General features: G+C 67.0%; 57 protein-coding genes (2 of these 57 running past the window's edge). 32 read left to right on the top strand and 25 right to left on the bottom strand.

The annotated features are described in order from the left end of the window. On the bottom strand, positions 1-657 hold the 5' portion of the coding sequence (locus tag B2J86_RS09010; protein ID WP_173025297.1) for a riboflavin synthase subunit alpha. The gene continues 51 nt to the left of window position 1, outside the view; 657 of the gene's 708 nt are visible here — the first part of the coding sequence; its start codon is at positions 655-657; the stop codon falls past the left edge of the window. 208 nt (positions 658-865) lie between these two features. Between B2J86_RS09010 and B2J86_RS09015 the strand changes: the two genes are divergently transcribed. After that, positions 866-1,477: a LysE family translocator gene (locus B2J86_RS09015; RefSeq protein WP_173025298.1), complete on the top strand. Its 612-nt coding sequence runs from the start codon at positions 866-868 to the stop codon at positions 1,475-1,477. 78 nt (positions 1,478-1,555) lie between these two features. Here the strand turns inward: B2J86_RS09015 and B2J86_RS09020 are convergent, their stop codons facing one another. From B2J86_RS09020 to B2J86_RS09030, 3 genes are read right to left on the bottom strand one after another with little or no spacing between them, the layout of a single operon-like run. After that, positions 1,556-2,926, bottom strand: coding sequence for a sensor histidine kinase (locus B2J86_RS09020; protein ID WP_173025299.1), 1,371 nt, complete (start codon positions 2,924-2,926; stop codon positions 1,556-1,558). A 7-nt stretch (positions 2,927-2,933) separates the two neighbouring features. Then, positions 2,934-3,605 (bottom strand): response regulator transcription factor, encoded by a 672-nt coding sequence (locus B2J86_RS09025; protein WP_173025300.1) that lies wholly within the window; start codon positions 3,603-3,605, stop codon positions 2,934-2,936. Next, positions 3,605-3,937, bottom strand: a complete 333-nt coding sequence (locus tag B2J86_RS09030; protein ID WP_173025301.1) for a PepSY domain-containing protein — start codon at positions 3,935-3,937, stop codon at positions 3,605-3,607. Before B2J86_RS09030 ends, B2J86_RS09025 begins: the two co-directional genes overlap by 1 nt. A gap of 455 nt (positions 3,938-4,392) precedes the next feature. Between B2J86_RS09030 and B2J86_RS09035 the strand changes: the two genes are divergently transcribed. From B2J86_RS09035 to B2J86_RS09055, 5 genes are all read left to right on the top strand, one after another. Further along, positions 4,393-4,761 (top strand): PepSY domain-containing protein, encoded by a 369-nt coding sequence (locus B2J86_RS09035; protein WP_173025302.1) that lies wholly within the window; start codon positions 4,393-4,395, stop codon positions 4,759-4,761. 79 nt (positions 4,762-4,840) lie between these two features. Continuing rightward, positions 4,841-5,317 (top strand): DUF2271 domain-containing protein, encoded by a 477-nt coding sequence (locus tag B2J86_RS09040; RefSeq protein ID WP_173025303.1) that lies wholly within the window; start codon positions 4,841-4,843, stop codon positions 5,315-5,317. A 10-nt stretch (positions 5,318-5,327) separates the two neighbouring features. Then, on the top strand, positions 5,328-7,538 hold the full coding sequence (locus B2J86_RS09045) for a PepSY domain-containing protein (RefSeq protein WP_173025304.1): 2,211 nt from the start codon (positions 5,328-5,330) through the stop codon (positions 7,536-7,538). A 58-nt stretch (positions 7,539-7,596) separates the two neighbouring features. After that, on the top strand, positions 7,597-8,622 hold the full coding sequence (locus B2J86_RS09050; protein WP_173025305.1) for an FAD:protein FMN transferase: 1,026 nt from the start codon (positions 7,597-7,599) through the stop codon (positions 8,620-8,622). A 99-nt stretch (positions 8,623-8,721) separates the two neighbouring features. Then, positions 8,722-9,036 carry a hypothetical protein gene (locus B2J86_RS09055; protein ID WP_173025306.1) on the top strand — a complete coding sequence of 105 codons (315 nt, stop codon included), beginning with the start codon at positions 8,722-8,724 and terminating at the stop codon, positions 9,034-9,036. On the opposite strand, the gene B2J86_RS09060 is transcribed toward B2J86_RS09055, so the two are convergent. Next, positions 8,984-10,015 carry a LysR family transcriptional regulator gene (locus B2J86_RS09060; RefSeq protein ID WP_173025307.1) on the bottom strand — a complete coding sequence of 344 codons (1,032 nt, stop codon included), beginning with the start codon at positions 10,013-10,015 and terminating at the stop codon, positions 8,984-8,986. The genes B2J86_RS09055 and B2J86_RS09060 overlap by 53 nt on opposite strands. Before the next feature lie 114 nt (positions 10,016-10,129). Here B2J86_RS09060 and B2J86_RS09065 point away from each other — a divergent pair, with 114 nt between their 5' ends. Continuing rightward, positions 10,130-11,488: an aspartate aminotransferase family protein gene (locus B2J86_RS09065; RefSeq protein WP_173025308.1), complete on the top strand. Its 1,359-nt coding sequence runs from the start codon at positions 10,130-10,132 to the stop codon at positions 11,486-11,488. A gap of 87 nt (positions 11,489-11,575) precedes the next feature. Beyond that, the gene (locus B2J86_RS09070) at positions 11,576-13,096 is read left to right on the top strand and encodes a CoA-acylating methylmalonate-semialdehyde dehydrogenase (RefSeq protein ID WP_173025309.1); all 1,521 of its coding nucleotides are present in this window, start codon (positions 11,576-11,578) and stop codon (positions 13,094-13,096) included. Between the two features lie 83 nt (positions 13,097-13,179). Here B2J86_RS09070 and B2J86_RS09075 read toward each other — a convergent pair whose 3' ends face one another. After that, a complete protein-coding gene (locus B2J86_RS09075; protein WP_173025310.1) occupies positions 13,180-13,989 on the bottom strand; it encodes a FadR/GntR family transcriptional regulator in 810 nt (269 codons plus the stop codon). A 296-nt stretch (positions 13,990-14,285) separates the two neighbouring features. Here B2J86_RS09075 and B2J86_RS09080 point away from each other — a divergent pair, with 296 nt between their 5' ends. The 7 genes from B2J86_RS09080 (at position 14,286) to B2J86_RS09110 (ending at position 21,681) form a co-directional block, all read left to right on the top strand. Beyond that, positions 14,286-15,491, top strand: a complete 1,206-nt coding sequence (locus B2J86_RS09080) for an ABC transporter substrate-binding protein (protein ID WP_173025311.1) — start codon at positions 14,286-14,288, stop codon at positions 15,489-15,491. Positions 15,492-15,616: 125 nt separating this feature from the next. Beyond that, entirely contained in the window at positions 15,617-16,477 is an 861-nt protein-coding gene (locus B2J86_RS09085; RefSeq protein ID WP_173025312.1) for a branched-chain amino acid ABC transporter permease, read from the top strand. 5 nt (positions 16,478-16,482) lie between these two features. Further along, positions 16,483-17,466, top strand: coding sequence for a branched-chain amino acid ABC transporter permease (locus tag B2J86_RS09090; RefSeq protein ID WP_173025313.1), 984 nt, complete (start codon positions 16,483-16,485; stop codon positions 17,464-17,466). Continuing rightward, the gene (locus B2J86_RS09095; RefSeq protein WP_173025314.1) at positions 17,463-18,233 is read left to right on the top strand and encodes an ABC transporter ATP-binding protein; all 771 of its coding nucleotides are present in this window, start codon (positions 17,463-17,465) and stop codon (positions 18,231-18,233) included. The genes B2J86_RS09090 and B2J86_RS09095 overlap by 4 nt, the downstream gene beginning before the upstream one ends. Further along, positions 18,230-18,931, top strand: a complete 702-nt coding sequence (locus tag B2J86_RS09100; protein WP_173025315.1) for an ABC transporter ATP-binding protein — start codon at positions 18,230-18,232, stop codon at positions 18,929-18,931. The genes B2J86_RS09095 and B2J86_RS09100 overlap by 4 nt, the downstream gene beginning before the upstream one ends. Positions 18,932-18,952: 21 nt before the next feature. Continuing rightward, complete coding sequence (locus B2J86_RS09105) at positions 18,953-20,215, top strand: Zn-dependent hydrolase (protein ID WP_173025316.1); 1,263 nt, start codon at positions 18,953-18,955, stop codon at positions 20,213-20,215. Beyond that, entirely contained in the window at positions 20,212-21,681 is a 1,470-nt protein-coding gene (locus tag B2J86_RS09110; RefSeq protein WP_173025317.1) for a M81 family metallopeptidase, read from the top strand. The genes B2J86_RS09105 and B2J86_RS09110 overlap by 4 nt, the downstream gene beginning before the upstream one ends. A gap of 196 nt (positions 21,682-21,877) precedes the next feature. Here the strand turns inward: B2J86_RS09110 and B2J86_RS09115 are convergent, their stop codons facing one another. Further along, on the bottom strand, positions 21,878-22,900 hold the full coding sequence (locus B2J86_RS09115) for a tripartite tricarboxylate transporter substrate binding protein (RefSeq protein ID WP_173025318.1): 1,023 nt from the start codon (positions 22,898-22,900) through the stop codon (positions 21,878-21,880). Between the two features lie 261 nt (positions 22,901-23,161). Between B2J86_RS09115 and B2J86_RS09120 the strand changes: the two genes are divergently transcribed. From B2J86_RS09120 to B2J86_RS09155, 9 genes are all read left to right on the top strand, one after another. After that, on the top strand, positions 23,162-25,474 hold the full coding sequence (locus B2J86_RS09120) for an NADP-dependent malic enzyme (protein ID WP_173025319.1): 2,313 nt from the start codon (positions 23,162-23,164) through the stop codon (positions 25,472-25,474). Between the two features lie 156 nt (positions 25,475-25,630). Further along, a complete protein-coding gene (locus tag B2J86_RS09125; protein ID WP_169170539.1) occupies positions 25,631-26,035 on the top strand; it encodes a ribonuclease domain-containing protein in 405 nt (134 codons plus the stop codon). Positions 26,036-26,175: 140 nt separating this feature from the next. Then, positions 26,176-26,601, top strand: a complete 426-nt coding sequence (locus tag B2J86_RS09130) for a barstar family protein (protein ID WP_169170540.1) — start codon at positions 26,176-26,178, stop codon at positions 26,599-26,601. Positions 26,602-26,660: 59 nt separating this feature from the next. Beyond that, positions 26,661-26,792: a hypothetical protein gene (locus B2J86_RS18290; protein WP_256368391.1), complete on the top strand. Its 132-nt coding sequence runs from the start codon at positions 26,661-26,663 to the stop codon at positions 26,790-26,792. Positions 26,793-26,950: 158 nt separating this feature from the next. After that, positions 26,951-28,330, top strand: a complete 1,380-nt coding sequence (radA, locus tag B2J86_RS09135; RefSeq protein WP_173025320.1) for a DNA repair protein RadA — start codon at positions 26,951-26,953, stop codon at positions 28,328-28,330. A gap of 254 nt (positions 28,331-28,584) precedes the next feature. Continuing rightward, positions 28,585-29,031 (top strand): glycerate kinase, encoded by a 447-nt coding sequence (locus B2J86_RS09140; RefSeq protein ID WP_169170537.1) that lies wholly within the window; start codon positions 28,585-28,587, stop codon positions 29,029-29,031. 40 nt (positions 29,032-29,071) lie between these two features. Next, the gene (locus B2J86_RS09145) at positions 29,072-30,010 is read left to right on the top strand and encodes a branched-chain amino acid transaminase (protein WP_173025321.1); all 939 of its coding nucleotides are present in this window, start codon (positions 29,072-29,074) and stop codon (positions 30,008-30,010) included. Positions 30,011-30,013: 3 nt separating this feature from the next. After that, complete coding sequence (locus tag B2J86_RS09150) at positions 30,014-30,220, top strand: zinc-finger domain-containing protein (protein WP_169170535.1); 207 nt, start codon at positions 30,014-30,016, stop codon at positions 30,218-30,220. 58 nt (positions 30,221-30,278) lie between these two features. After that, positions 30,279-31,373 carry a glycosyltransferase gene (locus B2J86_RS09155; RefSeq protein ID WP_173025322.1) on the top strand — a complete coding sequence of 365 codons (1,095 nt, stop codon included), beginning with the start codon at positions 30,279-30,281 and terminating at the stop codon, positions 31,371-31,373. Between the two features lies 1 nt (position 31,374). On the opposite strand, the gene B2J86_RS09160 is transcribed toward B2J86_RS09155, so the two are convergent. From B2J86_RS09160 to B2J86_RS09195, 8 genes are all read right to left on the bottom strand, one after another. Continuing rightward, positions 31,375-32,118: a glycosyltransferase family 25 protein gene (locus tag B2J86_RS09160; protein ID WP_173025323.1), complete on the bottom strand. Its 744-nt coding sequence runs from the start codon at positions 32,116-32,118 to the stop codon at positions 31,375-31,377. Positions 32,119-32,133: 15 nt separating this feature from the next. Continuing rightward, positions 32,134-32,877, bottom strand: coding sequence for a hypothetical protein (locus B2J86_RS09165; RefSeq protein ID WP_254068022.1), 744 nt, complete (start codon positions 32,875-32,877; stop codon positions 32,134-32,136). Next, positions 32,874-34,043 carry an O-antigen ligase gene (locus B2J86_RS09170; protein ID WP_173025324.1) on the bottom strand — a complete coding sequence of 390 codons (1,170 nt, stop codon included), beginning with the start codon at positions 34,041-34,043 and terminating at the stop codon, positions 32,874-32,876. Before B2J86_RS09170 ends, B2J86_RS09165 begins: the two co-directional genes overlap by 4 nt. Positions 34,044-34,183: 140 nt before the next feature. Continuing rightward, the gene (locus B2J86_RS09175) at positions 34,184-35,152 is read right to left on the bottom strand and encodes a hypothetical protein (RefSeq protein ID WP_216842337.1); all 969 of its coding nucleotides are present in this window, start codon (positions 35,150-35,152) and stop codon (positions 34,184-34,186) included. Positions 35,153-35,244: 92 nt separating this feature from the next. Then, on the bottom strand, positions 35,245-36,267 hold the full coding sequence (locus B2J86_RS09180) for a nitronate monooxygenase family protein (RefSeq protein WP_173025326.1): 1,023 nt from the start codon (positions 36,265-36,267) through the stop codon (positions 35,245-35,247). Between the two features lie 182 nt (positions 36,268-36,449). Then, positions 36,450-37,676, bottom strand: coding sequence for an ATP-binding protein (locus tag B2J86_RS09185; protein ID WP_173025327.1), 1,227 nt, complete (start codon positions 37,674-37,676; stop codon positions 36,450-36,452). A gap of 6 nt (positions 37,677-37,682) precedes the next feature. Further along, entirely contained in the window at positions 37,683-38,399 is a 717-nt protein-coding gene (locus B2J86_RS09190) for a response regulator transcription factor (protein ID WP_173025328.1), read from the bottom strand. Positions 38,400-38,541: 142 nt separating this feature from the next. Then, positions 38,542-39,840, bottom strand: a complete 1,299-nt coding sequence (locus B2J86_RS09195) for an MFS transporter (RefSeq protein ID WP_254068031.1) — start codon at positions 39,838-39,840, stop codon at positions 38,542-38,544. 153 nt (positions 39,841-39,993) lie between these two features. Here B2J86_RS09195 and B2J86_RS09200 point away from each other — a divergent pair, with 153 nt between their 5' ends. Both B2J86_RS09200 and B2J86_RS09205 read left to right on the top strand, forming a co-directional pair. Next, positions 39,994-40,854 (top strand): M48 family metallopeptidase, encoded by an 861-nt coding sequence (locus tag B2J86_RS09200; protein ID WP_173025330.1) that lies wholly within the window; start codon positions 39,994-39,996, stop codon positions 40,852-40,854. 190 nt (positions 40,855-41,044) lie between these two features. Further along, complete coding sequence (locus tag B2J86_RS09205) at positions 41,045-41,629, top strand: YSC84-related protein (RefSeq protein WP_173025331.1); 585 nt, start codon at positions 41,045-41,047, stop codon at positions 41,627-41,629. A 273-nt stretch (positions 41,630-41,902) separates the two neighbouring features. Here B2J86_RS09205 and B2J86_RS09210 read toward each other — a convergent pair whose 3' ends face one another. The 3 genes from B2J86_RS09210 to B2J86_RS09220 form a co-directional block, all read right to left on the bottom strand. Then, positions 41,903-42,424 carry a hypothetical protein gene (locus B2J86_RS09210; RefSeq protein WP_216842338.1) on the bottom strand — a complete coding sequence of 174 codons (522 nt, stop codon included), beginning with the start codon at positions 42,422-42,424 and terminating at the stop codon, positions 41,903-41,905. Positions 42,425-42,656: 232 nt separating this feature from the next. Then, positions 42,657-44,408 (bottom strand): PglL family O-oligosaccharyltransferase, encoded by a 1,752-nt coding sequence (locus B2J86_RS09215; RefSeq protein ID WP_173025332.1) that lies wholly within the window; start codon positions 44,406-44,408, stop codon positions 42,657-42,659. 203 nt (positions 44,409-44,611) lie between these two features. Further along, positions 44,612-45,043, bottom strand: a complete 432-nt coding sequence (locus tag B2J86_RS09220; protein WP_216842343.1) for a pilin — start codon at positions 45,041-45,043, stop codon at positions 44,612-44,614. Positions 45,044-45,437: 394 nt separating this feature from the next. Between B2J86_RS09220 and B2J86_RS18155 the strand changes: the two genes are divergently transcribed. Genes B2J86_RS18155 through B2J86_RS09235 form a run of 3 tightly spaced genes read left to right on the top strand, consistent with a single transcriptional unit; the run spans position 45,438 to position 46,253 of the window. Then, the gene (locus tag B2J86_RS18155; protein WP_254068035.1) at positions 45,438-45,935 is read left to right on the top strand and encodes a hypothetical protein; all 498 of its coding nucleotides are present in this window, start codon (positions 45,438-45,440) and stop codon (positions 45,933-45,935) included. After that, positions 45,905-46,021, top strand: a complete 117-nt coding sequence (locus B2J86_RS18160; protein ID WP_254068033.1) for a BrnT family toxin — start codon at positions 45,905-45,907, stop codon at positions 46,019-46,021. The genes B2J86_RS18155 and B2J86_RS18160 overlap by 31 nt, the downstream gene beginning before the upstream one ends. After that, a complete protein-coding gene (locus tag B2J86_RS09235; RefSeq protein WP_173025333.1) occupies positions 45,981-46,253 on the top strand; it encodes a BrnA antitoxin family protein in 273 nt (90 codons plus the stop codon). The genes B2J86_RS18160 and B2J86_RS09235 overlap by 41 nt, the downstream gene beginning before the upstream one ends. Positions 46,254-46,394: 141 nt before the next feature. Here B2J86_RS09235 and B2J86_RS09240 read toward each other — a convergent pair whose 3' ends face one another. From B2J86_RS09240 to sucC, 5 genes are all read right to left on the bottom strand, one after another. Next, positions 46,395-47,060: an FHA domain-containing protein gene (locus B2J86_RS09240; RefSeq protein WP_173025334.1), complete on the bottom strand. Its 666-nt coding sequence runs from the start codon at positions 47,058-47,060 to the stop codon at positions 46,395-46,397. Positions 47,061-47,103: 43 nt separating this feature from the next. Further along, the gene (locus B2J86_RS09245; protein ID WP_173025335.1) at positions 47,104-47,892 is read right to left on the bottom strand and encodes a Stp1/IreP family PP2C-type Ser/Thr phosphatase; all 789 of its coding nucleotides are present in this window, start codon (positions 47,890-47,892) and stop codon (positions 47,104-47,106) included. A gap of 455 nt (positions 47,893-48,347) precedes the next feature. Continuing rightward, positions 48,348-49,037 carry a TerC family protein gene (locus B2J86_RS09250; RefSeq protein ID WP_173025336.1) on the bottom strand — a complete coding sequence of 230 codons (690 nt, stop codon included), beginning with the start codon at positions 49,035-49,037 and terminating at the stop codon, positions 48,348-48,350. 127 nt (positions 49,038-49,164) lie between these two features. Next, positions 49,165-50,061: a succinate--CoA ligase subunit alpha gene (gene sucD / locus B2J86_RS09255; protein WP_169170753.1), complete on the bottom strand. Its 897-nt coding sequence runs from the start codon at positions 50,059-50,061 to the stop codon at positions 49,165-49,167. A 61-nt stretch (positions 50,062-50,122) separates the two neighbouring features. Then, on the bottom strand, positions 50,123-51,283 hold the full coding sequence (gene sucC / locus B2J86_RS09260; protein WP_169170752.1) for an ADP-forming succinate--CoA ligase subunit beta: 1,161 nt from the start codon (positions 51,281-51,283) through the stop codon (positions 50,123-50,125). A gap of 157 nt (positions 51,284-51,440) precedes the next feature. On the opposite strand from sucC, the gene argC reads away from it, so the two are divergent. Both argC and B2J86_RS09270 read left to right on the top strand, forming a co-directional pair. Continuing rightward, the gene (gene argC / locus B2J86_RS09265; RefSeq protein WP_173025337.1) at positions 51,441-52,373 is read left to right on the top strand and encodes an N-acetyl-gamma-glutamyl-phosphate reductase; all 933 of its coding nucleotides are present in this window, start codon (positions 51,441-51,443) and stop codon (positions 52,371-52,373) included. 268 nt (positions 52,374-52,641) lie between these two features. Then, entirely contained in the window at positions 52,642-53,145 is a 504-nt protein-coding gene (locus tag B2J86_RS09270) for a hypothetical protein (protein WP_173025338.1), read from the top strand. Between the two features lie 233 nt (positions 53,146-53,378). Here the strand turns inward: B2J86_RS09270 and recX are convergent, their stop codons facing one another. Both recX and recA read right to left on the bottom strand, forming a co-directional pair. Then, entirely contained in the window at positions 53,379-53,831 is a 453-nt protein-coding gene (gene recX, locus B2J86_RS09275; RefSeq protein ID WP_169636978.1) for a recombination regulator RecX, read from the bottom strand. 63 nt (positions 53,832-53,894) lie between these two features. Then, positions 53,895-55,043 carry a recombinase RecA gene (recA, locus tag B2J86_RS09280; RefSeq protein ID WP_169636980.1) on the bottom strand — a complete coding sequence of 383 codons (1,149 nt, stop codon included), beginning with the start codon at positions 55,041-55,043 and terminating at the stop codon, positions 53,895-53,897. A gap of 160 nt (positions 55,044-55,203) precedes the next feature. Between recA and B2J86_RS09285 the strand changes: the two genes are divergently transcribed. Next, a protein-coding gene (locus B2J86_RS09285; protein ID WP_173025339.1) for a MarR family winged helix-turn-helix transcriptional regulator crosses the window boundary here: on the top strand, positions 55,204-55,278 show its 5' portion. Its footprint extends 414 nt past the window's final position; only the first 75 of its 489 coding nucleotides appear in the window; its start codon is at positions 55,204-55,206; its stop codon lies beyond the right edge, outside the window.

Consider the following 55,278-nt stretch of genomic DNA (forward strand, 5'->3'; position numbering starts at 1 on the left):
CTTTTCCTGCAGGATCGCTTCGAGCACGGGCTGCAGCGCGCCCAGGCTCTCGTGCACGGCCTCGCGCACCGTGTCCACCAGCACCTGCGTGCTGCGCTCGATCTCGATGTTGAGCGCGTCGCCCACCTTTTTGGCTTCAAACACCGTGGCGCGGCGCGTCTCGGGGATCAGCCAGACCTCGAACCAGCCCTCGGCGCGGTTCACCTCGGACACCGTCAGGCTCGCGCCGTGGATGGCGATGTAGCCCTTGGCAAAGATGTATTTGCGAAACGGCTCCGGCACCGCCACGCGCCAGACCAGGTTGTTGTCGAACTCGCGGCGCTCGATGAGGGTGCCGGTGAAATCGACATGGCCCGACAGCGGGTGGCCGCCTATCTCGGCGCCGTCCTTGGCCGCGCGCTCCACGTTCACGCGGTCACCCTGGTGGTAGCGGCCCAGCGTGGTCACGTTGAGGCTTTGCAGCATCACGTCGAATGCAGCCTGCGTGGGCGAGAGGATTTCCGTCACCGTGAGGCACACGCCATCGGTGGACACGCTCGCGCCAATGGCCAGGTCCTGGCAAAAGCCCGGCGGAAAATCGAGCGTGAAAGTCCGCAGGCCGCTGCGGTCGTGGATGGCGGCAATGGTGGCCGTGGCCTGGACGATGCCTGTGAACATGGCGCGGCTTTCCGATCAAAAAACGGGTGGATGGGCGGGGACGGGCGCGTTGCGGTGCCGCACGGGCGGCAAGCCTGGTAATTTTGCCACCCGGGCACCGCTGCCGCGCCGCGCCGGGCCCAGGCGCGCAGTTCCTTCGGCGCAGCCCTGCGCCCGGGCGCCCTCCTATACTGGCGCGCCCGGTTGGCCCCCAGTGAAGGAACGCCCCATGGCCTTGCACACCTGGTTGATCTATCTCGTGGCCGCCCTCGGCCTATCGCTCACGCCTGGCCCCAACAGCCTGCTGGCGCTCACGCACGGCGCGCTGCACGGGCACCGTCGCACGCTGTACACCGTGGCCGGCGGCGCGCTCGGCTTCGTGGCCGTCATTGCGCTGTCCATGCTCGGCATCGGCGCGCTGCTGCAGGCCTCGGCCAGCGCACTGTGGGTGCTCAAGTGGGTGGGCGGCGCCTACCTGGTGTGGCTGGGTGTGCAGCTGTGGCGCGCGCCGCCGCTGAACCTGCAGGCCGCGCCCGGCGCGCCGTTCCCGCGCCGCAGCCAGCTGTTCCGCCAGGGCCTGTTCGCGGCGGTGTCCAATCCCAAGGCGCTGCTGTTCTATGGCGCCTTCCTGCCCCAGTTTCTGGACCCGGCACGCAGCCTGTGGCTGCAGTTCGCGGTCATGGCTGGCACTTTTGCCGTGATCGAGTGCGTGGTCGAATACCTGCTGGCGCGGCTCGCGCACCGCATCCGCCCGGCGCTCGAGCGCTTTGGCAAGCGCTTCAACCGCGTCTGCGGCGCTGCGTTTGCGGCCATGGGCGTGGCGCTGCCGCTGGCGCGCTGAGGCGCCAGGCACGCGCGCCACCCACCATCCAAAAAAGCCCGCAGAACAAGCCGTCTCTGGGGCGCCGCAACCGGGCCTTCAACCGGCCGCCGGCAACTGGAGCAGAAACCGCGCGCCGCCCAGCGGGGAATCCAGTGCCTCCACGCTGCCCCCGTAGGTCTCGGTCAGGGTGCGCACGATGTCCAGGCCCAGGCCTGCGCCAGGGCGGTGCTCGTCAAGCTGCACGCCGCGTTCGAACATGCGCGGGCGCTGTTCGGTTGGGATGCCGGGGCCATCGTCGTCGATGGTGAAACACAGCTGGCCGCCCTCGCGCCGCACCGCCACGCGCACCCGGGTGCGCGCCGACTTGCCGGCGTTGTCGATCAAGTTGCCCAGCAGCTCGTACAGGTCCTGCTCCTCGCCGCGAAAGACCAGGCCCTCGGCATGCGCCGGCTCTGCCAGCGCAAAGTCCACCTGGCGTCCGGTGTGCAGGCGCGCCATGGTGCGCAGCAGCGCCCGCACTGGCTCCAGCACCGGCGTGGCCATGCCGGTGGCGCGCACGGCGGCGGCGGCGCGGGCGCGCGCCAGGTGGTAGTCGACCTGGCGGCGGGCGCTGGCCACCTGCTCGCGCACCAGCTGCGCCAGCGGGCTGCCTTCCTGCGCAGCGGCATTGGCCAGGACGGACAGCGGGGTGTGCACCGCGTGCGCCAGGTTGCCGGCCTGGGTGCGCGCGCGCTGCACCATGTCGGCGTTCTCGGTCAGCACATGGTTGAACTCGGCCACCAGGGGCTGCAGCTCCAGCGGAAATTGCCCTTGCAGCGTCGCGGCATGGCCGCTGCGCACGGCCGCCAGGCGTTCGCGCAGCAGCTTCAGGGGCCGCAGGGCCAGCTGCAGCTGCAGCGCCACGGCCACGGCCAGTCCCAGCGCCAGCATGGTTAGCGCAATCAGCAGCAGGTGGGTAAAGCGCTGCAGCGGCTCGGCCAGCAATGCCTTGTCGCCCGCCACCACCAGGTGCAGCGGCGGCGCGGCGTCCTCGGGCAGTTGCAGGGGGCGCGCCACGGCCAGCAGTTCGTGGCCCTGGGCATCGTGCAGCTGCAGCACGCGGTATCCGGCAGCGGGGTATTGCGCCGGCGGCGGGGGCAGGGTCAGCACCTGGTCCCACAGCGAGCGCGAGCGGGCCACGGCGGCCCGGGGCTGGCCTCCCAGCTGATCCACCTGCCAGTACAGGCCCGACAGCGGTTGCTCCAGCCGCGCGTCCGCCCCCATGGGCGCCACCGCCACGCGCCCACCCGGCCCCCAGTCCACGGCGGCGCTCAGGTGGTCGAGCTGCATCACCAGCTGCGCCTGCAGCTGCTGCGTGATGTGGTCCAGAAACAGCGCGCGCAGCCCCCAGCCGGCCAGCGCGATGGTGAGCAGCATCCAGGCCAGCGTACCGGCCAGCAGGCGCAGGCGCAGCGAGCCGCCGTTCATGCCGCCCTCATCGCGCGCCGCCCGCCTCCACCAGCCGGTAGCCCAGGCCGCGCACGGTCTCGATGCAGCCCTCCGGCAGCTTCTTGCGCAGGCGGCCGACGAAGACCTCGATGGTGTTGGAGTCGCGTTCGCTGTCCTGCGGGTAGATGTGTTCGGCCAGTTCGGTGCGCGAGAGCACCTCGCCCTTGCGCTGCATCAGCAGCGACAGCAGCTTGAATTCGTGGCTGGTCAGGGTGAGCGCCTGGCCGTCGACCAGCACGCGCGCCTGGCGCGTGTCGAGCCAGACGGGGCCGCATTGCCACTGGGCGCTGGCGTGCTCGCTCACGCGGCGCAAGAGCGCGCGCAGGCGCGCGAGCAGCTCCTCCATGTGGAAGGGCTTGGCCAGGTAGTCGTCGGCGCCGGCGTCCATGCCTGCCACCTTTTCCTGCCAGCTGCTGCGCGCCGTGAGGATGAGCACCGGCATGTTGCGCCCGCTGGCGCGCCAGCGGCGCAGCACCGACAGGCCGTCGAGCACGGGCAGGCCCAGGTCCAGCACCACGGCGTCGAAATCTTCCACGTCGCCCAGGTAATGCGCCTGGCCACCGTCGCCCGCGGCCTCCACCGTGTGGCCGGCGCCAGCGATGGCCTGCACCAGCTGGGCGCTGAGCGTGGGCTCGTCTTCCACGACGAGGATGCGCATCAGTGGTCTCCCTTGCGTTTGATTTTCAGCACTTGGCCATTGACGGCGTCCACCTTGAGCTGTGCCATGCGGCCGTCGTTTTGCAGCAGGCGGATTTCGTAAATGTAGCGGCCGTCGTCGCGCTCGAACTCGATCTTCAGCACCTGCCCCTGGTACCCGTGCTCGACCTTGTCGAGCACGGTGCGCAGCGGCAGCACTTGGCCCTGCTCGAGCGCCTGGCGCGCCAGCTCATGGTCGCTGCGGCGGGGTTCGTCGGCATGCAATGCGCTGCCTGCACCCAGGGCGCACAGGACGAGAACCGGCAGGACGGCGAAGCGGCGGGGGATGCTCATGGTGGTTTTATAAGCGCGCGGCAATGAACCGCAGATGAACGCCGCCTTCAGCACAGGTTCATGGTGGTTTTTTGAAAATTCCCTCCAGGCCGGGCGCGATGCCGGGCCACCAAGCCAGGAGTTGCCGCCATGCACAAGAACCACCAGACCGCCCGTCGCTTCCCCACCGCCTGTTCGGCAGGCGCCGCCGTGGCCTCGCGTGTCGCCCGGGCACAAGTGCCCGCAGCGCCGCAGGCTCCGGTCAGGAAGGAGCGAACCATGCGCATCGAAACGGCCCTTGCTGCCGCCGGGCGCCGGGGCGACAACGAATCGAGCCCCTGGACGAAGGGCCTGGGCGGATGGACCATCCGGGCGGGGATGTGGCGCTTTTCGGCGGCGGCTTGCGCGATGTCAGTGAGGGCGAGGGATGTATGCCGTGGAATGGCGTGAACCCCATGCGACCAGGAGATCCGACCATGAAAACCCCCTCTTCCCTGGCGGCCCTGTGCCTGGCCCTGGCCGCCGCCCCGGCGCTGGCGGGCGACGACTGCGACGTGCCCGTGCACCGGTGGCAATCGCGCGACGCCGTGCGCCAGATGGCCGCGCAGCAGGGCTGGCAGGTGCAGCGCCTGAAGATCGACGACGGCTGCTATGAGGTCCGTGGCCAGGACGCCCAGGGCCGCGCCTTCAAGGCCACGATTGACCCCGAGACCCTGCAGGTGCTCAAGATCAAGCGCAGGGAGCGCACCCGGGAGCGTGAACGCGAACACGCTCCCCAGGATGCGCGCCCCGCCCCCGCGGCCCCGTTCACCCCGGGCGGCGCGCCGCGCGGCCAGGTGGAATGAATGCCTTTTTTATCATCAAAACCAGTTCAAGACCTTATCAGGTAAGCGCCAGAAGCTATCAAATTTGAGGAGAACCACCATGTCCAAACCCCTTGTGACCACCATCGCCGCTGCCTGCGTTCTGGCCCTGCCCGCCCTGGCGCACAGCCGCCAGGTGACCCTGACCACCCAGCTCAAGAACTACGGCGGCGACGGTGCCTACCTGGCCGTCTACCTGACGGACGCCAAGGGTGCCTACGCCCGCACGCTGTGGGTGGCCGGCGGCAAGGCCAAGTACTACAAGCACCTGGCCGACTGGAGCCGCCTGTCCGCCGGTGACGCCAAGCGCCTCAACGGCGTCACCGGCGCCAGCGTGGGCGCGGGGCGCACGCTCAAGGTCACGGCCGACCTGGCCGATGCGCTGATCGACGCGGGCTACGAGATCCGCATCGATGCCGCCGCGGAAGACATGCGCGACAGCCCCGGCGAAGTGCGCGTGCCCCTGACCACGCAAAACGCCGGCAAGCCCCAGGCGGGCAAGCAGTACATCCAGTCGCTGACCTATCAACTGCAGTAAGGAGGCGCACATGGGCTGGAAGGTCGTCCACCGCTGGCTGGGCCTGAGCCTCGGCACCTTGGCTTGGGTCCTGGGCCTGTCGGGCGCGCTGCTGGCCATCGACCCGGTGCAGCAGGCCTGGCAGGCGCCCCAGGCCGCGCCGGGCCTGAGCGTGGCCGCGCTGGCGCAGCAGGTGCAGCGCGCCATGCCGGGCGTGGAGGAAATCCGCCGCCTGCCGTCCGGCGCCATCGCCGCCTTCGGCTTTGACGGCGAGCAGGCGCAGGCGCGCTATGTCGATCCGGCCGACGGCCGGCTGCTGGCGGTGTACCGTCCCTCGGTTCTGCCGCGCTGGGTGAAGAACCTGCACCGCGCCCTGCTGCTGGGTGACGCCGGGCGCTGGGGTGCGGCGGGCGTGGCGCTGGCCATGGCGGTGCTCAGCGTCTCCGGCCTGGCGCTGCTGCTGCGCCGCATGGGCGGCTGGCGGCAACTGGCGGGCCGGGTGCGCGGCACGCTGGCGCAGCGCCTGCATGTGCTGGTGGGCCGGGTGGTGCTGGCGGTGCTGTGCCTGTCCTCGGTGACCGCCCCGCTCATGAGCGCCACCACGCTGGGGCTGGTGGCACCCGACGCCCGGCCCGAACCCGAGCTGGCGCCCCGTGCGGGCAGCGGCGCCGCTCTGGGGCCCGCGCGCATCCCCCTGCTGCAAGCGCTGCGCCTACAGGACCTGCGCAAACTCAATCTGCCCGATGCCGCCGACCCCACCGACACCTGGCGGGTCACCACGCACCAGGGCCAGGGCTGGATCGACCGCTACAGCGGCCAGACCCTGGAATGGCACGACGCCACGCTGGCGCAGCAGATCGACGACTGGGCGCGGGTGCTGCACACAGGCCAGAGCGCCTGGCCCTGGGCCGTGGTGCTGGGGCTGGCGGGCGCGAGCGTGCTGCTGTTCTGGGTGACCGGCGTGCTGATCTGGTGGCAGGCGCGGCGGGGCGCGGTGCGCATCACGGGCAACAGCGCGCTGGCGCAGGCCGATGTGCTGGTCTTCGTCGCCAGCGAAGGCGGCAGCACCTGGGGCTTTGCCCAGGCGCTGCACGGCGCGCTGGCCCAGGCCGGGCACCGCGTCCACACCACGGGGCTGGAGCATTTCCAGACCAGCGCCGCCACCCGGCAGGTGTTCATCCTGGCGGCCACCTATGGCGAGGGCCAGGCCCCGGCCCACGCGCGCCACGCCCTGGAGCGCATCAGGGGCCAGGCCGCCGGCAGCGTGCCGGTGACGGTGCTGGGCTTTGGCGACCGGCAGTACCCGGCCTTCTGCGCCTTTGCCCAGGCGCTGGAGCAGGCGCTGCGCGCCCAGGGCTGGCCTGCGCTGCTGCCGCTGGAATGCATACACCAGCAGTCCGGCCAGCAGTTCGCCCGCTGGGGCGAGGCGCTGGCGCAGGCGCTGGGCGAGAGTCTGACGCTGGATTACGTGCCGCGCCTGCCGCCCACCACCGCGCTCACGCTGGAATCGCGGCGCGACTACCCGGGCCAGACCGACCGGCCCACGGCCATCCTGCGCTTTGCCTGGCCGCACACGCCTTGGCCGGAGCGCCTGCGCGGGCGCGGCCTGGCGCGCTTTGCGGCGGGCGACCTGGTGGGCATCGTGGCGCCGGGCTCGAGCGTGCCACGCTACTACTCGCTGGCCTCGGGCACCGAGGACGGATTCCTCGAAATCTGCGTGCGCCAGCTGCCCGGCGGCCTGTGCTCCACCCACCTCTACGGCCTGCAGCCGGGGGATCAGGCCCAGGCCTTCATCCGGCCCAACCCTGGCTTTGCGCTGGAGGGGGGCCAGCGCCAGCCCGTGCTCTTGATCGGCGCGGGCACGGGCGTGGCGCCGCTGGCGGGCTTCATCCGGCGCAACGACCGGCGCACGCCCATGCACCTGTACTTCGGCGCGCGCGACCCGGCACGGGACTATTACTTCGGGCCCGACATCCAGCACTGGCTCGCCGAGCAGCGCCTGGCGAGCGTGCGGACGGCCTTCTCGCGCGTGCCCGGGGGCGGCGGCTATGTGCAAGACGCCCTGCGCCGCGACGCCGAGAGCCTGCGTGCGCTGCTGGCCAGTGGCGCCATCGTGCGTGTGTGCGGCAGCCGTCCCATGGCGCGTGCCGTGGCCGAGGTGCTCGACGGCATCGCCGCCACGCTGGGCCTGAGCGTGCAACAGCTCAAGGCGAAGGGGCGCTATGCCGAAGACCTGTTCTGACCTCGGGGTGCCTCCCTCCGCCGCCGGCGGGCCAGGGAGGGCGCCAGCGGCGCCGGCCATGCACGGTGCCCGCAGCCTCCCTCTCCGCTTCCCTCCAGCGGCGGCAGGGGGCGATGCCACGCGCCTGCAACTGCACGGCCCGACCATGGGCACGCGCTGGGCGGTCACCTGCGACGCGCCGGCGGGGACCGACCGCCAGGTGCTGCATGCCGCCCTGCAGGCCGCGGTGGCGCAGGTGGACGCGCAGATGTCCCCGTGGAAGCCGGACAGCGATCTCGTGCGCCTGAACCACGCGCCCCTGGGCGCCTGGGTGGACCTGCCCGCCGAGATGCTGCAGGTGCTCGCCCGCGCGCTCGAGGTCTGTCGCCTGAGCGGCGGCGCCTTCGACCCCGCGGTCGGGGCACTGGTCGACGCCTGGGGCTTTGGCTCGGTGCGCGATGCGCCCGATGCGCAGGCGATTCGCGCCGCCCGTGCCGCGCCACGCCGCCCCACGCACCATGCCCTGGAACTGGAACTGGAACTGGACCGGGACGCAGGCCGCGCGCGCAGAAGCGCGCCCCTGCAGCTCGACCTGTGCGGCATTGCCAAGGGCTACGCGGTCGACCGCATGTGCACCGTGCTGCAGCAGCACGGCGTGCAGCATGCGCTGGCGGCGCTCGACGGCGAACTGCGCGCCCTCGGCCCCCAGGGGGATGGCACCCCCTGGGCCGTGGCGCTGGAGAGCCCCCAGGCGGGCCGCCGCGCCGCGCAGGGCGTGATCGAGCTGCAGGATCTCGCCGTGGCCACCTCGGGCGACTACCGGCGCTTCGTGCAGGTGGGCGACGCGCGCCTGGCGCACAGCATGGACAGCCGCCGTGGCGGGCCGGTGCACAACGGTGTCGCCTCCGTCACCGTGCTGGCGCCCACCTGCATGGACGCCGACGCCTGGGCTACGGCGTTGCTGGTGGCAGGCCCCGGCGAGGGCCTGGCGCTGGCGCAGCGCCTGGGGTTGGAGGCGCTGTGGCTGCTGCGCCGGGGTGGTGCGCTGGTGGAGCTGGGGCTGGGGCGCTTCGGTGCAGCTGCCACGCCGCCGGGCGGCACATGAACGGCCGATGAACCCGGCGTTCAGAACCGGTTCACGGCCCCCCGCGCAGACTGCAGGCACAGTCACTCCCGACTGCAATCACTGGCCAAGGAGATCACCATGCGCACGACCGTACTTCTCACCGCGATGGCCCTGCTGGCGACCGCCCTCAGCGCCCCCGCGCTCGCCGGGGACCATCGCCGCGATCGCAAGCACGCGCCTGAGCAAGCCGCCGCCGCTCGCTGTGCCGACGGCTTGGACCGCGGCATGCAGGCCGTCCCCCACCACGCCGCCCCCCAAGAGCGCGCCTACGGGTGGCAGTACTTTTCGGACCCCCAGGCCTGCCGCGCCGTCGTCATCAGTCCGCAAGGGGACTACTACCTCAGCCTGGGCAAGGGCCTGCGCTGGGTGGCCGGGGCGCAGACGCAGGTCTGACCGGGTGCGCCGCGTGCGCGGCCACCAGGCACTGCGCAAACGCCTGCGCCGCACGCGGCGGCTGGGGCGACTTGCGCAGCACGCCGACGAACTGGCAGCGGTAGAAGAACTGCGCCGGCTGCACCGTCTGCATTTGGCCGCTGCGCTCGAAGGCCTCGGCGTAGTGGTCGGGCAGAAAACCCAGGTAGCGGCCCGACAGCACCAGCGTGGCGATCGACTCTTGGTCGAAACCCGTGGCCTTGCGCGGCAGGCGCGCGCTGTGGCTCAGCTCCATGTTGGGCGAGTGGTAGCCCAGGCCGGCAAACTGCCAGGCGCGCAGGGCCTGCCAGGTGAGTGGGCTGTGGTCCTGGCCGAACAGCGGGTGCTGCCGGCCGCAGTACAGCAGCATGTTCTCGGTGAACAGGTCGGTGTAGACCAGGCTTTGCGAATGGCGGTGCGCCGGGATGATGCCGACCTGGAAGCGCCCGTCGATCAGCCCGCGCTCGATGACGTTGATGGACGCCACATGCATCTGCAGGGCCACGTCCGGCGCCTGCCCGGTAAACAGCGCAATGGCCGCGCCAATGCGCGCGGCCGGGTTGCTGGCGGTCTTGTCGAACACCGCCACGTCGAGCCGCCCGCCCATGCGCTGGTGGATGTCGTCGATGCTGCTGCGAAACGCGTCCACCGCGCTGAGCAGGCGCAGGGTTTCGTCGTACACGCGCTGGCCCTCGGCCGTGAGCGCAAAGCCCGCGCGCCCGCGCCGGCACAGCGTCAGGCCCAGGCGCGTTTCCAGGTCCTTCATGTGGCGGCTCACGGTGCTGGCGCCGATGTTGAGCTCCAGCTCGGCCGCGGCCATGCCGCCGCACTCGGCCACGCTCTTGAACACCTGCAGCAGGCGCAGGTCCATGTCGCTGATCTGGCCGAGCAGCGCGCGCTGGCGCGGTGCCGCGGCGCTGTGGGAGGAAGCGGGGCGGTGAGGGGGCGTTGTTACGTGCATGAAGTGCTAAGTAAACATTGACATTGCGCTCTTGGAGAGATTAACAGCGGGGGGCAACAATGGCCCACCAGTGCCCCTGCTCCGCAGGGCTGTATTTGTGCATCGGAGAACCCCATGAGCTTCGTCAACATCGACCTTCCCGCCGCCGGCAACGCCCCGCGCATGGATGCCGCCTGGCTCGACGCCCACTGGATGCCCTACACGGCCAACCGCAACTTCAAGGCCCACCCGCGCATGATCGTGGAGGCCAGCGGCGCCTATTTCACCGACTCCGACGGCCGCAAGATCTTCGACGGCCTCTCGGGCCTGTGGTGCTCGGGCCTGGGCCACGGCCGCCGCGAGATCGCCGAGGCGATCGGCCGGCAGGCCGCCAAGCTCGACTACGCGCCCGCGTTCCAGTTCGGCCACCCGCTCTCGTTCGAGCTGGCCAACCGCATCAAGGACCTGACGCCCGCGGGCCTCGACTACGTGTTCTTCACCGGCTCGGGTTCGGAGGCCGCAGACACCTCGCTCAAGATGGCGCGCGCCTACTGGCGCACGAAGGGGCAGGCCAGCAAGACGCGGCTGATCGGCCGCGAAAAGGGCTACCACGGCGTGAACTTTGGCGGCATCTCGGTCGGCGGCATCGGCGCCAACCGCAAACTGTTCGGCCAGGGCGTCGAAGCCGACCACCTCCCGCACACCCAGCCGCCGGCGGGCTCGTTCCACCAGGGCATGCCGCCCACCGGCAAGGAACTGGCCGACAAGCTGCTCGACGTGATCGCGCTGCACGATGCGAGCAACATCGCCGCCGTCATCGTCGAGCCCTTCTCGGGCTCGGCCGGCGTGGTGATTCCGCCCGTGGGCTACCTCGAGCGCCTGCGCGAGATCTGCACGCAGCACCACATCCTGCTGATTTTTGACGAAGTCATCACGGGCTTTGGCCGCGCCGGGGCGATGACCGGCGCCGAGGCGTTCGGCGTCACGCCCGACATCCTGAACATCGCCAAGCAGGTCACCAACGGCGCGCAGCCGCTGGGCGCCGTGGTCGCCAGGAAGGACATCTACGACACCTTCATGAACGCCGGCGGCCCCGAGTACCTGCTCGAATTCCCGCACGGCTACACCTACTCGGCCCACCCCGTGGCATGCGCGGCCGGCCTCGCGGCGCTCGACATCCTGCAGAACGAAGGCATGGTCGGGCGCGTGCAGGCGCTGGCGCCGTACTTCGAGCAGGCGGTGCACAGCCTGAAAGGCGCCAAACACGTGCTGGACATCCGCAACTACGGCCTGGCCGCCGGCTTCACGATTGCGCCGCTGCCCGGCGAGCCAGCCCGCCGGCCCTACGAGATCGCGATGAACTGCTGGAAGAAGGGCTTTTATGTGCGCTACGGCGGCGACACCATCCAGCTGGCCCCGCCGTTCATCAGCGAGAAGGCCGAGATCGACCGCCTGATCAACGCACTCGGCGATGCCCTGGCTGAGACCGCCTGATCCTGCGCATACCCAAAGAATCTCATATTGATAGCTGCCAGCACTTAATAGATAAGCGCTGGCGGCACTTCCATTCAAATTTTCGCCATGCACCACGACAAGAACGTCACCACCACCGTCGGCCACCTGATCGACGGCCAGATCGTTGCCGACACCGAACGCACCCAGCCCGTGTTCAACCCCGCCACCGGCCAGTCCACCACCAGCGTGGCGCTGGCGAGCCAGGCCACGGTCGAGGCCGCCATTGCCTCCGCCGAGGCCGCCTTCCCGGCCTGGCGCAACACGCCGCCATTGAAGCGCGCCCGCGTCATGGGCAAGCTCAAGGTGCTGCTCGAAGAAAACGCCGACAAGATCGCCGCCCTGATCACCGCCGAACATGGCAAGGTGCTGGCCGATGCGCACGGCGAACTGCAGCGCGGCATCGAGAACGTCGAATACGCCAGCTACGCCACCGAGCTGCTCAAGGGCGAGCACAGCCGCAATGTGGGTCCGTCCATCGACTCGTGGAGCGAGTTCCAGGCACTGGGCGTCACGGCCGGCATCACGCCGTTCAACTTCCCGGCCATGGTGCCGCTGTGGATGTGGCCCATGGCCGTGGCCTGCGGCAACACGTTTGTGCTCAAGCCGTCGGAGCGCGACCCGTCGTCCACGCTGTTCATCGCCCAGCTGGCGCTGGAAGCCGGCCTGCCCCCCGGTGTGCTCAACGTCGTCAACGGCGACAAGGTGGCCGTGGACACCCTGCTGCGCGACCCGCGCGTCAAGGCGGTGAGCTTTGTGGGCTCTACCCCCATCGCCGAATACATCTACGCCGAAGGCTGCAAGCACGGCAAACGCGTGCAGGCCCTGGGCGGCGCCAAGAACCACGCCGTGCTGATGCCCGACGCCGATGTGGGCAACGCCGTGAGCGCCTTGATGGGCGCGGCCTACGGCTCGTGCGGCGAGCGCTGCATGGCCATCCCGCTGCTGGTGGCCGTGGGCGACGCAGTGGGCGATGCCGTGGTGGCGGGCCTGAAGACCGAGATCGCCAAGATGAAGGTGGGCCCCGGCACCGACAACCGCAACGACATGGGCCCGCTGGTCACCAAGCAGCACTTCGAGAAGGTGAAAGGCTATGTGGACCAAGGCGTGGCCGAAGGCGCCACGCTGGTGGTGGACGGCCGTGGCGTGCAGGTGGCCGCAGGCCATGAGGGCGGCTACTTCCTCGGCGCCTGTCTGTTCGACCATGTCAAGCCCGGCATGACGATCTACCAGGAAGAGATTTTCGGCCCGGTGCTCGGCGTGGTGCGCGTGCAGACGCTGCAGCAGGCCGTGGACCTGATCGACGCGCACGAGTACGGCAACGGCACCTGCATCTTCACCCGCGACGGCGAGGCCGCCCGCTACTTCACCGACCACATCCAGGTCGGCATGGTGGGCGTGAACGTGCCGCTGCCGGTGCCCGTGGCCTACCACTCGTTCGGCGGCTGGAAGCGCAGCCTGTTTGGCGACCTGCACGCCTACGGCCCGGACGCGGTGCGCTTCTATACCAAGCGCAAGACCATCACGCAGCGCTGGCCCTCGGCCGGCGTGCGCGAAGGCGCGGTGTTCAGCTTCCCAAGCAGCCGGTAACCGGCCCCACGCTGCTCTTGCAAGAAACGGCCCTGCGGGGCCGTTTTGCATGGCCGCTGTGTTGGCAGGGGCCAGGCCGCGGCCTATCGCGTGCGCACGTGCGCGGTGCGGGGGCTGCGCAGGTTCTCGGCATCGAGGATCAGGCGCCCCTGGATGCGCCCCTTCATGCGCTTGACGTTGCTGGCCGCATCCTGCATGTGGCGCTGCATCAGCGCGCGCACCCGGTCCGCATCGCGCGCACGCGCCGCCTGCGTGATCTCGCGGTGGAAGTTGGCATTGGCCTCGCCAAAGCGGCGGTGCTCGGTCTTGGGCGTGCGGTTGCCGAAGACGATGAGCTGGCGGATCATTTCGTTGATCAGTTCGCAGGTGAAGCGCAGGAATGGATTGGGGTTGGCGGCGGCCAGGATGTCGTGGAAATTCACGTCTTCGCGGCGCTGGCTGACCAGGTCTTCGGTGCTGGACGTAGGGTCACAGCAGGCGATGCTGCGCTCCAGCGCCTCGAAGTCGGACTCCGTGAGGTGGGGCACAGCGCCGGCCGCCAGTTCGGGCTCGAGCAGTTGGCGCACGGTGTAGATGTCGTCGATCGTCACGGCCTGGAAGAACAGGTAGTTCTGCATGAACTGCAGGGTGCGGTCCAGCGGCACCTCGGCGATGGTGCCGCCGCCCGATGGGCCGGTCGAGATGGTCACCAGGCCTTGCACTTCGAGCGACTTGAGCGCCTCGCGGATGGTGCCCTTGCTCACTTCGAACTGGGCCTGCAGCTCGACCTCGCGCGGCAGGCGGTCGCCAGGGCTGAGGTTTTTTTCGGTGATCAGCCGTTTGATCTCTTGCGCCACGAGATCGGGCCGCTTGAGCTGCTTGATGGGGCGTTGAGCCGACGGTTTGCTGGCCATTTTGAAAATATTTTCTCTGTGCGGCGGAGATGGTGCGCGGCGCTGCCCGCGGCAGTCGCCCGGATAGTGCAGTGTATGCACCGCCAGCGTGCATGGGAACGTTTCCTAGGGTTTGCACGCGTCTTATTTGTTCTATTTATCACTATAAATACGAACAAAGAGATGGACGTGAAACGTCCGCATGCCAGGTGCCCAGGTTGGGGTCTGGCACGGCCGGTGTTGGCACGCATAGTGCTTTACACCAGGCACCAGCAACCGGCCATATCTGGCCATTTCCCACCCCAGGAGACCTATCCATGCAGCGTCGTCAACTTCTTCAACTCTCCGCCCTGGGCGCCCTGCCCGCTTCGCTCGGTCTGGCGGGCAGCGCCCGGGCCCAGGCATCGGGGGCCATCCAGTTCGGCTGCCCGGTGCCCATGTCCGGCGCCTTCGCCGCCAACGGGAAGTTTGCCGACCTGGGCATGAAGCTGGCCATCGAACAGTACGGCACGGCCCTGAAGCGCCAGCTGGCCTACACCGTGCTCGACACCGAGGGCAAACCCGCTACAGCAGTGCGCAAGGTGCAAGAGTCGTCCCAGCAGCTGGGGACGCGCTTCTTCGCGGGCGGCATCCTGTCGTCCGAGTCGCTCGCCATGGGCAAGGAGGCCGAGAAGGCCGGGGGCATCTTCATCACCACGGCCGGCGCCGATGAGATCACCGGCAAGGACTGCAACAACGCCACCTTCCGTTGGTCCGTGCCCACGTTTGGTGCTATCGAGCAGACGGTGCGGCCCCTGATCGAGGCCAACCCGAAGGCCAAGCGCTGGTACACCATCACGCCGCAATACGTGTTCGGCGACGGCCTGCTGTCCGCGGCCAAGAACATCTTCAAGGAAAAGGGTCTGGAGCATGTGGGCAACAGCTACCACTCGCTCAACGAAAAGGAGTTCAGCGGCTACCTCACCAATGCCATGGCCGCCAAGCCCGACGTGCTGCTGCTGCTGAACTTCGGCTCGCAGTCTTCCGACGCGCTGCGCCAGGCGGTGAGCTTTGGCATGAACAAGAACATGACCATCCTGATCGCCTGGGCGTCCGGCCTGGAGCAGTTCGAGTCCCTGGGGGCGGATCTGTGCGATGGCGTGTATTTCGGCGCGCAGTACTGGCACACCGCCAACACGCCGCTCAACCTCGACCTGGTCAAGCGCGCGACCGACAAGTTCAAGGCCAACCCCAACTACAGCCTGGCCGGGTCGTACATCTGCACCAAGCTGCTGATCGACGGCATCCTCAAGGCCGGAACGGTGGACCAGAAGGCCGTGATTGCCGCGCTCGAAGGCATGAAGTACCAAGGCCTGACGGGTGAGGAAGAAATCCGCAAGGCCGACCACCAGGTGCTGAAGAACTACTACCTGCTCAAGGGCAAGGCCAAGGCCAAGATGGCCAATAAGGACGACTTCGTGGACGTGGTGAGCTCCGGCAAGTCGTTCCTGCCCGTCGACCAGACGGGCTGCAAGCTGGCCTGAGCGCCAAGCCAGGCAGGCCGCGCGGCCCCGTGGTGGGTCGCGCCCTTTCTTCCTTCACTCTTTCAATCCGCTTGCCATCGGCGGGGCCTTCGGGCCTTGCCGGGGCCCCTTTTTTCAAGACTCTCATGAGCATCTACCTGCTGCAGGTCATCAACGGAATCGGCATTGGCATGCTGTACTTCCTGTTGGCCGTGGGCCTGTCCATTGTGTTCGGCCTGCTGCGCTTCGTGAACTTTGCGCACGGGGCCTTCTATCTGCTGGGGGCGTATTTCTGCTACCAGATGACGCGCTGGGGCATGAGCTTCTGGCTGGCGCTGGCGGCGGTGCCGCTGGCCGTGGGGGCGCTGGGCTGGTTGACCGAAAAGGTCCTGCTGCGCCATGTGTATGCCAAGCCGCATGAATTCCACATCCTGGTGACGGTGGGGCTGGCCCTGGCGATCCAGGAACTGGTCATCGTCCAGTGGGGCCCGCTGGGGGACAGCGTGGCCGTGCCCGATCTGTTGCAGGGGGTGGTGATGTGGGGCAGCTTTGTGTACCCCAAGTACCGGTTGTTCGTGATCGGTTTCACCGCCGTGCTCGCGGTGGGGCTGTGGTACGTGCTGGAGGGCACGCGCCTGGGCAGTGCGGTGCGCGCCGGCAGTGAGTCGACCGAGATGGTGTCACTGCTGGGCATCAATGTGTTTCGCATCTTCAGCCTGGTGTTCGCCCTGGGCGCTGCGACGGCCGCCCTGGCCGGGGTGCTGGCCGCGCCGATCCGCGGGGCCGAGCCCTTCATGGGCATCGAGGCCCTGGGGGTGGCTTTCGTGGTCGTCGTCGTCGGGGGCATGGGCAGCTTTGGCGGGGCGCTGGTGGGGGGCTTGCTGATTGGCATCGTGCAAAGCGTGATGAGCACCCTGTGGCCGGAAGGGGCGCGCCTGATGGTTTATGTCGCCATGGCCGCCGTGCTGCTGCTGCGCCCGCACGGCCTGCTGGGCCGCAAAGGATGAACACCATGAAAAAACATTTCCACATGCTGCTGGCCCTGGCCGTCGTGCTGGCCATGCCGCTCACCATGCAGTCGGGATCGCTGGCGAGCGAGGTGCTGATCTTCGGCCTCGCCGCCATGGGCTGCAACCTGCTGCTAGGCCACACCGGCTTGCTGTCGTTCGGCCAGGGCATCTTCTTTGGGCTGGGCAGCTACACGATTGCCCTGACGCTCACGCGCTGGCCACTGCCCATGCCGCTGGCATTGGCGCTGGCCGTGGCCATGGGCGCGCTGGGCGCGGCCCTGGTGGGGTGGATCGCCATCCGCCAGCGCGGCACCTACTTCGTCATGCTGACGCTGGCGTTTGCGCAGATGTTCTATTTCCTCGCCTACTCGTTCTCCGGCCTGACCGGCGGCGACAACGGCCTGATGGACATCCCGCGCCCCGCGCTGGCGGTGGCGGGCCTGACGCTCTGGCCCCTGGCGTCGCCCTGGCAGTACTACGGCTTCGTGGCCGTCGTGTTCCTGGGCGCCTTCTGGCTGCTGCAAAAGGTCTCCGGCTCGGTGTTTGGCCGCACCCTTTTGGCCGTGCGCGACAACGAGGAGCGCGCCGGCGCCATTGGCTACAACCTGCGCTTGCTCAAGCTGCAGGCCTTCGTGATCTCCGGCGCCGTCACCGGCCTGGCGGGGGCGCTGCACGCCATGATGACCGGCATTGCCCCCCTGTCGAATGCCGAGTACCACACCAGTGAAATGATCCTGGTCATGACCGTGATTGGCGGCACCGGCAACCTGCTGGCCTCGCTGCTGGGCTCCGCTTTCTATGTGCTGCTGGGCGACTGGCTGTCCACCTTGTGGCCGCGCTGGCTGCTGCTGCTGGGGGTGGTGCTGATGGTGGTCAGTCTGGGGATGCAGCGCGGTCTGTGGGGCGTGGGCGAGACGCTGTGGGGCTTGGTGCGCCGCAAGGCCCCACAGCCCGGCGTGCCCGCCGCGCAAGGAGAAAAAGCATGAGCGCGCCCATCTTGCTGGAAGCCGTGGGCGTTGAAAAGCGCTACGACAAGTTTGCCGCCCTGGCCGGGGTGGACCTGAAGGTGCGGGCCAACACCGTGCACTCCGTGATCGGACCCAACGGCGCTGGCAAGACCACGCTGTTCCACATGCTCACCGGCACCAAGACCGTCAGCGGTGGGCGCATCCTGTTTGACGGACACGATGTGACCCGCGAGCCCGACCACCGGCGCGTGCAACGCGGCATGGCACGCTCGTTTCAGGTCACCAGCCTGTTCCTGACCTTGCCGGTGCGTGAAAACCTGCGCCTGGCAGCGCAGGGCACGGCACCGACGCGCGCCCTCAATTGCTGGCATGCGCCGCTGGGTGCACGCGCCTGCGCCGACGCAGTGGCCAGCGTGCTGGCACGGCTCGGTCTGGAGCGCCATGCCGACACGGCCGTGGGCAACCTCTCGCACGGGCAGCAGCGCCGCCTGGAGGTGGGCATGGCGCTGGCCGCTCGGCCCAAGGCAATCTTTCTGGACGAGCCTACGTCGGGGATGGGCATCGACGACCTGGACGAGATGAAGCGCCTGATCCAGGGCCTCAAGGACGAGCACACCGTGGTGCTGATCGAACACAACATGAACATCGTGATGGACATCTCCGACACCGTGACCGTGATGCAGCAGGGCCGCGTGCTGGCCGAAGGCCTGCCGCACGACATCCGCAGCGACGACCGGGTGCGCAGCGCCTACCTCGGCAACATGATCACCGGAGGGAAAGCATGATCCTCGACATCGAAAATTTGCATGCCCACTATGGCAAGAGCCATGTGCTGCAGGGCGTGTCGCTGCACGTTGGCGATGGCGAACTGGTCACGCTGCTGGGGCGCAATGGCGCGGGCAAGACCACGACGCTCAAGAGCCTTTGCGGCGTGGTCAGGCCCAGCCAGGGGCGCATTCGTTTTGCCGGGCAGGAAGTGCAGGGCCTGCCGGCCCACGCCATCGCCCAGCGCGGCGTGTGCCTGGTGCCCGAGCACCGCGGCGTCTTCAAGCTGCTCACAGTCGAAGAAAACCTGCTGCTGGGCCAGCGCAAGCACTCGCCCTGGCAGCTCGGCGATGTCTACCGCATCTTCCCGCGCCTCAAGGAGCGGCGCACCAACGGCGGCGGCCAGCTGTCGGGCGGCGAGCAGCAGATGCTGGCGATCGGCCGCGCGCTGATGAACGCGCCCAAGCTGCTGATGCTCGACGAGCCCGTCGAAGGTCTGGCGCCCGTGATCGTCGAAGAGATCGTGGCCCAGCTCAAGACCATCAAGGCTGCGGGTGTCGCCATCTTGCTGGTCGAGCAAAACCTGGAGGTCTGCACCCAGCTGGCCGACCGGCACTACATCATCGAGCAGGGCGCCATCGTGCACGCGGCGGACAACGCCACCTTCCTGGCCGACGACGCGGTCAAGGACCGTTACCTGGGCGTTGGCCTGGTTTGAAATTCTGACGAGCACCCCACCATGAACACCCTGACTTCTTTTCCTGTGGCCACCGAGACCAAGGTGAATGGCGCACGCCTGTGGCAGTCGCTGATGGACCTGGCGCGCATCGGCGCCACGCCCAAGGGCGGTGTCTGCCGCCTCGCCCTCACCGCACTCGACGGCCAGGGCCGGGATCTGTTCGTGCAATGGGCGCGCGAGGCCGGCTGCACCATCCGCGTCGACGCCATCGGCAACATCTTTGCGCGCCGCAGCGGCCGCGACGACAGCCGGCCGCCCATCATGACCGGCAGCCACATCGACACCCAGCCCACGGGCGGCAAGTTCGATGGCAACTACGGCGTGCTGGCGGGCCTGGAAGTGGTGCGCAGCCTCAACGATTCCGGCGTGCAGACCGAGGCCCCGATTGAAGTGGTGGTGTGGACCAACGAGGAGGGCTCGCGCTTCGTGCCCGTGATGATGGGTTCGGGCGTCTTCGCCGGGGCCTTCACCCTCGAACACGCGCTGGCCCAGCGCGATGCCCAGGGCATCAGCGTCGGCGAGGCCCTGACGGCCATTGGCTATGCCGGGCCGCGAGGCGCCACGCCCGCCGTGGGCGCCTATTTCGAGGCGCATATCGAGCAGGGCCCGGTGCTGGAGGCCCACGACCGCGTGATCGGCGTGGTGCAGGGGGCGCTGGGCCAGCGCTGGTACGACGTGGCGGTCCAGGGCATGGAGGCGCACGCCGGCCCCACGCCCATGGCGCTGCGCCGCGATGCGCTGCTGGCCGCCAGCGAGCTGGTGGGCGAGGTCAACCGCATGGCGCTGGAGCGCGCGCCGCACGCGCGCGGAACGGTGGGTGCGATGGAGGTGTTCCCGAACTCGCGCAACGTCATTCCGGGCAAGGTCGGCATGAGCGTGGACCTGCGCGCGGGCGACGACACCGTGCTGCTGGACATGGACGCCGACCTGCGCCGCACCTGCGCGCGCATCGCACGCGAGCGCGGCCTGGTCATCGACGTGCAGCAGGTGGTGTATTTTCCGCCCCAGCCCTTCACGCCGGACCTCGTGGAAGGCATCCGCAGCGGCGCAGAGAAACTGGGCTACAGCGCCATGGATGTGGTCAGCGGCGCGGGCCACGATGCCGTCTATCTGGCGCGGCTGGCGCCCACCGCCATGGTCTTCGTGCCGTGTGAGAACGGCATCAGCCACAACGAGATCGAAGACGCGCAGCCCGAACACCTCGAAGCCGGCTGCAACGTGCTGCTGCAGGCCATGCTGCGCTGCGCCGGGGTGGTGGCATGAAGATCCTGATCGCGCGGCTGAACCACGAAACCAATACCTTCTCGCCTGTTCCCACGCCGCTCGCGGCGTTCGCCCCCACCTATGGCGAGGCCGCCTACCGCGACAACAAGGGCATGCGCACCGCCATGGCGGCCTTCATCGACCTGGCCGAAGGCCTGGGCGCCACGCTGGTCACGCCGGTGTCGGCCACGGCCAACCCCAGCGGCAAGGTGCATGCCGCGGCCTACGACGCGCTGACCGAGCGCATCGTCAGCGCGGCGCCCGGCTGCGACGCCATCCTGCTCGACCTGCATGGCGCCATGGTGGCCGAGAACAGCGCGGACGGCGAAGGCGACCTGCTGGCGCGCGTGCGCGCCGCCGCGCCCGGCGTGCCGATTGGCGTGGCGCTGGACCTGCACGGCAACATCACGCAGAAGATGATCGACCATGCCGATGTGCTGGTCGGCTTCAAGACCTACCCGCACATTGACATGTACGAGACCGGTGCGCACGCCGGCCGCTTGCTGCGGGACATGCTGCAGGGCCGCGCGCGCCACAGCATGCACTGGCACCCCTTACCGCTGATGGGCCACACGCTGCGCAGCACCACGCTGGAAGGCGCCATGCTGCGCGCCGTGGACGCGGCCCGTGCGGCGGAGCAGGCTGGCATGCCGGCGGTGACGGTGTTCGCGGGCTTCTCGCTGGCCGACATTGCTGCGCCCTGCATGAGCGTGGTGGTCACGGGCCATGCCAGCGACCCGCAGGCCGCGCAGGCCGTGGCCGACCGCATTGCACGCCAGATCTGGGACGAGCGGGCCCAGTTCGTGTACGACAGTGAGCAGCTGCAAGATTCGCTGGCCCGGGCACAGGCGCTGGCGCAGGGCGCCAGCCGCCCCGTGCTGTTGCTGGACCACAGCGACAACTGCATGTCGGGCGGTACCTGCGACGCCATGGATGTGCTGCAGGCCGCGCTCGCCCAGGGGCTGGACAACATCGCCATGGGGCCGCTGTGCGATCCGCAGGCGGTGCAGGCGCTGGTGCAGGCCGGCGTGGGCGCGCAGGTGGAGCTGGAACTGGGCAACAAGGTGCCGCTCACGCAGCTGGGCATCAGCAAGCAGCCGCTGCAAGTCACGGGCCGGGTGCTGGCCATCAGCGATGGCGAGTACACCGTCACCGGCCCGATCTATACCGGCCAGCGCTGCGGTATGGGGCGCACCGTGCTGCTGGACATCGGCCGCGCGCAGATCGTGGTCACCGAGCGTCCGCACGAACCCTGGGATCTGGGTGTGTTCAGCTGCGTGGGCGTGGACCCGACGGCGTTTCGCTTCGTGCTGCTGAAGTCGCGCATGTATTGCCGGCCCGTGTTCGTGCCGCTGGCCCAGGCGCTGGTGGAGTGCGACAGCCCCACTGGCGTGACCAGCTCGAACTACGCCCTGTTTCCGTTTTCCCAGGTCCAGCGCCCGGTGTTTCCCCTGGACGCGCTTTGAAGGGTGTGAGCGCCTGGCGCGCGCAATGCTTCAAAAATAAGAGCCGTTGGCGCTTATTTATATTGAATTCCAAGGTATTTTTGCATTAAAGCCAATGGAATAGAGCGCTAATTGCTCCTGATTTTGTAGCGCTCCAATACAGAAATCTCCTGCCGCGGTCTGCGCGGCAGGGGCTTTTGCGTGCTACGGGGTGCGCTCAGTCCAGCGTGATGCCCGCGGTCTTGATCACCTGACGCCACTTGGCCACTTCCACCTTCAGGAAGTCGGCCGAGGCGGCCGGCTTGAGGGCCGAGGGCAGCACGCCCATGGCGTCGAGCTTGGCCTTGACATGCGCATCGGGCAGCGCCTTGGCGATCTCTTGGTACAGGCGCTCGACGATGGGCTGGGGCGTGCCGGCGGGCACGGCGGCGAGGAACCAGGCGTCGGCCTGGAAGCCCTTGAGGCCTTGCTCGTCCATGGTTGGCACCTCGGGCAGCGAGGCCAGGCGCTCGTTGTGCGCCACGGCGAGGGCGCGCAGCTTGCCGGCCTTGAGCTGGGAGTCGATGGTCACGGCCGTCAGGAAGCCGAAGTCGGTTTCACCCGCGACGAGCGACACCACCGACGGCGCACTGCCCTTGTAGGGGATGTGGCTGATCTTCACCTTGGCCTGCATCGCGTACAGCTCGGCACCCAGGTGGTTCGGGCCGCCCGTGCCCGACGAGGGGTAGTTGAGCTTGTCCGGCTGGGCCTTGGCCGCGGCCGTCAGGTCGGCCATCGACTTGAACGGGCTTTGCGCCCCCACGGTCAGCACAAGCGGGCTGCGCGCGACCAGGCTCACGGGCGTGAAGTCCTTGAGCGGGTCGTAGGGCAGCTTGGTGTAGAGGCCCGGCGCCATGGCCAGGCAGCCCACGTCGCCGAGCACGATGGTGTAGCCGTCGGCCGGGGCCTTGGCGACCTGGTCGCAGCCGAGCGTGCCATTGGCGCCGGGCTTGTTGTCCACCACCACGGTGGCGTTCATGTTCTCGCCCATCTTCTGCGCCAGCAGGCGGCCCAGGATGTCGGTGGAGCCGCCCGCCGAGTAGGGCACGACGAGGCGGATGGTCTTGCTCGGGTAGGCGCCCGCGGCGGGCTGGGCCTGGGCGCCAGGGGCTGCCAGCGTGGCGGCCAGCGCCAGGCCAGTGAGCAGCGCGCGGCTGCGGGAGGGAAGGGGATGAAGGGAGGCAGGGATGGAGTCGTACATGTCTCTGTGGAGTGGTTGTTGTGCCGTTGGGCGGGGCAGCATAGCAGCGCCAGCATGCGGCGCAAGCGGGTGCGATGCGCCAACCACCCCAGGGCCGCAATGGGGCCGCGCCAGTCACAGCTGTTTCCACTGCGCCAGGGGGTTTGCAGCCCTGGGTTTCCCTGGGCCGCGGCCTACAATCGCGGCTTAACCAAAGCTGACGGCCCGCCCGGAGCACCTGCGGTGGCGCGGCCTGGCACTTACCTGAGCTGGAGACGCTTGATGCCAGAGAACATGACGGCGAACAACACCCCCGAAAAACGCGCCGAGCTGCGCCGCGCGGCGCTGGAATACCACGAATTTCCCAAGCCCGGCAAGATCGCCATCGCGGCGACCAAGCAGATGGTCAACCAGCGCGACCTGGCACTGGCCTATTCGCCCGGCGTGGCCGCCCCCTGCGAAGAGATCGTCAAGGACCCGAGCACCGTCTTCAAGTACACCAGCCGTGGCAACCTCGTCGGCGTGGTGACCAACGGCACCGCCGTGCTCGGCCTGGGCGACATCGGCGCGCTGGCCAGCAAGCCGGTCATGGAAGGCAAGGGCGTGCTGTTCAAGAAGTTCTCGGGCATCGACGTGTTCGACATCGAGATCAACGAGAAGGATCCGGCCAAGCTGGTCGACATCATTGCCGCGCTCGAGCCCACGTTTGGCGCCATCAACCTCGAAGACATCAAGGCGCCCGACTGCTTCTATGTCGAACGCGAACTGCGCCGGCGCATGAAGATCCCGGTCTTCCACGACGACCAGCATGGCACCGCCATTGTGGTCGGCGCAGCCATCCTCAACGGCCTGAAGGTGGCGGGCAAGGACATCCGGCAGGTCAAGCTGGTCGCTTCGGGCGCGGGCGCCGCGGCGTTGGCCTGCCTCGGCCTGCTGGTCAAGCTGGGCCTGCCGCGCGAGAACATCTGGGTGACGGACATTGCCGGCCTGGTCTACACCGGCCGCACCGAGCTGATGGACGAGGACAAGGCCCGGTTTGCCCAGCCCACCGAGCAGCGCACCCTGAACGAAGCGATCGAGGGCGCGGACGTGTTCCTGGGCCTGTCGGCCGGCGGCGTGCTCAAGCAGGACATGGTGCGCAAGATGGCGGCCAGCCCGCTGATCTTTGCGCTCGCCAACCCCAACCCCGAAATCCAGCCCGAAGACGTCAAGGCAGTGCGCAGCGACGCCATCATGGCCACGGGGCGCTCCGACTACCCCAACCAGGTCAACAACGTCCTGTGCTTCCCGTACATCTTCCGCGGCGCGCTCGACTGCGGAGCCACCACCATCACGGTCGAGATGGAAATTGCCGCCGTGCACGCCATTGCCGACTTGGCAGAGGCCGAGCAAAGCGAAGTGGTGGCCGCCGCCTATGTGGGCGAAGCCCTGGCGTTCGGCCCCGAGTACCTGATCCCCAAGCCGTTTGACCCGCGCCTGATGATGAAGATCGCGCCGGCCGTGGCGCAGGCCGCCGCCGACAGCGGCGTGGCAGAGCGCCCGATCACGGACATGGAGGCCTACCGCGACCACCTGCAGACCTTCGTCTATGCCTCGGGCACCACCATGAAGCCGATCTTCTCGGTGGCCAAGGCGGCCGCGAAAAAGCGTGTGGCCTACGCCGAGGGCGAAGAGGAGCGCGTGCTGCGCGCCGCGCAGATCGTGGTCGACGAGCACCTGGCGCGCCCGACGCTGATCGGCCGCCCCGCCATCATTGCGCAGCGCATCGAGAAGTTCGGCCTGCGGCTGGCCGAAGGCGTCGACTACGACGTGGTCAACGTCGAGCAGGACCACCGCTACCGCGACTTCTGGCAGACCTACCACCAGATGACCGAGCGCAAGGGCATCACCGCGCCGATCGCCAAGATCGAGATGCGCCGGCGCCTGACGCTCATCGGCAGCATGCTGCTGCACAAGGGCGAGGTCGACGGTCTGGTCGTGGGCACCTGGGGCAGCACGGCGCTGCACCTCAACTACATCGACCAGGTCATTGGCAAGCGCGCGGGCGTTGCCACCTACGCCTGCATGAACGGCCTGCTGCTGCCCGACCGGCAGGTGTTCCTGGTCGACACCCACGTCAACTACGACCCCACGGCCGAGCAATTGGCCGAGATCACCATCATGGCGGCCGAGGAAATGCTGCGCCTGGGCTTCAAGCCCAAGGCCGCGCTGCTCTCGCACTCCAACTTCGGCAGCAGCCACCAGCCCAGCGCCGTGAAAATGCGCGCAACGCTGGAGCTGCTGCGCGCGCAGGCGCCCTGGCTCGAGGTGGACGGCGAGATGCACGGCGACGTGGCGCTGGACGGCAAGGCGCGTGCGACCCTCATGCCGCGCAGCACGCTGACGGGCAACGCCAACCTGCTGGTGCTGCCCAACATCGACGCGGCCAACATCTCGTACAACCTGCTCAAAACTGCGGCGGGCGGCAACATCGCGATCGGCCCGGTGCTGCTGGGCGCTGCGCAGCCGGTGCACATCCTGACACCCAGCGCCACGGTGCGGCGTATCGTCAACATCACCGCCCTGACCGTGGCAGACGCCAACGTGCCGCGATAAAGACTGGTGCGATAGCGGGCGCTAACTTAAAATTGGCGCAATCTTTGCAAGGGCCTGCCCAATGATTGGGCAGGCCCTTGCATTTTCAGAGGGATTCCGTCACACTAGCGCCTTGAAATTTCGGGTTAACCCGTAGTTTCTGAAAGGTGTAGATTGATGCTGAAGGCCTTTGCCACCCGGGCGTACCAGGCAGGTTTTGCGTGTGTTTTGGGTGCTGCGCTCGCGTTGGCGCCGGCCATGGGGCATGCCAAGAAGCCTGCGCTCCTTGACAGTTCTTCCCCCATCGCCGTTGCGCAACTGCCTTCCCAGGGCCGCGCCACTTATGCGCTGATCCGAGAAGGGGGTCCTTTTCCGCACGACAAGGACGGGACGGTGTTTGGCAACCGTGAACGCCTTTTGCCTGCGCAGAAACGAGGGTACTACCGTGAGTACACCGTGGGAACCCCGGGGGCACGCAACCGGGGAGCGCGCCGTATTGTATGCGGAGGGCAGCCCCGCACCCCCGATGCCTGTTACTACACCGCCGACCATTACGCCAGTTTTCGCGAAATTATCGAATGACCCTTACTGCAACGCACAGCCCGCTCTCCTTGGTACGGGGATGGACGCCGGCCCCGTTTGACACCCTGCCCGGCGCGCTGGCGCAGCCAGGCGCACGCGCAGGGGCGAATTTTTGGACTTCAAAAGAAAGAGACGCGGAGATGGATACGCCACTTCGTAAAGACCCGGATTCCCCGCTGCGCGGCACGCGCGCCAACATTGTGCAGTCCATTCGCGCCCATCGCGTGCCGGACCTGCAGAGTGCGGCCGCTGCGCTGGGGCACCACTTCCTTTACGCCAACCTCGCCCATGCCCAGACCAAGCAGGACGTGCTGGATCTGATTGCCCAGCAGTTCACTTTTCCGGCGCATTTCGGCAAAAACTTCGATGCGTTGTCCGACTGCCTGACCGATCCGCTGCACAAGTCGGGTCCGCAGCCGGGCTTCATCGTGGTGCTCGAACAGATTCCAACGACGGTCAAATTCGACAAGGAAGCACGCGAGCAGCTGCTTGATGTGTTCCGCGACGCGGCAGACTTCTGGAGCGACCGCAAGATCCCGTTCCGCTGTTTCTATTCTTTTCTGTAGCCCGTTCTGCATCCTACGGCCAGGCAGAACGGGCGAGCGAGGCTAACCAGGCAGCGGGCGTGGTGCAAGGCATTGCCATCGCGGCGGACGCCGCCGAGAAAATGCCCACCGACAAGCTCGTGGATGTGACCCCTCTGGCGCTGCGGATGAGCAGCCCCTTCAACTCGGGCTATTGGCTCGCGGCTGCCTGAGGTGCGTTGCCGTCCTGGCCGCGGCGCACCGCGCCTGCGAAACTGCGAAACCCGCCTCTGGGGCGGGTTTCGCGCATCTGGCCAGGCCCTGGGCGGCCTCGTCAACGCAGCAGAACTGCACCGCTCGCTATAGTGGTCAGCCCTTTCCCTGTGCGCCTATGCCCAAAGAAAAATCCATCTACATCTGTTCCGAATGCGGTGGCACCAGCCCCAAGTGGTTGGGCAAGTGCCCGCAGTGCGGCGCCTGGAACACCCTGGTGGAGTCGGTCACGGAAACCGCGGGGATCAAGCACCGCTACAGCGGCACGCAGTACGCCGGCCTGGCCTTGGCGCAGGCCGTGGCGCCGTTGTCGGCCATCGAGGCCACCGAAGTGGCACGCACGGCCAGTGGCATCGAGGAGCTCGACCGCGTGCTCGGCGGTGGCATCGTGGAGGGTGGTGTGGTGCTCATCGGCGGCGACCCCGGCATTGGCAAATCCACGCTGCTGCTGCAGGCATTGGACGCGCTGCAGCGCGCCGGCCTGCCGACGCTCTACGTCACGGGCGAGGAGAGCGGCGCCCAGGTAGCGTTGCGCTCGCGCAGGCTCGGGCTCGACCACAGCCAGGTCAACGTGCTGGCAGAGATCCAGCTCGAAAAAATCCTGGCCACCATCGAGGCCACGCAACCGGCTGTGGCGGTGATCGACTCGATCCAGACCGTGTATTCCGACCAGCTCACCTCGGCACCGGGGTCGGTCGCGCAGGTGCGCGAGTGCGCTGCGCACCTCACGCGCGCCGCCAAAAGTTCGGGCGTCGCCATCGTGCTCGTGGGCCATGTGACCAAGGAGGGCGCGCTGGCCGGCCCGCGCGTGCTCGAACACATGGTCGATACGGTGCTGTACTTCGAAGGCGACACCCACAGCCAGTTTCGACTGGTGCGCGCCATCAAGAACCGCTTTGGCGCAGTCAACGAAATCGGCGTCTTTGCTATGACCGAGAAGGGCCTCAAAGGGGTGACCAACCCCAGCGCCATTTTCCTGAGCCAGCACAGCGAGCCGGTGCCCGGCAGTTGCGTGCTGGTCACGCTGGAGGGCACGCGCCCCCTGCTGGTCGAGATCCAGGCCCTGGTCGATGGCGGCGGGCCCAATCCGCGCCGCCTTTCGGTGGGGCTGGAGCGCGATCGCCTGGCCATGCTGCTGGCGGTGCTGCACCGCCATGCCGGTGTGGCCTGCGCCGACCAGGATGTGTTCGTCAACGCGGTCGGCGGCGTGCGCATCAGCGAGCCTGCCGCCGATCTGGCGGTGATGCTGGCGATCACGTCGAGCCTGCGCGGCCGGGCCCTGCCCCAGGGCTTCATTGCGTTCGGCGAAGTGGGCCTGGCCGGCGAGGTGCGCCCCGCGCCGCGCGGCCAGGAGCGCCTCAAGGAAGCGGCCAAGCTGGGCTTTCGCGTCGCCGTGGTGCCGCGGGCCAACGCGCCCAAGAAGCCGATCGAAGGCCTGACCATCCACCCCGTGGAGCGCGTGGAAGAGGCCATGGCGGTCGTGCGCGGTCTCGACTGAGGCGCCGCGCGCACTATCAAAACAAGAGCGTTTTGCGCCCGTACTGCAATGGTTTCAGCATGGATTGTGGGCGAATCCTTGATAAGGCGTGCGCTGGCAGCTCCTTTTTTGATAGCTCGATTGCGGGAGCCCACCGGCCGCACGGGCCGGCCCAGCCAGGGCGCAAGGCGCGCCGCGGCACCGACGCCCGGCCAAAGACCCTATACGCACTCCCCACAGCCGCCGCCTTGGCAGTCCATAAGACAATACGGCCCATGAATTTGCGCAATATTTTGGTGCCCGTGGGGCTGGTGCTGCTGATGGCGGCTGCATACCGTTCGTATGGCTGGTCGGGCGTGGCCGCCGTGGGTGGCGGGATCGTCATGTGGCTGCTGCTGCATTTCACGCGCTTCATGTCGATCATCCGCAAGGCCTCGGGCCGGCCGATCGGCTACGTCGGCAGCGCCGTGATGCTCAATGCCAGGCTGCGCCCGGGCGTGACCCTGATGCACGTGGTGGCCATGACGCGCGCGCTGGGCGAGCCGGTCTCGCCCAAGGATGCGCAGCCCGAGGTCTACCGCTGGAGCGACGGCTCGAAATCGTATGTGACCTGCGAGTTCCTGCACGGCCGCCTGGTGAAGTGGGAGCTTTCGCGCCCGGCCCAGGACGATGGCGGCGCCAGCGCTCCCGCGCCGCGCTCCGAAGGCACGCCAGCCCCGTAAAATCCCTTTTTTGCGACCGACAGCAACCCAAAGGAAACCCATGAGCCCCGTAGTTCCCTCGATGGCCGACCGTGACGGCAAGATCTGGATGGACGGCCAGATGGTGGATTGGCGCGATGCCAAGATCCATGTGCTGACCCACACCCTGCACTACGGCTGTGGTGCCTTCGAAGGCGTGCGCGCATACCACACCGCCGACGGCACGGCCATCTTCCGTCTGGAAGAGCACACCGAACGCCTGTTCAACAGCGCCAAGATCCTGCGCATGAAGATCCCGTTCACCCCCCAGGAAGTGAACGAGGCGCAGAAGGCCGTGGTGCGCGCGAACCAGCTCGAATCTTGCTATTTGCGCCCATTGACCTGGATCGGGTCGGAAAAGCTCGGCGTTTCGCCCAAGGGCAACCAGATCCACCTGATGGTCGCCGCCTGGGCCTGGGGCGCGTATTTGGGCGAAGAGGGTATGGCGCGCGGCATCCGCGTCAAGACCAGCAGCTATACGCGGCACCACGTCAACATCACCATGACGCAGGCCAAGGCGGTCAGCAATTACAGCAACTCCATCCTGGCGAACATGGAAGCCCTGGACGACGGCTACGACGAAGCGCTGCTGCTCGATGCCTCGGGCTTTGTCTCCGAAGGGGCGGGCGAGAACATCTTCGTCGTCAAGAACGGCGTCGTCTACACGCCCGACCTGTCAGCCGGTGCCCTCAACGGCATCACGCGCAACACGGTCTTCCACATCGCCAAGGACCTGGGCCTGGAAGTGGTGCAAAAGCGCATCACGCGCGACGAGGTCTATATCGCCGACGAAGCCTTCTTCACCGGCACGGCCGCCGAGGTGACGCCGATCCGCGAACTCGACCGCATCGAGATCGGCAGCGGCAGCCGCGGCCCCGTCACCGAGAAGATCCAGAGCGCTTTCTTCGACATCGTCAATGGCCGCAATCCCAAGTACGCACACTGGCTCACCAAGGTCTGAACCATGTCCCAAAACGTTGTTGAACTGCTGGCCAAAGACCTGAACGACCAGGGCGGGGTGTTTTGCCCCAACCCCAAAGCAGGCATGAAGCTCTGGAATAACCACCCCCGGGTGTACCTGGATGTGGCACACACCGGAGCGGCCAAGTGCCCCTACTGCGGTACGGTGTACCGCCTCAAGGCGGGTGAGTCGGCAGCCTCCCATCATTGAGTCCGGCGCCGCCGTGGAGGCTCCGTCCCAACCCGGGGGCTCTCGGCCGCTGCGGGTCATGCACTTCGTCACGGGTGGGTTTTCTGGCGCCACCCAGGTGGCGGTCGACTTGTGCCTGGCCGCGCGTGGCAGCGACGCCATGGAGGCGATGTTGGTGCTGCGCCGCAAGCGCAACACCGACGCAGCCCGGGTCGAGGCACTGCGGGCCCAGGGGCTGCGCGTGGGGGTGGTGCCGGGGTGGTCGCACGCGGCGACCATTGTGGCGCTGCGCAACTTGGCGGTGCAGCACCGGCCCGATGTGCTGGTGGCGCACGGCTTCAGCGAACACCTCTGGGGCCGTTATGCGGGCCTGTGGGCAGGCGTGCCGCAGCTGGTCCAGGTCGAGCACAATTCGCGCGAGCGCTACACACGCTGGCGACTGGCGCAGTCGCGCTGGCTGGCGCGCCGCAGCGCGGCCCTGGTGGGCGTCTCCGACGGGGTGCGTGACCGGCTGATCGAACTGGGCTTTCCGGCCGAGCGTTGCCTGGCCATTCCCAATGGCGTGGACCTGGAACGCTTCCCGGCTGCCGAGCTGCTGCCCATGGCCGAGCGCCTGCCCGCCCTGGTGATGGCCTCGCGCTTTGCGCGCCAAAAGGACCAGGCCACGCTGATCGATGCCGTGGCCCTGCTGGCCCAAAAGGGGCTGCGTCCGCCCTTGTATTTCGCGGGCTTGGGCAAGAAGGCCCTGCTCCAGCAGGCGCAGGCCCGCGTGCGCGCGCACGGATTGGAGTCCCAGGTGCATTTTTGGGGGCAGGTGTCCGATCTGCCGCAGCGGCTCATGCGCAGCCCGCTGTTCGTGCTCTCCACCCACTACGAAGGCATGCCGCTGGCCTTGGTCGAGGCCATGGCTGCCGGCTGCGCCTGCGTGGCCAGCGATGTGGTGGGGGTGCGCGGCGTGATCGAGCCCGGCCAGACCGGCGAACTGGTGCCGGAAGCCGACGCCGCCGCGCTGGCCGCCGTGCTCGAGCGCCTGCTGACCCATCCGGCCGAAGCGGCGCGGCTGGGGCTGGCCGCCCGCCAGGCGGCCGAAGCCCGCTTTGACCGCCACCTGATGCACGCACGCTACGCCCAGCTGCTGCTGGGCCTGCCGCGGCGGCCCGACGCAGGCCACTGACTTATTTCAGCAGCGGGCCGCGACGGGCGTTGTGCCAGGCGCTCAGGGCGCTGTAGGCACACTGGCGCCTGAATTTGCGCCAGCGCTGCCCCAGCCGCACGGCCGTGGCCTTGCTGCCGATGCTGCTGGTGAAGCTGGTCTCGTCGAGCACCAGTGCGGCCGGCGAGACGCCCAGCACCGCCAGGTCGTTCTCCCACCAATAGCGCAGATCGACGTCGATCGGCCGGCCAAACGGCAGGCGCGACTGGCACAGCTTTTGCGCCCCCGCGCGGCTGATGGCATAGCCGGCCGTCATGCTGGGCACCCGCTTGTAATCGACCAGCTCCACGCCCCGGTCCAACAGGCAGCGGCCGCGGAAGGTATCGCGCTCCCGGCCTATCAGCTTGACCATGTCCCAGGGCTGCGCGCGCTGGCCGATCGCCTCGAGCAGCGCGGCGAAGCCGTCTTTCAAGCCCACGTCGTCTTCCAGCACGACCATGGCGGGCGCCCCGCTGGCGAGCAGCTGCTGCCACAACCGCAGGTGGCTGGCGTAGCAGCCTTTTTCGCCATTCACCAGCGTGGCGTGGTATTGGCGCGCGTTGAGTTCGGCCGAATACAGCCGCTGTTGCTCGGCAGCGTCCAGGTCGGCCCACCACACCGCCTCGAAGCGCGTGCCGTGCAGGCCCTGGCGCGCCAGCTCGGCTTCGAGCTTCGCGCGGCGCTCGGTGTCACGCGCCAGGTTGATGTAGAAAATGGGAAGCGACATGGCGGCAGCGGGCAATCAGTGCGAGAAGTATTTGCGCAGGAACTTGGGCACCAGGCGATGGCTCTTGCGGCGCGGTGCGCCGGTGTTGTCAGCTTCGGCATGCTGCGCGGTTTCGAGGTAGCCGCGAAAGTTCAACGGCCGCTCGGCCAGCACATCGCCGACGACCATCGAGAACAGGCGTTCGTAGGCTGGAAAACGCGATTCGAAGAGGTGAAAGAACTCGTTCCTGCCATAGAACGTGCCAATGCCGAACACCCCTTCATGGCCCAGCGCCCATTTCGAGACGATGCAGCTGGTGGGGGGCTTGAGCGCCAGTGGCACCTGCTGCGCGCGCGCACGGGCCGACAGCACCTCGGCGGCGTCAAAGCGCTCGCTGGACTTGAGGCTCGGGCTGCCCAGCGCCTGCCAGGTCGCCTTCGTGAAGGCCATGAACATCGGGCCGGCATACACCTCGGTGTTTTTCTTGTGGTTGGAAAACTGCGACAGGCCGAACACGGCGCCGCGCTCGGCGCTCTGCACCGCTTCGCGGTACGCCTGGGTGTGCAGCGGGAACGCATCGATGTCGCAGAACACGATCACGTCGCCGGGCTGGTGGCGCTCGATGACCTCGTTCATCCAGACGCCATGCGCCTTGTGGTGGTGGCGCTCCTGGCGCAGGTCCAGCCCGAGCTTGGAAAAAACGGCGGCCTGCCCCTGCAGAATGGCGGGGGAAATGTTGTCCCAGTGCAGGGAATAGACCGGCGGCATCGTGGGCGTCATGGCGTGGCTTTCGGTAGTTCAGTCTGCTGCTCGATCACCGGGCCGGCAATCAACAAGGCCATCATGAAAATGAAGAAGTGGCTTTCGCGTGCGCTGAACAGGGGCGAATTGACCAGGCTGTCGGCCGCCAACGCCGTGGCAAATCCCAGCAGCAGGAATTGATCGGGCGTGCTGCGCCTGCGCGCGGCATAGAACAGGCTGGCGACCAGCGCCACGAACAGCAAGCCGCCGAGCGCGCCATTTTCGACCATGAAGAACAGGTACTGGTTGTGTGGATGCCAGCCAAATTCCTGGCAGTCCTCGGGCCGGGTGTTCAAGCGACAGGCTTCCGTATCGAAAGAGCCCGTGCCCGTGCCCGCCAGCGGGTGCTGCTGGATCAGTGCGACGACGGACTGGTAATTGTACAAACGACGTCCTAGAGAGCTGTATTTGTTGCTCTCATGGTTTTGCACCTCGTGCCAGCCCTGCCTGATCTTGCCCATCAACAGCGGCGAACTCGCTGCGACCAAGCCCAGAAGGACGACGGTGGCGCCCAGCACCCAAAGCTTCTTTTTGCCATGCGCTGCCGCCACGCCGGCAACCACCAGGCAGCTGCCCAACAGAAAGACCCCCGTGCGTCCCCATGACATGTGCGTGATGCTCACCGCCCCCAGCAGCGCCAAAAGGACGCAGCCAGCGCGCGTCCAGGGGGTTGTGCATTTCCACACCAGGGCCAGGCAGGCCAGCACGAAGAAACTCATCATCACGCTTTGCGTGATGTAGTCGCCCACCACCGTGTGGTCCACGCCCCAGCCGGTCTGCTGTGTGGCCGACCAGGGGAGCGCAACAAAGATGCCGGCATAGGCCGAGGCCAGGATGAAGCCCATCGCCGCCATGAAGGCGTACAGGCATTGGCGGCGCGTTTTGGCATCGAACAGCACCGTCACGAAAAACAGCCCGGCCAGCAGCTTGGCATATTTGGACAGGTGCACCAGGGCCGTGCTGCCGGGCCCGCTGCTGTAGCTGGTGCCCATCAGAACCAGCAAGAACAGCAGCAGCATGGCCCAGGCGCTCGGCAGCAGGAAGACCTTGCGCCACTGCGTCCGCAGGTTGCCCGACAGCAGGGTGGCCACAAGGCACAGCGCCGCGAGCGCGTTGCCCAGCGCCAGCGCGACCGGGAACGTCAAAAATGCGCCTACCAGCAGCCTTTGTGACCAACGATCAAATAGGCTGGGGAGTTTGGCGTGGGTCGGTGTCATGGATACGTGTGTGGCGTGCGCGATGCATGCGTGAAGAAGGACGGGTGCGGCGGCGTTGCCGTATGCTTTCAGGCCGTGCCGAAGCTTTCGAATTGCCGGATCCAGAGCGGAAAGTCGTGGGCTGCGAGTGTGGCGTCTGCGATGGGCGGCATGGGCGCCGCCAGAAAATCGGCGATCTGACCCAGGTCGTCGTGGCCCAGCACAAAAATCCGCGCCGGGTGGTAGAAGGGCTGCTGCTTCACCCTGGGGTTGTTGGTGATTAGCTTCTTGTCAAAAAACAGCGCTTCCAGGGTGCGGATGGTGAGTCCGGTCTGGTTGGCCTGGACCCACTCCAGCAAGCAGCGCGCGCGCTGGATGCGCTCGATGTTCTGGCGGTAGCTCAGCTCTTGCCGGCAGAGACCGACCGCGGTCTGCACGGGGTATTCGCGCCCGCGTTCCGGCACCACGAGCAGGTCGGTGCGCAGTCCCAGCGCCTGCAATTGCATGCCTAGCCGGTGCAGCGCGTCAAAACGCCCCTTGTCCTTGCCCAGGAAGTACACATCGACGTCGGCGGCAGCGCACTGGCGGTAGGCGTCCACCCGACGGTACACCTGCGGGACCAGGTCCAGTCCGTACTGCGCGGCATCTGCCGGGTCGAAAGTGACCACCCGAAACCCCAGCCCCTTGAGCAGGCGGATGTGCAGGCGCCGCGCACGGTGGTTCTGGTTGTGGTCTATCACCGGGTTCCAGGTGAACACGGACACACGGCGCGTGCGCAGGTGCTTGCGGATAATCCTCAGGTCCTTGATGTTCTCGATGCCGAAGATCAGCACCGGCGCATGGGGCGCAATGTCCAGCAGCCCCTGCAGGTATTCACGGGAAAACGAGCGCAGACCCGCCAGCCGGAAGGGCAGCGCCGCATCGATGGCCTTGCGCACGGTGTAGACCACGCCCCTGCGGCGTGCGGGGTGCTGGTGGATGTGGCCCTGGCGCTCGCGCGGCAGGCTTTCGAGCAGGAAATGCGTGAGGGTGAACGGGTTGGCAATGATGTGCAGCATGGCGGCGGGAGGGGGGACAGGCATCGCTTGCGATGCGCCGCGGATTCTGCAGGCCATGGGAGGAGGGGCGTGCAACGACGCCGATTGTAGGTTCAGAGCTGGTGCGCGCTGCCTGCCGCGCCGCACAGCAAGGTAAGCGCTTGTGCTTCCATGCGTGCGATCAGTTCGCCCGCCCCCGGCAGGTCGCGCACCAACCCCACGGCCTCGCCCACGGTGGCGTGCGCCGCTGTGAAGTCGCCCGCCTGCACGCCGGCGTCATAGGCCGCACGCGCCTCCTCGGGTGCGGCGCGCAGGGCGTCGATGCGGTCCTCCCAGTGCCGGTGCAACGCGTTGCGGAGGGCGCGGAAGTCGTAGGGCGCGGGCCAGTGCTTGCGCCGCAGGATGTCGAACACGGCGCTGCGCGCCGTGCCGTCGCCGTCGGTGGCCAGGGCCAGTTCCTTGGCGCCTTGGGGCGCCAGGCTTTCGGCCGTGGCCCACAGGCGCGAGCCGACCAGTGCGCCGTCGGCGCCCAGCACGCGGGCGGCCGCGAGCGTGCGGCCATCGGCAATGCCGCCCGCGGCCAGCAGCAGGGTCTGCGGCGCGTGGGCGGCCAGCCAGTCGGCCAGCTCGGGCACGAAGGTCAGCGTGGCGCGGCCGTTCAAGGCGTTCATGCCGTGGCCGCCGGCCTCGGCCCCCTGCGCCACGACGACGGCGGCGCCGGCCTCGATGGCCTGGGGCACCTGGTCCATGCGCTGCACCTGGCAGATCAGCGCGGCGCCGCTGGCGGCAATGCGCGCGGCGTAGGGCCGCGGGTCGCCAAACGACAGCATCACGGCCCGGGGGCGTTCGGCCCCGCCGTGGTCCAGCACCCAATCGAGCGCGGACGCGTCCTCGTCCATCTTCCAGGTGATGAAACCGCAGCCGATGCGGCCGGTGTCCGCGGCCTGCAGGGCCAAGGTGTATTCGCGCTGCGTCCAGGCCAGGTCGCCATAGCCGCCGCCCACCAGGCCGAGCGCGCCGGCGCGCGCGCAGGCGGCGGCCAGGGCGCCGCCCGAGGCCAGGGCCATGGGCGCGAGCGCGATGGGGGTGGAGAGGCCGAAACGGGCGCTGAAGCGGGAGGGTATGGGAAGCGTCATGCGGACATTGTCCGGCGCGCGGGGCCTGCCGCGCAACCGGGGCGGCGCTGCCGCGGCACCGCCGAATGCGCCTGTGCTATATAAAAAATAGCTATTGGCGCTTGGCTGGTTTGGGTTTCAACGGATAAAGCGGCTGAATCTCAATGGATGCGTGCGCAAGCTGCTCACTTTATGGGAGTAATTCAGGCCTGCGCCGGGGCCTGCAGTGGCAGGCGCAGCACAAAGCAGGCGCCGCCGCCGGCACGGTCTTCGCAGTGCGCGCTGCCGTGGTGGCGCCCAGCGATCGAGCGCACCAGCGCCAGGCCCAGGCCCACGCCGCCGGCGCGTTCGCTGGCGCCGGGCAGGCGGTAGAACGGCTCGAAGATGCGCTCGCGCAGCGCCTCGGGCACCCCGGGGCCGTGGTCGCAGACGCGCACCTCGGCCATGCCGGCGCTGCGCCGCAGGCTCACGGTGATCTCGCCCTGGCTGTAGCGGCGCGCGTTCTCGAGCAGGTTGCGCACGGCGCGGCGCAAGAGCTTGGCGACACCGGACACCTCGAGCGTGTCGGCGCTGGCGTCCAGGTCGGCGTCGACGCGCGCGCATTCCTCGGCGACCAGGCCCACCAGGTCGACCAGCTCGACGGTGCCGACATCGGCCTCGCGCGCGTCCAGGCGGCTGGCCAGCAGAATTTCGTCGACCAGCTGGTCGAGCTCGGCGATGTTGCGCAGGATTTCGTCGCGGAAGGCGGGCGAAGGCTGGCTGCCGCCCATCAGTTCGATCCCCATGCGGATGCGCGTGAGCGGCGAGCGCAGCTCGTGCGAGGCGTTGGCCAGCAGCGACTTGTGCGACTGCACCAGTGTCTCGATGCGCCCGGCCGCGGCGTTGAACTGGCGCGACAGGTCGGCCACCTCGTCGTGGCCGTGCACCGGCACGCGCACCGACAGATCGCCCTCGCCAAAGCGCTGCACGCCGTGCTGCAGCACATCCAGCCGCTTGAACAGCCGGCGGATGATGGGGAACACGCCCACGGCCACCGCCAGGCCCACCAGGCCCAGCATCCAGACAAAGCCGAACGGCGCCCGCGTCCAGAAGGCCGCCTCGGACCGGCCCCTGCCGCCGCGCTCGCCGCGGTTGGCGCGCGGCGCCAGTTGCAGGCTGTAGGCGCGGCCGTCCTCGCTCTCGATGCGCAGCTCCAGCCCCTCGCCGGGCGGCCCCGGCACGCGCGTCGCCAGGCCCGCCACGAGCGTGTTGCCCAGGCCGTCGCGCAGCACCAGCTCGCGCGCGGGTGGCGCCGCCTGCTGCTGCGCGTTCTGCTCGGCCGCCACGCGCCAGGCCCAGCCCACCAGCAGCGTGAGCACCGCCACGCCGCCGACCACGGCGAGCCAGATGCGCAGGTACAGCCGGCGCGAGAACAGGTGGATCAGCGGCATGGCGGCTTAATCTTGCTGCTTGGCAAAGACGTAGCCCACGCCGCGCACCGTGAGGATGCGGCGCGGGTTCTTGGCGTCCTGCTCGATCGCGGCGCGGATGCGGCCCATGTGCACGTCGATCGAGCGGTCGAAGGCTTCGAGCTCGCGCCCGCGCACGGCCTCCATGATCTGGTCGCGCGTGAGCACGCGGCCGGCGCGCTCGGCCAGCGCGACGAGCAGGTCGAACTGGTACGAGGTCAGGTCGCACGGCTGGCCCGCCACCGTGACGCTGCGCGCGTCGCGGTCGATCTCGAGCGTGCCAAAGCGCAGCACCTGCGCGGCCGGCGCGCTCGCATCGGTGCGCCGGCGCAGGATGGCGCGGATGCGCGCCAGCAGCTCGCGCGGCTCGAATGGCTTGGGCAGGTAGTCGTCGGCGCCGAGTTCGAGGCCGATGATGCGGTCCATCGGGTCGCCCTTGGCGGTGAGCATCAGCACCGGCACCTGCGCGGCCGGGCCGGGCAGCGCGCGGATGCGCCGGCACACGTCGAGGCCGTCCATGTCGGGCAGCATCAGGTCGAGGATCACCAGATCGGGCAGCGGCTCGGCGCCCGGGCCCTGCAGCTGCGCGAGGCCGCTGGCGCCGTCGGCCTGGTGCGTGACCCGCATGCCCGACTGGCCCAGGTACTCGCCCACCATCTGCGCCAGGCGGGTGTCGTCTTCAATCATCAACAGGTGCGAGGTCATGGGCATGCTGCGGTAAGGGTGGAGGGGCCATGGTCGCCGCCGCGCATCTCGCGGCGTTGAAGCGGCCGTAAAGCTGGGGTAAACCGCCGCGGCGCGCGGCGCTGCGGTTGCTATTGAAAATATAGCTTACAGCGCTTGTCTGTCAAGCGCTGGAGCGCGTTTTCATGCGTGACACCAGCGCCACCAGGATCAGCACCGGCAGGCCCAGCAGCGCGGTGCCGGTGAAGAACTCGGTGTAGCCGTGCGCGTCGACGAAGCGGCCCGAGAAGCCGGCGATCCACTTCGGCGCCAGCAGCATCATCGAGCTGAACAGCGCGTACTGCGTGGCCGAATACTGCACGTTGGTCAGGCTCGACAGGTAGGCGATGAACGCCGCCGACGCGATGCCGCCGGCCAGGTTGTCGGCCGAGACCACGAAGACCAGGCCGCCGAGGTCGTGCCCGCGCGTGCCCAGCCACGCAAACAGCAGGTTGCTGGCGGCGCTCAGCACCGCGCCGAGCATCAGCACGCGCAGCACCCCCAGGCGCATCGACAGCACACCGCCGATGAACGCGCCCAGCAGCGTCATGACCACGCCGAACACTTTGGTCACGGCCGCCACCTCGTCCTTGGTGTAGCCCATGTCGACATAGAACGGGTTGGCCATGATGCCCATCACCACATCGCTGATGCGGTAGACGGCGATCAGCGCGAGGATCAGCACCGCCTGCCAGCGGTAGCGTGCGATGAAGTCGGCAAACGGATCGACCAGCGCGCCGCGCAGCCACTCGGCCGCATTCCTGGCGGGCGCCAGCGCGCGCGGCGCCGGCTCGCGCGAGAGCAGCACCGTTGCCACGCCGACTAGCATCGACGCGGCCATGGCGAGGTAGGCCAGCTTCCATGCACCCGGCTGGTAGAGCGCGCCGCCGGCCATCTCGGCGCGCGCCGCCAGCCACAGCACGCCCGCGCCGGCCCAGATCATCGCCAGGCGGTAGCCGGTCTGGTAGGTCGCGGCCAGCGCCGCCTGGCGGTCGGCATCGGCCGACTCGATGCGAAACGCGTCGAGCGCAATGTCCTGCGTGGCCGAGCCGAACGCCACCGCCAGCGCGCACCACACGACGGGCGTCAGCGCCTGCTGCGGGTCGTTGAACGCCATGCCGACCAGCCCCGCCATCACCATGGCCTGCGCCAGCAGCAGCCAGCTGCGCCGCCGGCCCAGCCAGCGCGTGAGCAGCGGCAGCGGCATGCGGTCCACCAGCGGCGACCAGACCCACTTGAACGCATAGGCCAGCCCGACCCAGCTGAGGTACCCGATGGTCGTGCGGTCGATGCCGGCCTCGCGCAGCCAGAACGACAGCGTGCCCAGCACCAGCAACAGCGGCAGCCCGGCAGAAAAGCCGAGCGTCAGCATGCGCAGGCTCGCGGGCTCCCGGTACACGCGCAGCGTCTGGCGCCAGGGCATGCGCGGCGGGCGCCGGGCGGCAGTATCGGCGGCGGGCTCGGCGCCGCGGGGGGCTGGCGCGGCCGCCGCGCCCGGGCCGGAAAGGGCGGCGGGCGCCGTGCCGGCGAAGTGGTCTGACATGGAAGAGGTGTCCTTTGTGCCTATTATTGGCGCATGTGCCTGTTCTGCCCCCCGTTTGACCCCGCCACCCCTGCCCCGCACGGCCCCTGGTCGGCGCGCCGCGCCTTCCTGCTCAGCGCCGCCGCCGCGGTGGCCGCCGCGCCGCCCGCGCTGGCGCAGGTCGATGTGGGTTCGTCGTCCGGCCTGCGCAACCTGGTGCCGGCCGACACGCTCGAGAACGCGGCCACGCAGCAATACAGCCAGCTGCTGGCCCAGGCGCGCGCGCAAAAAGCCCTGGCACCCGACAGCCACCCGCAGCTGCAGCGCCTGCGCGCCATCGGGCAGCGCCTGGTGCCGTTTGCCGCGCAGTGGAACCCGCGCGCGCGCGACTGGCGCTGGGAGGTCAACCTGATCGGCAGCAAGCAGATCAATGCCTTCTGCATGCCCGGCGGCAAGATCGCGTTCTATACCGGCATCCTCGACCAGCTCAAGCTCAGCGACGACGAGGCCGCGATGGTCATGGGCCACGAGATGGCGCATGCGCTGCGCGAGCACGCTCGGGCGCGCATGGCCAAGAGCGAGGCCACCAACCTCGGCCTGCGCCTGGGCGCGCAATTGCTGGGCCTGGGCGACATGGGCAACCTCGCCGCCAACCTGGGTGGCCAGCTGCTCACGCTCAAGTTCAGCCGCGGCGACGAGAGCGACGCCGACCTCGTCGGCCTGGAGATGGCCGCGCGCGCCGGCTACAACCCCGAGGCGGCCGTGACGCTGTGGCGCAAGATGGGCCAGGCCACGGGCGGACAGGGCGGCCCCGCGTTCCTCTCCACCCACCCCAGCGGCCCGCAGCGCATCCGCGAGCTCGAGGAGAACGTGCCCAAGGTGCAAGGCCTGTATGCGGCGGCGCGGCGCCGGTAAAGCGTGAGCGCGACCCACGGCGCTCAGGGCAGGCACCGCGGCGTGTAGGCGCACAGGCCGACTTGGCGCTGCGTTGACTCAAGTGGCGCGCAAGCCCACTACCATAAAGGCCAGACTTGCGCCAGCGCTGTCTTTGGCAGGGCCCCGGGCGCGGTTGAAGTTGTTCCACCTTTCACCCAGGAGGTCTTCCATGAAAACACTTTCTCTCCGCTCCTTATTGGTCGCCGCCGTGGTCGGCACCGCCGGGGTCGCCATGGTCGGTTGCACCACCACCAAAGAGAGTGCCCAGGCCTCCCCGCGCTCGGACCGCGCCTCGCTCGAATCGCAGGCCAACGCCACGCTGTCGCGCCTCTATGAAACGGCGCCCGGCTCGCGCGAATTGATCGCACGCGCCCGGGGCGTGCTGGTGTTCCCGGCCGTGATCGGCGGCAGTTTCGTGATCGGCGTGCAGCACGGCGAAGGCGTGCTGCGCGTGGCCAACAAAACGCACAGCTACTACACCACCACCGGTGCCTCGATTGGCTGGCAGGCCGGCGGCCAGTCCAAGGCCGTGATCTATGTCTTCAACACCCAGGACGCGCTCGACAAGTTCGTCAACGGCAACGGCTGGTCGGGCGGCGTCGATGCCACCGTGGCGGCAGGCCACATCGGCGCCAACGGCAGCATCGACACCACGACCGTGCAGGCTCCGGTCACCAGCTATGTGATGACCAATACCGGGCTGGAAGCGGGCGTGTCGCTGCAGGGGTCGAAGATCACCAAGATCACGCGCTGAAGCAGGCCAGGGCGGCGCTGCCGCCTAGGCCATGCAGCGGGGGCCAGTTCCCCATAAGAAACCGGTGCCACACCGGTTTCTTATGGGCGTGGGCTGGCATGCTTCTTGGCCAAGGGCGGGTACCACGCCAGCGAAACCGCATAGTGTGCGCCGATCCATCAGGCTCATCACCAGCCTCGCTTCTTCGATGTTCACCTGCATGCACGCACGTCAGTTTGTATTGGCAAAGAACGCATTCCATGCCTTCTTTAAAGAAGATGGACCGTATCTCACCTAAACGCTTTGCTCGCCGCGTGCATACCGCGCAAGAACCGCCAGCAGCGCCTGCTCGTCCAGCAGCGCCTGGCTTTTAAAGCGTCCCTCGCAAAACCGTCCCGTGCAATCGTCCTCGGCATTGGCCTGGCGCGCCGGCGACTCGTTGAGCACGCGCATATACCAAGACAGGTCAAACAGCCGCGCGCGGAAGGTTTCGGCCAGTTCGTGGACTTTTTCCAGCTCGCTATCGCCCATGGCAGCGCGCGCCTGCGACAAGTAGCGCTGCACCAGCAGCGGACCGGTAAACAGCTGCGTCCAGCGCTGCAGCACCTCTTCGGTGCTCCACTGCTGCGCCCGCGTGCTGTCGACGTGGACAACCACGTGGTAATGGTTGCTCATCACCGCATAGACAGCCACGTCGATGGCAAAGATGTGCGCGAGTTCCTTGATGCGCATGGCAATCCAGCCCCGGCGGTGCTCGAAGCTCTGGCCACTGTGGTGGTTGTGCCCGCACAGAAAGGCGCGGCGGCAGTGGTACAAGCGGTATCTGGCAGGCTGACCCAGGCAGAGCGGGGACGGGTCATGGCGGGATTTCAGAGCGCGGGGGGTGGGCGCAGGGTAAACGAGGGGGCGAGTTTTGTCGAACTAAGTGGGTGTCCCTTAGTTTATCCGTCCCTTAGTTTATCCGTGCGAGGCGGTGCTTGGAATCTGCGGACCTTACAGGTTGGCAGGTATTGCACTTCACTTTTGAATCCGCCATTAATATTGTTTGCTAGTCGATAATATTCTGCAGCGGAGGAGGCACCTCGACGGCTGATAGTTCCGGTGATGCAGCTGCAAGCGACTTCCATGTAATGAGCGTAGTACGACATGTCTCATTAGGCACCATGTGACACATGCGTAGCAGGGCATCACGAGCCAATTCCGGGCGTCCGCTGAGCCCTGCTGCAACGGCAAAAACCAAATGATTTCCTTCGGAGGGAAACCGCTCTGTCACCATGCGCATATTGTTGAGTTGCTGGGGAGTAACCTCTACCCCGAGTGGCATGCGCAAATAGCGCAAGAACTCGCGCAGTTGCGTCAGTAAGAGCAGATCTGGGGCTTTACTGTTACGCGATGGTCCGACTTGATTGCGCTCGAAACGTAAGCGCTCCAAGCTTCGTTCGGCCATGTTGTATTCGACGGTAACCCAAGTTGTCGTGGCAGCGCCCAAACACAGAAAAATGATGCCAACCCAGCGTGGCAATGCAATCACCCCACGGCTAGGGTACAACGTATCCAACGACCCCATCATCAACCCGGCTGGCAGCAAAAAATAAAGGTACTCGTGAGGAAATTCGAGCATCGAATGCACGAGCAAAACGCCTATGGCAATCAATAGCAAACACCCTTGGGCCGTATGGACTCGCAGCGCCTTCGCCGTGAACCAGATGCCCAACAGAAGGACCAGCGCCGTACCGAGCAACACGCCGTTCTGCACAAGCAGGTCAATGACCAAGTTATGGGCACTCTGAAAGGTGTTGCCCAATTTTGGATGATCGCTCGCTACTGCGGATTGGGCAACTGACAATTGATTCCAGCCCCACCCCATCCATGGGTGCTGGGTCAGTGCATCAAAAAATAGCCTCCATGCCATTGGCCGCAATCCCGGGGACGACATCTCACCAGACAGTTCTCGCGCAGCCTGCAGATGTAGCGCGTGATTTATATCCCCCCATCCAAGCACCAGCAGTATGAACAAGGTGCCTAGAGCTAACAGTACATTTGCGTAACTGTGAACGACCAATTGTTTGCGATAAACGGCAGCTGCAACGCCGAGCGCGGCAATTTCGAGCCACGCGGTTCGCGATTGAGTTGCAACAATTCCAAAAAGCAAACAGGCCGCCGCTCCCACCGCAATCCAGCCGCGTACTCTCGCAGAGAGATAAGCCCACCAAAGTGCGACCAAACCCCACGCGAGGAGAGTCGCTAAATTATTCGGCTGCCCCAAGTTGCCAAACGGTCGATAGCCTGCCGGAAGGTGCAGCGTAAGGAGCCCTAACCCAGAAAGCCCTAGCCATTGGTAAAGGATGATGCCCGTGGACAACAAAGCGGCAGCGCCGATAGCCGCAAACAAGGCATTTATCAGCTGACCGGCCGCTGCCTGTTCGAAGCGCGCACCAACCAGAAGCGCCAAGGCAAAGCCAAACAGGTAGAGGCCAGGGATCCAGGCATCTCCTGCAAAATGAATGATCCCCGTACTGAACTGCAGCAGCGGCACGCAGGCGGTACATAGTGCGACGATTACGCTCGCGTTCAATGGCAGTGGGCGGCTTGTCCGAAGCACGATCCAGAAGGCTGCTGGGAGGAGTGCCAGGGTCATCAGCAGATCGGCGTGAAATCCCCCCCACGGGATGAAGTGGGTGGGCAACAGCCACGCACCGGCAATCCCCATTACCCACAGCAACCACCAAGGGTTGAACGGCAGCGCCAATGGCTGGGTTACCGAAAGGTGAAACCATGCTGGTTTTTGTGCAATGTTCATTAAAACCTTTCACTCACCACAATATTGCTATAAATGTACCCACCTGATTCATAACAGCATTGGAATCACTGTTTTGAAACCGCCGATTTCGAGGCCAAGTAACAGCGACCCGATATGCATTGATTGATAAATTGAAAATATAAAAAAGGCCCCTATGAAGGGGCCTTTTTGCGCAACACAAGATGTCCTTTATCGAAGGACGATCACTTGCAGCTGGCAGGCAGATACTTAGCCTCAATTGCCTTGGTTGTGTTGGCTGTATTGCAGGTCCAGACAACTTGGCCGTTCGTTGCAACACCATTGAGTGCAATTTGAGCGGCGTCGATAGCGGGCTCTGCTGCGGTCGCAGTTACGAGAATGTAGCCCTTGGATGCATCTGTCCCAGTGTAAGACACAGATGCGACATATTTTGACAGTTGTGCAGTGAGGGGGAGCGATGCTGTGCTGGGCATAGCTCCGTTTGTATTCACAAATTCAGACACGTCCGTTTTACCGGCAGACGCAGCAAGGATCAGCTCGCTGACCTTGGCGCGGACCGTGTAATCACGATAAGCCGGCAAAGCCACAGCCGCCAAAATACCAATAATCGCCACAACGATCATCAACTCGATCAGCGTGAAACCCTTCTGGGTCATTTGCATAGAGCGCTTCATAAATCTCTCCTCAAAATCAATTGCAATGGAAAACCTGCGGAAGAATTCCCCAGGCTCGTAACAACAACAGCAGGTTCCGTGCCAGGCGTCGAATGCAACAAGACGTGTCAATTTTTGCGAAATTCCTCAGCATCTCTCACGGCGGTGTCGCGTCTCGCTTCCGCGTGCGCGCATCTGACAATTTTGTCGCTCCGAAGATGTCACAAGGTGCATCTTTGTCTTACAAATCAAATGCGTGCGGCCTACAGTGAGTCAGGCCGCGCTGGCCTGTGCAGGCACCACCTTTCACACCGCGACGGCATTCTTCAAATTCAGGTGAAATTGGCCTCTAGCCCTTGTGCAGAAAGCGCTAGCAACTATCAAAACAGGATCTCCGATGGTGCTCCGCCTGCATCTCGGGGATTTCCGTCGCCAGCCATCGCACGGCCGGCAGGTCGCACAGCTCCCATCCCCCCTCAAACCTGCACACTTCCATCTGCGTGCCAGCCAGCTCTACCTGGCGGGAATAAAAAACCCATTTCTTTCTGCAGCGATCGAATCAATCATTTGCGCAAATTCATGGATCAGCCGGCAGAAGACGAGCCGCCTGCGGTGTCCATTGCTGCAAAGGCCCATGACTGCTGAACAAGAACATGGCGTCCCTTCAAGGATTGGAATTTGCTTATTTATTGGGGGCACAATAAATAAAATGAAAATCGAGCTCGACAGCACCAAACGGGAGAAGACCCTGGCCCATTGCGGCCTGGACTTTGCCCGCGCTGCCGAGGTATTTGTGGGCCTTCACTTCACGGGCAGGACCCCTGGCAAGACCATGAAGAAGACCGCTTCATCACCGCGGGCCAGCTGGATGTCCGCTTGGTGGTCTTGGTCTTGACGCCGCGCGGCGGGGTGCGCCGCATCATCAGCATGAGGAAAGCCAATGACCGCGAAAAAACCTTCTACGCCCGCCACCTGGACTGACCCAGACGATGCGCCAGAGTTGAGCGAAGCGTTCTTTCAGACGGCGGACCAGTACGATGGCGCCACACTCAAGCCCCGCGGCTGGCCCCGGGCCGCGACCATCAAAGAGGCCGTGAAGTTGCGGCTCAATGCCGACGTGCTGGCCGCGCTGCGCGCCAGCGGCGATGGCTGGCAAACGCGCATCAACGATGCCCTGCGGGCCTCGCTGGCGTTGGCGGGCAAACTGACCTAGACGCTGGAAAATAAGGGACCGTGTTCTGATTTCTAATGAATCAGTTCCTGACGCTTATGCAGTAAGCGTTAGGAGCTATTAAACAAGGAGCGCTAATCGCGCCTCGCCTGTCTGCGGCCGCCGCCATGGCGGGTAGCACACTCAGAGCACTGCCCCCGTCACCCCCTGCACAAACTGCATCTGCGTGCCCGCCAGCTCCACACGGTCGCCGCTTTGCAGCGGCGTGGCGCTGCCGGCCACCGCTGCGCCGTTGAGCCGCGGCAGCTCCGGCCCTTCGACGTGCGCGAGCACGAAGCCCTGGTGGCGGCGCGTGATGGAGGCCACGGCGACGCCGGGTTTGCCGATGGTGGTGACGACCTTGGTCAGCGCCACTTCGCGCCCGGCGGCGGGGCCCGTGAGCACGCGAATCACGGCCGGGCTGGCGGCCGCGTCGGCGGGCACCGTGCGCGCCAGGGGCCGGGGGGCGCTCGCCATGCGGTGCTTGACGACCACGGTCGTTTCGAAGCCCTCGGCTTCGGCCTCGTCGAGGAAGCGGATCTTGTACTTGCTCAGTTCGATGGTGTCGCCATGGCGCAGCAGCTGTCGCCCGATGGCTTTGCCGTTCACATAGGTGCCGTTGGTGCTGTTCAGGTCTTCGATTTCGACAGCCTGCGCTTCCAGCATGTGCAGCACGGCGTGCTCGCCGCTGACGGCCAGGTGGTCGATGACGATGTCGTTGTAGGGCCTGCGCCCGAGCGTGGTGCGCTCTTTGGTCAGCTCGATTTCCTTGATGGCGACTCCATCGATCGAGAGGATCAGTTTGGGCATGGCCAACTCCTGGTGGTGGGGTACATAAGGGCGTGCGGCTGGGTCAGGCGGCCTTGAGCCAGCGCGACATGAAGCTGCACCGCGGCTGCGCCGTGCCGGCCTGGGCCAGCAGCACGCTGATGTTGTCGCGCCCGCCATGGGCGTTGGCGGCGGCGATGAGGCGGCTGGCCTTGTCTTCGAGCGGCACATGGGCGGCCATGAGGGCGGTCAGTTCGGCGTGGTCGACCATTTCACTCAGGCCGTCGGAGCATAGGAGAAACAGGTCGCCGGATTCGACCGGGAATTCGGTGGTTTCGAGCTGCACCTGGGAGTCGACCCCCAGCGCCCGCGTGACGAGGTTGCGGCCCAACGACAGCGCCGCCTGCCGCGGCGTGAGCAGGCCGGCGTCGACCTGTTCCTGCAGCCACGAGTGGTCGCGCGTGAGCTGCGTGAGCTGGCCTGCGCGCAGGCGGTAGCCGCGCGAATCGCCCACATGGCCGAGCAGCAGCCGGTGGCCGCTGAACACGGCGGCCACCAGTGTGGTGCCCATGCCGGCGTACACGGGGTTGGACTGGGCAGCGTCGAAGATGGCCCGGTTGGCGCTGTCCACGCAGGTTTCGAGGGCGCGGCGCAGCGCGCGGGCGGGCACCGGAGAGCTGGCCTGCGCGAGCCAGCGGCCCATTTCGGCGCAGACGGAGGAGGTGGCCATGGCGGCGGCCACTTCGCCGGCGTTGTACCCGCCCATGCCATCGGCCAGCACGGCCACCTGGGCGTGTGCGTCCATGGCCACGGCGTCTTCGTTGTTGGCGCGCACCCGGCCGCAGTCGGTGCGGGCACAGAACTCGTATTTCATGGGGTCCGGCCAGCCCCCGGGCGAGCACAGGCGGGGGCAGCCGCATTCATCACGGTGTCTTGCAAATCCGCCATGGGGTGGTGCTCTCCAGAGACGTGGCCTGCATCATAGACGAGGCTTTGGCGGGTGCTGGTGGGCGCCGGTCGCACGGCCTCGTCATGCGCTCTGTGTAGCGCAGATCCTGGCCCTCTGTTTGTTCTTTTCACCCACGGCACCTTTGGTAACTGACTGTAATATTTTACAGAAGCACGGGGACGCCGGTGCGTTGGTGGTGAAGCATCCGGCAGCGCGTGCCTGCGTGCAGCATGTTGGCCCGCCGCAGTGGCCCTGGAGGGCTTGCCGTTCGTGTCAGGGTTTGGGGCGCCGCCGCAGGCCTGTGCCTGCCATCGCCGCCATTGGCACATGGTCTGCGGCAGGCCGTAGGCGCTGGGCAGGCCGCAGCCTGCCGCAGGGCATCAATGCGTTGTGACAGGCTGATTGGCTCGGGCCTGGAGCAGCTTGCCCGCCCCGACCACAAAAACCGCTCCAATCGCCGCAGCCACGTAATGCAGCATGGGATGCACCACCAGCACGTCCTTCAAAGCGGTGTCGTTCATGATGGTTTCACCGCCCACCCAGCCGATCAGGCCAGCACCCAGAACGACGATGACGGGGAAGCGCTCCATGAGCTTGATCATCAGCGTGCTGCCGAAGATCACCAGCGGAATGCTGATGGCCAGCCCCAAAATCAGCAGCAGCATGCTGCCCTGCGCGGCGGCGGCCACGGCAATCACGTTGTCCAGGCTCATCACCAGGTCGGCGATCAGGATGGTGCGCACCGCGGTCATCAGGTTGCCATGCGACTTTTCGCCGCCTTCGTCTTCGTCGTTCCCGCTGAGCAATTGCAGGCCGATCCACAGCAGCAGGCAGCCGCCAATGATCTGCAGGTAGGACAGCTCCAGCAACTTGGCTGCGACCACCGTGAGCACAATGCGCAGCACCACGGCGGCACCCGAGCCCCAGAAGATGGCTTTCTTTTGCTGCTGCGGCGGCAGGGAGCGCGCGGCCAGCGCGATGACCACCGCGTTGTCGCCCGACAAGATGATGTTGATCCAGACGATCTTGACCAAGCCAATCCAGAAATCGGCGCTTTGCAGAAACTCCATGCATTTTCTCCAGTGTTGTGAACACAAAAAAAGCGCCGGAAACGGGGTTTCAGGCGCTTTTCTTGTTTGGGAGACGGCAGTTTATCGGGCTCTGGTGCCCCTCCTCATCCGTAATTCTGCGTACAGATTACTTCAGCTGGGCCTTGAGCAGCTGGCCCAGTTCGGACGGGTTGCGCGTGATGATGAAGCCCGACTCTTCCATGACGGCGAGCTTGGCATCGGCCGTGTCGGCACCGCCCGAGATCAGCGCACCGGCGTGGCCCATGCGTTTGCCCGGAGGGGCGGTGACGCCAGCGATGAAGCCCACGATCGGTTTCTTCATGTTGGCCTTGCACCAGAGCGCGGCCTCGGCTTCGTCGGGGCCGCCGATCTCGCCGATCATGATGACGGCGTCGGTGTCGGGGTCGTCGTTGAAGGCCTTCATCACATCGATGTGCTTCAAGCCATTGATCGGGTCGCCACCAATGCCCACGGCGGTGGACTGGCCGAGGCCCACTTCGGTCAGCATGGCGACGGCTTCATAGGTCAGCGTGCCCGAGCGGCTCACCACGCCGATGCGGCCCTTGCGGTGGATGTGGCCGGGCATGATGCCGATCTTGATCTCGTCGGGCGTGATGATGCCGGGGCAGTTGGGGCCCAGCAGCAGCGTCTTCTTGCCGCCGGCGGCTTCCTTGGCCTTCATCTTGTTGCGCACTTCGAGCATGTCGCGCACCGGGATGCCTTCGGTGATGCAGATCGCCATGTCCAGGTCGGCCTCGACGGCTTCCCAGATTGCGGCGGCCGCGCCTGCGGGCGGCACATAGATCACCGACACGGTCGCGCCGGTCTGGTGGGCGGCTTCCTTGACGGAGGCGTAGATCGGGATGTTGAAGATCGACTCGCCGGCCTTCTTCGGGTTCACACCGGCGACGAAGGCGTTCTTGCCGTTCGCGTATTCCTGGCACTTTTCCGTGTGGAACTGGCCGGTCTTGCCCGTGATGCCCTGGGTGATGACCTTGGTGTCTTTGTTGATGTAGATCGACATGTTTCTTGTCCTAGCGTTCTAGTCAGTCGGGGACAGAGCAACAGCTCCGTCCCCCAGGTCATTACTTGACGGCAGCGACGATCTTCGTCGCGGCTTCGGCCATCGTGTCGGCGGCGATGATCGGCAGGCCGGACTCGGCCAGCAGCTTCTTGCCCAGCTCTTCGTTCGTGCCCTTCATGCGCACGACCAGCGGCACCGACAGGTTCACGGCCTTGCAGGCGGTGATGACGCCCGTGGCGATGGTGTCGCACTTCATGATGCCGCCGAAGATGTTGACCAGGATGCCCTTGACGTTCTTGTTCTTGAGCATGATCTTGAAGGCTTCGGTCACCTTCTCGGCGGTGGCGCCACCGCCCACGTCGAGGAAGTTGGCCGGCTCGCCGCCGAACAGCTTGATGGTGTCCATGGTGGCCATGGCGAGACCTGCGCCGTTGACCAGGCAGCCGATGTTGCCGTCCAGGCTGATGTAGGCCAGGTCGAACTTGGAGGCTTCCACTTCAGCGGGGTCTTCTTCGTCCAGGTCGCGCAGGGCCACGATCTCGGGGTGGCGGAACAGCGCGTTGGCGTCAAAGTTGAACTTGGCGTCCAGCGCCATCAGTTCGTTCTTGCTGTTGCGGTTGAGCGGGTTGATCTCGACCAGCGAGGCGTCGGTGTCCATGTAGCACTGGTAGAGCTTCTGGAAGATGTCGACGGCCTGGGCGGTGGACTCTGCGGGCAGGCCGATGCCGTTGGCGATCTTCTTGGCTTGCTCGTCGCCGAGGCCGGTCAGCGGGTCGATGAACTCGGTGATGATCTTCTCGGGCGTGGCATGGGCCACTTCCTCGATGTCCATGCCGCCTTCGCTCGATGCGATGAACGCGATCTTCTGCGTGGCGCGGTCGGTCACGATCGAGACGTAGTATTCCTTCTGGATGTCGGCGCCGTCTTCGATGTAGAGGCGGCGCACCTTCTGGCCTTCGGGGCCGGTCTGGTGCGTCTTGAGCTGCATGCCCAGGATGTCGCCGGCGATGCGCTTGACGTCTTCAATGGTCTTGGCGACCTTGACGCCGCCGCCTTTGCCGCGGCCACCCGCGTGGATCTGGGCCTTGACGACCCAGACCGGGCCGCCGAGCTTCTGGGCTGCTTCCACCGCTTCTTGGACGGTGAATGCGGGAATGCCGCGCGGAACGGGCACACCAAAATTGCGCAAGATTTCCTTGCCTTGGTATTCGTGAATCTTCATGAGGTCTCTCTCAGGAAAGGGATTTCACCCGGCTACCATGCAGGGATGTCTGGCGGCGGGCGTGGGACATGGCAGCCCGCAAATGTATCATGCTGCGACGCACCATTGCTTAAGCCGCACCGACCAGGCCGCCACACTTTTCTTGCAGGAGCATTCCATGTCCACAGTTTTCATCGACGGCGAAGCCGGTACCACGGGCCTGCAGATCCGTGAGCGCCTGCAGGCCATGCCCGCCGTCGAGCTGGTCAGCATCGCCCCCGAACAGCGCAAAGACCCCGCCGCCAAGCGCGCCCTGATCGCCGGCGTGGACCTGGTCGTGCTGTGCCTGCACGACGATGCCGCGCGCGAGACCGTGGCCCTGGTCGATGAGATCGAACAAACCAGCGGCCGCCAGATCAAGGTGATCGACGCCAGCACCGCGCATCGCACGGCGCCGGGCTGGGTGTTTGGCTTTCCTGAACTGTGCGCCGGCCAGGCCGACGCCGTTCGCAGCGCCCGCCGCGTCGCCAACCCCGGCTGCTATGCCACGGGTGCGATCGCGCTGCTGCGCCCGCTGGTCGATGCGGGGCTGGTGCCGCGCGACTTTCCGGTCGCGCTGCCCTCGGTGAGCGGCTATTCGGGCGGTGGGCGCCCGATGATCGAAGCCTACGAGGCTGGCAAGGCACCGCCTTACGAGGCCTACGCGCTGGGCCTGGCGCACAAGCACATCCCTGAAATCCTGCACTACACGGGCATGGTGCGGCGCCCCATCTTCATTCCCGCCGTGGGCAACTTCGCGCAAGGCATGCTGGTGCAACTGCCGCTGCACCTGGACGTGCTGCCCGGCGCTCCGACCGCCACCGACCTGCACGACGCTCTGGCCGCGCATTACGCGCGCACCAACACGCCCGCGCAATGGGTCAGGGTGCTGCCTCCCACGGACGACCTGAAGCTGGCCGCCGACACCTTGGCCAATACCAACCAGCTGGAGTTGCGCGTGTTTGCGAACGAGGAGCACCGCCAGGCCGTGCTGATCGCGCGGCTGGACAACCTGGGCAAGGGCGCCAGCGGCGCCGCGGTGCAGAACCTGCAGTTGATGTTGGGGCTGTAAGGCGGTAACGCGCCGGCCGAAAGCCGGAGCGGCGCGTCGCGGTGCACCCTTGCGGCCAGGCCCGCCATATGCGGTGCCGTCCGACAGCGCGGCGACCTGGGGAGTGCCTACGATGCAGGCATTCGGTTCTCCTCGCGGAGGCGGGTATGCACTTCTTTTCCTCCTTCTGGGGGCTTCTGGGCAGGCGCCCTGTGGCGCACAGCCGCCGGCTCTTCTTCAAAGCCACGCTGCGGTGGGCCAGCGCTGCGGCTACGCAAGGCAATGAGTCATGAGCACGCCGCTCCCTTCCCGACCTGCCGCGCCGGCCCCCGGTGCGGACCGAGCTGTCCCGCACCCCGGCAGCCACGCCGGGGCGCCGCCCGGCACGGCGCGGCGTGAAACGCGCGGGCTGGTGCTGCTGGCGGCCGGCGCGGTCACGCTGTGCCTGCTGACGGCCATCGGCTTCAACCTGGTGGTGTCGCACGAGCTGCGCAGCGGCTTTGCGGACGCGCAGCGCAGCGCGGCCCCTGCCGCGCCCACCCCGAGCGCCCCGAGCACCAGCGCCCCTGCCGGCATGACGCCTGCACCCGCGGCCTCCGATGCCGCGGCCGGTGCCCGTACGGAGGCCGCAGCGGGGTCCGGCGGCGGCACACCGGCTTCCGACGCCACGGCGACCGGCGCGGCGGGCGCTGGCGCCGCCCCGGCAAGCACCAGCGCGGGCGCGCCGGTGGGGCCGGCCGATGCGGGCCACGCCCCTGAAGGCTCCAACGGTCCACAGACTCCGGCGCGCTGAGTCGGTTTCTTTGGGTGCCGGGGCCCTGCGCCCGGCTTGGTCGGGCCATGCATTTCGTTGCGATCACTGCACCAATTCGGTTTGCCTGAAGCCGGCGCCACTGCGGGCTCCCACTCTGGGGCTGTGACCGCTGATCGGGCAAGCCGGGGCAGGGCCAAACGCGTCGGCCAGCCTGCCGGGTGCCTGCACGGTTGATGGGGCCGCCGCATGGGCGCGCGGCCCGGGCCGGCGCGTCAGCGCGGTGCCACAGGCACCACGCGCCGCACGACGTCGGCGGCAAAACCGCGGGCGGTCAGAAAGCGCACCTGGCGCGCCCACGCCTTGGCGTCGGCCGGCGCAGCGCCAAAACGCTTGTCCCAGACGCTGCGCGCGCGCTCGAGCTCCGAGTCCTTGAGCTGTGCCACGGCCTCGCGCACCAGCGCCGGGTCGATGCCCTTGGCCTGCAGTTCCTGGCGCACCCGCGCCGCGCCCAGGCTGGCGGCGCGGCGGTTCACGACGGACGCGACCACGCGCGCCTCGCTGATGAAACCCTTGGCCTGCAGGTCGTCGAGCACGCGCTCGATCTGGCCGGGTTCTTCTTCGTGGCGCGCCAGCTTGCGGCCGAGCTCGGCGCGCGAATGCTCGCGCGCTGCCAGGTAGCGCAGCGCGCGGCCCTTGAGGGAGGGGGGAGAAGGGGGCGACCGCATGCGGTGGGGTAAGCGCCTGGTTGCTATTTTTAATATAGCTATAGACGATTGCCCTGTCTACGTTTAGTCGACTTTCTGCTCGGATTTTCGGGCGCGCGGTGCGGGCGCTGCCACCACGCCATCGGCCGCGTCGCTGTCGCTGTCGATCACCGCTTCGGGGGCGGCGGCCACCGGCAGCGCGGCCGGCAGGAGCGCAATGCCCAGGCCTTCGCGCACCTTGTTCTCGATCTCGTGCGCCAGCTGCGGGTTCTCGCGCAGGAACTCGCGCGCGTTGTCGCGGCCCTGGCCGATCTTCTCGCCGTTGTAGGCGTACCAGGCGCCCGACTTCTCGACGATGCGTGCGACCACGCCCATGTCGATGATCTCGCCCTCGCGCGAGATGCCCTCGCCGAACAGGATGTCGAACTCGGCCGTCTTGAACGGCGGCGAGACCTTGTTCTTGACCACCTTGACGCGCGTCTCGTTGCCCACCACTTCCTCGCCCTTCTTGATCGAGCCGATGCGGCGGATATCGAGGCGCACCGAGGCGTAGAACTTGAGCGCATTGCCGCCGGTGGTGGTTTCGGGCGAGCCGAACATCACGCCGATCTTCATGCGGATCTGGTTGATGAAGATGACCATGCAGTTGGTCTTCTTGATGGTCGAGGTCAGCTTGCGCAGCGCCTGGCTCATCAGGCGCGCCTGCAGGCCGGGCAGGCTGTCGCCCATGTCGCCCTCGATTTCGGCCTTGGGCGTGAGTGCCGCGACCGAGTCGATGACGATCAGGTCCACGGCGCCCGAGCGCACCAGGCTGTCGACGATCTCGAGCGCCTGCTCGCCGGTGTCGGGCTGCGAGATCAGCAGGTCCTGCAGGTTCACGCCGAGCTTTTGCGCGTACTGGATGTCGAGCGCGTGCTCGGCGTCGACGAAGGCGCACTGGCCGCCCTGTTTCTGCATTTCGGCGATGACCTGCAGCGTCAGCGTGGTCTTGCCCGACGATTCCGGGCCGTAGATTTCCACGACGCGGCCGCGCGGCAGGCCGCCAACGCCGAGCGCCACGTCAAGGCCGAGCGAGCCGGTCGAGACCACCTGGATGTCCTCGATCACCTCGCCTTCGCCCAGGCGCATGATGGTGCCCTTGCCAAACTGCTTTTCGATTTGCGCGAGCGCGGCCGCCAGGGCCTTGGTTTTTTCACCGTCGGCGGGCATGCTGCGGCTGATGGGTGCGTTCATGAAAAACTCCTTGAAAATCAACAGGGTAAAAACAGAGAACCCAGCTGCCTTGGATGCCTGACTGGATGCTTGAACAGTAGTTTATGGGCGTTGTCAAAAACTTCAAACCCATAATTTAGTCAGTTTGACTGTCTTTTTCGGCGCTGCATGGAGGATCTCGATGCCCGTTTTTTCCGCCCCTGAAGAGGGCTGGCGGCTGACCCACCTGGGGCGCCTGATGGGCGACGCGCTGCGC

It is taken from the genome of Acidovorax sp. SRB_14 (assembly GCF_012932145.1).
In the GTDB taxonomy this organism is placed as follows: Bacteria; Pseudomonadota; Gammaproteobacteria; order Burkholderiales; family Burkholderiaceae_C; genus Simplicispira.

Coding starts and splice junctions, on each gene's coding strand:
- B2J86_RS09015 (WP_173025298.1), top strand. CDS start 866: ATGGCCTTGCACACCTGGTTGATCTATCTCGTGGCCGCCCTCGGCCTA.
- B2J86_RS09020 (WP_173025299.1), bottom strand. CDS start 2,926: ATGAACGGCGGCTCGCTGCGCCTGCGCCTGCTGGCCGGTACGCTGGCC.
- B2J86_RS09025 (WP_173025300.1), bottom strand. CDS start 3,605: ATGCGCATCCTCGTCGTGGAAGACGAGCCCACGCTCAGCGCCCAGCTG.
- B2J86_RS09030 (WP_173025301.1), bottom strand. CDS start 3,937: ATGAGCATCCCCCGCCGCTTCGCCGTCCTGCCGGTTCTCGTCCTGTGC.
- B2J86_RS09035 (WP_173025302.1), top strand. CDS start 4,393: ATGAAAACCCCCTCTTCCCTGGCGGCCCTGTGCCTGGCCCTGGCCGCC.
- B2J86_RS09040 (WP_173025303.1), top strand. CDS start 4,841: ATGTCCAAACCCCTTGTGACCACCATCGCCGCTGCCTGCGTTCTGGCC.
- B2J86_RS09045 (WP_173025304.1), top strand. CDS start 5,328: ATGGGCTGGAAGGTCGTCCACCGCTGGCTGGGCCTGAGCCTCGGCACC.
- B2J86_RS09050 (WP_173025305.1), top strand. CDS start 7,597: ATGCACGGTGCCCGCAGCCTCCCTCTCCGCTTCCCTCCAGCGGCGGCA.
- B2J86_RS09055 (WP_173025306.1), top strand. CDS start 8,722: ATGCGCACGACCGTACTTCTCACCGCGATGGCCCTGCTGGCGACCGCC.
- B2J86_RS09060 (WP_173025307.1), bottom strand. CDS start 10,015: ATGCACGTAACAACGCCCCCTCACCGCCCCGCTTCCTCCCACAGCGCC.
- B2J86_RS09065 (WP_173025308.1), top strand. CDS start 10,130: ATGAGCTTCGTCAACATCGACCTTCCCGCCGCCGGCAACGCCCCGCGC.
- B2J86_RS09070 (WP_173025309.1), top strand. CDS start 11,576: ATGCACCACGACAAGAACGTCACCACCACCGTCGGCCACCTGATCGAC.
- B2J86_RS09075 (WP_173025310.1), bottom strand. CDS start 13,989: ATGGCCAGCAAACCGTCGGCTCAACGCCCCATCAAGCAGCTCAAGCGG.
- B2J86_RS09080 (WP_173025311.1), top strand. CDS start 14,286: ATGCAGCGTCGTCAACTTCTTCAACTCTCCGCCCTGGGCGCCCTGCCC.
- B2J86_RS09085 (WP_173025312.1), top strand. CDS start 15,617: ATGAGCATCTACCTGCTGCAGGTCATCAACGGAATCGGCATTGGCATG.
- B2J86_RS09090 (WP_173025313.1), top strand. CDS start 16,483: ATGAAAAAACATTTCCACATGCTGCTGGCCCTGGCCGTCGTGCTGGCC.
- B2J86_RS09095 (WP_173025314.1), top strand. CDS start 17,463: ATGAGCGCGCCCATCTTGCTGGAAGCCGTGGGCGTTGAAAAGCGCTAC.
- B2J86_RS09100 (WP_173025315.1), top strand. CDS start 18,230: ATGATCCTCGACATCGAAAATTTGCATGCCCACTATGGCAAGAGCCAT.
- B2J86_RS09105 (WP_173025316.1), top strand. CDS start 18,953: ATGAACACCCTGACTTCTTTTCCTGTGGCCACCGAGACCAAGGTGAAT.
- B2J86_RS09110 (WP_173025317.1), top strand. CDS start 20,212: ATGAAGATCCTGATCGCGCGGCTGAACCACGAAACCAATACCTTCTCG.
- B2J86_RS09115 (WP_173025318.1), bottom strand. CDS start 22,900: ATGTACGACTCCATCCCTGCCTCCCTTCATCCCCTTCCCTCCCGCAGC.
- B2J86_RS09120 (WP_173025319.1), top strand. CDS start 23,162: ATGCCAGAGAACATGACGGCGAACAACACCCCCGAAAAACGCGCCGAG.
- B2J86_RS09125 (WP_169170539.1), top strand. CDS start 25,631: ATGCTGAAGGCCTTTGCCACCCGGGCGTACCAGGCAGGTTTTGCGTGT.
- B2J86_RS09130 (WP_169170540.1), top strand. CDS start 26,176: ATGGATACGCCACTTCGTAAAGACCCGGATTCCCCGCTGCGCGGCACG.
- radA (WP_173025320.1), top strand. CDS start 26,951: ATGCCCAAAGAAAAATCCATCTACATCTGTTCCGAATGCGGTGGCACC.
- B2J86_RS09140 (WP_169170537.1), top strand. CDS start 28,585: ATGAATTTGCGCAATATTTTGGTGCCCGTGGGGCTGGTGCTGCTGATG.
- B2J86_RS09145 (WP_173025321.1), top strand. CDS start 29,072: ATGAGCCCCGTAGTTCCCTCGATGGCCGACCGTGACGGCAAGATCTGG.
- B2J86_RS09150 (WP_169170535.1), top strand. CDS start 30,014: ATGTCCCAAAACGTTGTTGAACTGCTGGCCAAAGACCTGAACGACCAG.
- B2J86_RS09155 (WP_173025322.1), top strand. CDS start 30,279: ATGCACTTCGTCACGGGTGGGTTTTCTGGCGCCACCCAGGTGGCGGTC.
- B2J86_RS09160 (WP_173025323.1), bottom strand. CDS start 32,118: ATGTCGCTTCCCATTTTCTACATCAACCTGGCGCGTGACACCGAGCGC.
- B2J86_RS09165 (WP_254068022.1), bottom strand. CDS start 32,877: ATGACGCCCACGATGCCGCCGGTCTATTCCCTGCACTGGGACAACATT.
- B2J86_RS09175 (WP_216842337.1), bottom strand. CDS start 35,152: ATGCTGCACATCATTGCCAACCCGTTCACCCTCACGCATTTCCTGCTC.
- B2J86_RS09180 (WP_173025326.1), bottom strand. CDS start 36,267: ATGACGCTTCCCATACCCTCCCGCTTCAGCGCCCGTTTCGGCCTCTCC.
- B2J86_RS09185 (WP_173025327.1), bottom strand. CDS start 37,676: ATGCCGCTGATCCACCTGTTCTCGCGCCGGCTGTACCTGCGCATCTGG.
- B2J86_RS09190 (WP_173025328.1), bottom strand. CDS start 38,399: ATGACCTCGCACCTGTTGATGATTGAAGACGACACCCGCCTGGCGCAG.
- B2J86_RS09195 (WP_254068031.1), bottom strand. CDS start 39,840: ATGCCCTGGCGCCAGACGCTGCGCGTGTACCGGGAGCCCGCGAGCCTG.
- B2J86_RS09200 (WP_173025330.1), top strand. CDS start 39,994: ATGTGCCTGTTCTGCCCCCCGTTTGACCCCGCCACCCCTGCCCCGCAC.
- B2J86_RS09205 (WP_173025331.1), top strand. CDS start 41,045: ATGAAAACACTTTCTCTCCGCTCCTTATTGGTCGCCGCCGTGGTCGGC.
- B2J86_RS09215 (WP_173025332.1), bottom strand. CDS start 44,408: ATGAACATTGCACAAAAACCAGCATGGTTTCACCTTTCGGTAACCCAG.
- B2J86_RS09220 (WP_216842343.1), bottom strand. CDS start 45,043: ATGACCCAGAAGGGTTTCACGCTGATCGAGTTGATGATCGTTGTGGCG.
- B2J86_RS18155 (WP_254068035.1), top strand. CDS start 45,438: ATGGTGCTCCGCCTGCATCTCGGGGATTTCCGTCGCCAGCCATCGCAC.
- B2J86_RS09235 (WP_173025333.1), top strand. CDS start 45,981: ATGACCGCGAAAAAACCTTCTACGCCCGCCACCTGGACTGACCCAGAC.
- B2J86_RS09240 (WP_173025334.1), bottom strand. CDS start 47,060: ATGCCCAAACTGATCCTCTCGATCGATGGAGTCGCCATCAAGGAAATC.
- B2J86_RS09245 (WP_173025335.1), bottom strand. CDS start 47,892: ATGAAATACGAGTTCTGTGCCCGCACCGACTGCGGCCGGGTGCGCGCC.
- B2J86_RS09250 (WP_173025336.1), bottom strand. CDS start 49,037: ATGGAGTTTCTGCAAAGCGCCGATTTCTGGATTGGCTTGGTCAAGATC.
- sucD (WP_169170753.1), bottom strand. CDS start 50,061: ATGTCGATCTACATCAACAAAGACACCAAGGTCATCACCCAGGGCATC.
- sucC (WP_169170752.1), bottom strand. CDS start 51,283: ATGAAGATTCACGAATACCAAGGCAAGGAAATCTTGCGCAATTTTGGT.
- argC (WP_173025337.1), top strand. CDS start 51,441: ATGTCCACAGTTTTCATCGACGGCGAAGCCGGTACCACGGGCCTGCAG.
- B2J86_RS09270 (WP_173025338.1), top strand. CDS start 52,642: ATGAGCACGCCGCTCCCTTCCCGACCTGCCGCGCCGGCCCCCGGTGCG.
- recX (WP_169636978.1), bottom strand. CDS start 53,831: ATGCGGTCGCCCCCTTCTCCCCCCTCCCTCAAGGGCCGCGCGCTGCGC.
- recA (WP_169636980.1), bottom strand. CDS start 55,043: ATGAACGCACCCATCAGCCGCAGCATGCCCGCCGACGGTGAAAAAACC.